The organism is Streptomyces sp. NPDC060031 (assembly GCF_042736805.1).
Taxonomy (GTDB): Bacteria; Actinomycetota; Actinomycetes; order Streptomycetales; family Streptomycetaceae; genus Streptomyces.
Genome location: NZ_JBHWVM010000005.1, coordinates 55,124 through 108,966, shown reverse-complemented (window position 1 = coordinate 108,966; position 53,843 = coordinate 55,124). Strand labels below are relative to the sequence as shown.

The 53,843-nt window shown below is 72.1% G+C and carries 54 protein-coding genes, 1 tRNA gene and 1 riboswitch (1 of these 56 cut by a window edge); of the genes, 26 read left to right on the top strand and 29 right to left on the bottom strand.

Features of this window, described 5'->3' with window-relative positions:
* Positions 1 to 144: 144 nt before the first annotated feature.
* From ACFWB8_RS03665 to thrC, 3 genes are all read right to left on the bottom strand, one after another.
* Complete coding sequence (locus ACFWB8_RS03665; protein ID WP_030009783.1) at positions 145 to 351, bottom strand: cold-shock protein; 207 nt, start codon at positions 349 to 351, stop codon at positions 145 to 147.
* A gap of 413 nt (positions 352 to 764) precedes the next feature.
* Positions 765 to 1,046, bottom strand: coding sequence for a MoaD/ThiS family protein (locus ACFWB8_RS03660; protein WP_385221945.1), 282 nt, complete (start codon positions 1,044 to 1,046; stop codon positions 765 to 767).
* A gap of 34 nt (positions 1,047 to 1,080) precedes the next feature.
* Positions 1,081 to 2,370 (bottom strand): threonine synthase, encoded by a 1,290-nt coding sequence (thrC, locus tag ACFWB8_RS03655; protein WP_385221942.1) that lies wholly within the window; start codon positions 2,368 to 2,370, stop codon positions 1,081 to 1,083.
* A 17-nt stretch (positions 2,371 to 2,387) separates the two neighbouring features.
* Positions 2,388 to 2,543, bottom strand: a riboswitch (SAM riboswitch).
* A gap of 174 nt (positions 2,544 to 2,717) precedes the next feature.
* Between thrC and ACFWB8_RS03650 the strand changes: the two genes are divergently transcribed.
* On the top strand, positions 2,718 to 3,668 hold the full coding sequence (locus ACFWB8_RS03650) for a glucosyl-3-phosphoglycerate synthase (protein ID WP_385221940.1): 951 nt from the start codon (positions 2,718 to 2,720) through the stop codon (positions 3,666 to 3,668).
* Between the two features lie 58 nt (positions 3,669 to 3,726).
* Positions 3,727 to 5,151 (top strand): trehalose-6-phosphate synthase, encoded by a 1,425-nt coding sequence (locus ACFWB8_RS03645; protein WP_385221937.1) that lies wholly within the window; start codon positions 3,727 to 3,729, stop codon positions 5,149 to 5,151.
* A gap of 97 nt (positions 5,152 to 5,248) precedes the next feature.
* Here ACFWB8_RS03645 and otsB read toward each other — a convergent pair whose 3' ends face one another.
* From otsB to ACFWB8_RS03630, 3 genes are all read right to left on the bottom strand, one after another.
* On the bottom strand, positions 5,249 to 6,103 hold the full coding sequence (otsB, locus tag ACFWB8_RS03640) for a trehalose-phosphatase (RefSeq protein ID WP_385221934.1): 855 nt from the start codon (positions 6,101 to 6,103) through the stop codon (positions 5,249 to 5,251).
* Between the two features lie 74 nt (positions 6,104 to 6,177).
* Entirely contained in the window at positions 6,178 to 6,414 is a 237-nt protein-coding gene (locus ACFWB8_RS03635) for a DUF3263 domain-containing protein (protein ID WP_385221931.1), read from the bottom strand.
* A gap of 46 nt (positions 6,415 to 6,460) precedes the next feature.
* Complete coding sequence (locus tag ACFWB8_RS03630) at positions 6,461 to 7,762, bottom strand: extracellular solute-binding protein (protein ID WP_385221929.1); 1,302 nt, start codon at positions 7,760 to 7,762, stop codon at positions 6,461 to 6,463.
* A gap of 214 nt (positions 7,763 to 7,976) precedes the next feature.
* On the opposite strand from ACFWB8_RS03630, the gene ACFWB8_RS03625 reads away from it, so the two are divergent.
* The 3 genes from ACFWB8_RS03625 to ACFWB8_RS03615 all read left to right on the top strand — a co-directional run bounded on the left by ACFWB8_RS03625 (position 7,977) and on the right by ACFWB8_RS03615 (position 11,103).
* A complete protein-coding gene (locus tag ACFWB8_RS03625) occupies positions 7,977 to 8,918 on the top strand; it encodes an ROK family protein (RefSeq protein ID WP_385221926.1) in 942 nt (313 codons plus the stop codon).
* Complete coding sequence (nagA, locus tag ACFWB8_RS03620; RefSeq protein WP_385221922.1) at positions 8,918 to 10,069, top strand: N-acetylglucosamine-6-phosphate deacetylase; 1,152 nt, start codon at positions 8,918 to 8,920, stop codon at positions 10,067 to 10,069. The genes ACFWB8_RS03625 and nagA overlap by 1 nt, the downstream gene beginning before the upstream one ends.
* A 113-nt stretch (positions 10,070 to 10,182) precedes the next feature.
* Complete coding sequence (locus ACFWB8_RS03615) at positions 10,183 to 11,103, top strand: 1-phosphofructokinase family hexose kinase (protein ID WP_385221919.1); 921 nt, start codon at positions 10,183 to 10,185, stop codon at positions 11,101 to 11,103.
* A 39-nt stretch (positions 11,104 to 11,142) separates the two neighbouring features.
* Here ACFWB8_RS03615 and ACFWB8_RS03610 read toward each other — a convergent pair whose 3' ends face one another.
* Both ACFWB8_RS03610 and cdgB read right to left on the bottom strand, forming a co-directional pair.
* Positions 11,143 to 12,168 (bottom strand): CBM35 domain-containing protein, encoded by a 1,026-nt coding sequence (locus ACFWB8_RS03610; protein WP_385221917.1) that lies wholly within the window; start codon positions 12,166 to 12,168, stop codon positions 11,143 to 11,145.
* Positions 12,169 to 12,236: 68 nt separating this feature from the next.
* Positions 12,237 to 14,003: a diguanylate cyclase CdgB gene (cdgB, locus tag ACFWB8_RS03605; protein WP_385221914.1), complete on the bottom strand. Its 1,767-nt coding sequence runs from the start codon at positions 14,001 to 14,003 to the stop codon at positions 12,237 to 12,239.
* 280 nt (positions 14,004 to 14,283) lie between these two features.
* Between cdgB and ACFWB8_RS03600 the strand changes: the two genes are divergently transcribed.
* Complete coding sequence (locus tag ACFWB8_RS03600) at positions 14,284 to 14,853, top strand: flavin reductase family protein (RefSeq protein ID WP_385221911.1); 570 nt, start codon at positions 14,284 to 14,286, stop codon at positions 14,851 to 14,853.
* 97 nt (positions 14,854 to 14,950) lie between these two features.
* Here ACFWB8_RS03600 and arfB read toward each other — a convergent pair whose 3' ends face one another.
* Positions 14,951 to 15,376, bottom strand: a complete 426-nt coding sequence (arfB, locus tag ACFWB8_RS03595; RefSeq protein WP_385221908.1) for an alternative ribosome rescue aminoacyl-tRNA hydrolase ArfB — start codon at positions 15,374 to 15,376, stop codon at positions 14,951 to 14,953.
* 144 nt (positions 15,377 to 15,520) lie between these two features.
* On the opposite strand from arfB, the gene ACFWB8_RS03590 reads away from it, so the two are divergent.
* Both ACFWB8_RS03590 and ACFWB8_RS03585 read left to right on the top strand, forming a co-directional pair.
* The gene (locus ACFWB8_RS03590; protein ID WP_365925208.1) at positions 15,521 to 16,096 is read left to right on the top strand and encodes a TerD family protein; all 576 of its coding nucleotides are present in this window, start codon (positions 15,521 to 15,523) and stop codon (positions 16,094 to 16,096) included.
* A gap of 128 nt (positions 16,097 to 16,224) precedes the next feature.
* Positions 16,225 to 16,743, top strand: coding sequence for a GNAT family N-acetyltransferase (locus ACFWB8_RS03585; RefSeq protein ID WP_385221904.1), 519 nt, complete (start codon positions 16,225 to 16,227; stop codon positions 16,741 to 16,743).
* A gap of 29 nt (positions 16,744 to 16,772) precedes the next feature.
* Here ACFWB8_RS03585 and ACFWB8_RS03580 read toward each other — a convergent pair whose 3' ends face one another.
* Positions 16,773 to 18,182 carry a M1 family metallopeptidase gene (locus ACFWB8_RS03580; protein WP_385221901.1) on the bottom strand — a complete coding sequence of 470 codons (1,410 nt, stop codon included), beginning with the start codon at positions 18,180 to 18,182 and terminating at the stop codon, positions 16,773 to 16,775.
* Between the two features lie 133 nt (positions 18,183 to 18,315).
* Positions 18,316 to 18,879, bottom strand: a complete 564-nt coding sequence (locus ACFWB8_RS03575) for a heme-binding protein (RefSeq protein WP_385221898.1) — start codon at positions 18,877 to 18,879, stop codon at positions 18,316 to 18,318.
* 369 nt (positions 18,880 to 19,248) lie between these two features.
* Here ACFWB8_RS03575 and ACFWB8_RS03570 point away from each other — a divergent pair, with 369 nt between their 5' ends.
* The 4 genes from ACFWB8_RS03570 to ACFWB8_RS03555 all read left to right on the top strand — a co-directional run bounded on the left by ACFWB8_RS03570 (position 19,249) and on the right by ACFWB8_RS03555 (position 23,217).
* Positions 19,249 to 20,364: a sensor histidine kinase gene (locus ACFWB8_RS03570; protein WP_385222039.1), complete on the top strand. Its 1,116-nt coding sequence runs from the start codon at positions 19,249 to 19,251 to the stop codon at positions 20,362 to 20,364.
* On the top strand, positions 20,361 to 20,984 hold the full coding sequence (locus ACFWB8_RS03565) for a response regulator (RefSeq protein ID WP_385221895.1): 624 nt from the start codon (positions 20,361 to 20,363) through the stop codon (positions 20,982 to 20,984). Before ACFWB8_RS03570 ends, ACFWB8_RS03565 begins: the two co-directional genes overlap by 4 nt.
* 221 nt (positions 20,985 to 21,205) lie before the next feature.
* Positions 21,206 to 22,642, top strand: a complete 1,437-nt coding sequence (locus ACFWB8_RS03560; RefSeq protein WP_385221892.1) for a M4 family metallopeptidase — start codon at positions 21,206 to 21,208, stop codon at positions 22,640 to 22,642.
* Between the two features lie 71 nt (positions 22,643 to 22,713).
* Positions 22,714 to 23,217: a hypothetical protein gene (locus tag ACFWB8_RS03555; protein ID WP_385221889.1), complete on the top strand. Its 504-nt coding sequence runs from the start codon at positions 22,714 to 22,716 to the stop codon at positions 23,215 to 23,217.
* A gap of 99 nt (positions 23,218 to 23,316) precedes the next feature.
* Here ACFWB8_RS03555 and ACFWB8_RS03550 read toward each other — a convergent pair whose 3' ends face one another.
* Positions 23,317 to 23,991 (bottom strand): pentapeptide repeat-containing protein, encoded by a 675-nt coding sequence (locus ACFWB8_RS03550; protein ID WP_385221885.1) that lies wholly within the window; start codon positions 23,989 to 23,991, stop codon positions 23,317 to 23,319.
* A gap of 148 nt (positions 23,992 to 24,139) precedes the next feature.
* Here ACFWB8_RS03550 and ACFWB8_RS03545 point away from each other — a divergent pair, with 148 nt between their 5' ends.
* Positions 24,140 to 25,132: a zinc-binding dehydrogenase gene (locus ACFWB8_RS03545; RefSeq protein WP_385222036.1), complete on the top strand. Its 993-nt coding sequence runs from the start codon at positions 24,140 to 24,142 to the stop codon at positions 25,130 to 25,132.
* Between the two features lie 14 nt (positions 25,133 to 25,146).
* Here ACFWB8_RS03545 and ACFWB8_RS03540 read toward each other — a convergent pair whose 3' ends face one another.
* The 3 genes from ACFWB8_RS03540 to ACFWB8_RS03530 all read right to left on the bottom strand — a co-directional run bounded on the left by ACFWB8_RS03540 (position 25,147) and on the right by ACFWB8_RS03530 (position 27,313).
* A complete protein-coding gene (locus tag ACFWB8_RS03540) occupies positions 25,147 to 25,620 on the bottom strand; it encodes a GNAT family N-acetyltransferase (RefSeq protein ID WP_385221881.1) in 474 nt (157 codons plus the stop codon).
* A gap of 9 nt (positions 25,621 to 25,629) precedes the next feature.
* Positions 25,630 to 26,493 (bottom strand): aminoglycoside phosphotransferase family protein, encoded by an 864-nt coding sequence (locus ACFWB8_RS03535; protein WP_385222034.1) that lies wholly within the window; start codon positions 26,491 to 26,493, stop codon positions 25,630 to 25,632.
* A 91-nt stretch (positions 26,494 to 26,584) separates the two neighbouring features.
* Positions 26,585 to 27,313, bottom strand: coding sequence for a DsbA family protein (locus tag ACFWB8_RS03530; RefSeq protein ID WP_385221878.1), 729 nt, complete (start codon positions 27,311 to 27,313; stop codon positions 26,585 to 26,587).
* Between the two features lie 156 nt (positions 27,314 to 27,469).
* Between ACFWB8_RS03530 and ACFWB8_RS03525 the strand changes: the two genes are divergently transcribed.
* Entirely contained in the window at positions 27,470 to 28,849 is a 1,380-nt protein-coding gene (locus ACFWB8_RS03525) for an NAD(P)/FAD-dependent oxidoreductase (RefSeq protein ID WP_385221876.1), read from the top strand.
* A gap of 84 nt (positions 28,850 to 28,933) precedes the next feature.
* Here ACFWB8_RS03525 and ACFWB8_RS03520 read toward each other — a convergent pair.
* Positions 28,934 to 29,011: transfer RNA gene (locus ACFWB8_RS03520), tRNA-Thr, on the bottom strand.
* Between the two features lie 216 nt (positions 29,012 to 29,227).
* On the opposite strand from ACFWB8_RS03520, the gene ACFWB8_RS03515 reads away from it, so the two are divergent.
* From ACFWB8_RS03515 to ACFWB8_RS03505, 3 genes are all read left to right on the top strand, one after another.
* A complete protein-coding gene (locus tag ACFWB8_RS03515) occupies positions 29,228 to 30,316 on the top strand; it encodes an ABC transporter ATP-binding protein (protein ID WP_385221873.1) in 1,089 nt (362 codons plus the stop codon).
* A 176-nt stretch (positions 30,317 to 30,492) separates the two neighbouring features.
* Entirely contained in the window at positions 30,493 to 30,906 is a 414-nt protein-coding gene (locus ACFWB8_RS03510) for a hypothetical protein (RefSeq protein ID WP_385221870.1), read from the top strand.
* A 26-nt stretch (positions 30,907 to 30,932) separates the two neighbouring features.
* Positions 30,933 to 31,736, top strand: coding sequence for an NDP-sugar synthase (locus tag ACFWB8_RS03505; RefSeq protein WP_385221867.1), 804 nt, complete (start codon positions 30,933 to 30,935; stop codon positions 31,734 to 31,736).
* A 79-nt stretch (positions 31,737 to 31,815) separates the two neighbouring features.
* Here the strand turns inward: ACFWB8_RS03505 and ACFWB8_RS03500 are convergent, their stop codons facing one another.
* A complete protein-coding gene (locus ACFWB8_RS03500) occupies positions 31,816 to 33,336 on the bottom strand; it encodes a DoxX family membrane protein (protein WP_385221865.1) in 1,521 nt (506 codons plus the stop codon).
* Between the two features lie 162 nt (positions 33,337 to 33,498).
* Between ACFWB8_RS03500 and ACFWB8_RS03495 the strand changes: the two genes are divergently transcribed.
* Positions 33,499 to 34,992, top strand: a complete 1,494-nt coding sequence (locus ACFWB8_RS03495) for a hypothetical protein (protein ID WP_385221862.1) — start codon at positions 33,499 to 33,501, stop codon at positions 34,990 to 34,992.
* Positions 34,993 to 35,061: 69 nt separating this feature from the next.
* Positions 35,062 to 35,697: an NUDIX hydrolase gene (locus tag ACFWB8_RS03490; RefSeq protein ID WP_385221859.1), complete on the top strand. Its 636-nt coding sequence runs from the start codon at positions 35,062 to 35,064 to the stop codon at positions 35,695 to 35,697.
* A 97-nt stretch (positions 35,698 to 35,794) separates the two neighbouring features.
* Here ACFWB8_RS03490 and rlmB read toward each other — a convergent pair whose 3' ends face one another.
* From rlmB to ACFWB8_RS03465, 5 genes are all read right to left on the bottom strand, one after another.
* Positions 35,795 to 36,766 carry a 23S rRNA (guanosine(2251)-2'-O)-methyltransferase RlmB gene (gene rlmB, locus ACFWB8_RS03485; protein ID WP_385221857.1) on the bottom strand — a complete coding sequence of 324 codons (972 nt, stop codon included), beginning with the start codon at positions 36,764 to 36,766 and terminating at the stop codon, positions 35,795 to 35,797.
* A 109-nt stretch (positions 36,767 to 36,875) separates the two neighbouring features.
* Positions 36,876 to 38,276 carry a cysteine--tRNA ligase gene (gene cysS, locus ACFWB8_RS03480; RefSeq protein ID WP_385221854.1) on the bottom strand — a complete coding sequence of 467 codons (1,401 nt, stop codon included), beginning with the start codon at positions 38,274 to 38,276 and terminating at the stop codon, positions 36,876 to 36,878.
* Between the two features lie 104 nt (positions 38,277 to 38,380).
* Positions 38,381 to 38,914, bottom strand: a complete 534-nt coding sequence (gene ispF / locus ACFWB8_RS03475) for a 2-C-methyl-D-erythritol 2,4-cyclodiphosphate synthase (protein ID WP_385221850.1) — start codon at positions 38,912 to 38,914, stop codon at positions 38,381 to 38,383.
* Positions 38,904 to 39,650 carry a 2-C-methyl-D-erythritol 4-phosphate cytidylyltransferase gene (ispD, locus tag ACFWB8_RS03470; RefSeq protein WP_385221847.1) on the bottom strand — a complete coding sequence of 249 codons (747 nt, stop codon included), beginning with the start codon at positions 39,648 to 39,650 and terminating at the stop codon, positions 38,904 to 38,906. The genes ispF and ispD overlap by 11 nt, the downstream gene beginning before the upstream one ends.
* Before the next feature lie 284 nt (positions 39,651 to 39,934).
* Positions 39,935 to 40,417 carry a CarD family transcriptional regulator gene (locus tag ACFWB8_RS03465; RefSeq protein WP_003953493.1) on the bottom strand — a complete coding sequence of 161 codons (483 nt, stop codon included), beginning with the start codon at positions 40,415 to 40,417 and terminating at the stop codon, positions 39,935 to 39,937.
* Between the two features lie 601 nt (positions 40,418 to 41,018).
* Between ACFWB8_RS03465 and ACFWB8_RS03460 the strand changes: the two genes are divergently transcribed.
* Positions 41,019 to 41,678, top strand: a complete 660-nt coding sequence (locus ACFWB8_RS03460) for a DUF461 domain-containing protein (RefSeq protein ID WP_385221844.1) — start codon at positions 41,019 to 41,021, stop codon at positions 41,676 to 41,678.
* A gap of 96 nt (positions 41,679 to 41,774) precedes the next feature.
* Here ACFWB8_RS03460 and ACFWB8_RS03455 read toward each other — a convergent pair whose 3' ends face one another.
* Together ACFWB8_RS03455 and ACFWB8_RS03450 are read right to left on the bottom strand one after the other, a co-directional pair.
* A complete protein-coding gene (locus tag ACFWB8_RS03455) occupies positions 41,775 to 42,455 on the bottom strand; it encodes a response regulator transcription factor (RefSeq protein ID WP_007265514.1) in 681 nt (226 codons plus the stop codon).
* On the bottom strand, positions 42,452 to 43,696 hold the full coding sequence (locus tag ACFWB8_RS03450) for a sensor histidine kinase (protein ID WP_385221840.1): 1,245 nt from the start codon (positions 43,694 to 43,696) through the stop codon (positions 42,452 to 42,454). Before ACFWB8_RS03450 ends, ACFWB8_RS03455 begins: the two co-directional genes overlap by 4 nt.
* Positions 43,697 to 43,936: 240 nt before the next feature.
* Between ACFWB8_RS03450 and phoU the strand changes: the two genes are divergently transcribed.
* Both phoU and ACFWB8_RS03440 read left to right on the top strand, forming a co-directional pair.
* Positions 43,937 to 44,614: a phosphate signaling complex protein PhoU gene (phoU, locus tag ACFWB8_RS03445; RefSeq protein WP_030858619.1), complete on the top strand. Its 678-nt coding sequence runs from the start codon at positions 43,937 to 43,939 to the stop codon at positions 44,612 to 44,614.
* Between the two features lie 139 nt (positions 44,615 to 44,753).
* Positions 44,754 to 44,900 (top strand): hypothetical protein, encoded by a 147-nt coding sequence (locus ACFWB8_RS03440; protein ID WP_385221837.1) that lies wholly within the window; start codon positions 44,754 to 44,756, stop codon positions 44,898 to 44,900.
* 84 nt (positions 44,901 to 44,984) lie between these two features.
* Here the strand turns inward: ACFWB8_RS03440 and ACFWB8_RS03435 are convergent, their stop codons facing one another.
* On the bottom strand, positions 44,985 to 45,746 hold the full coding sequence (locus ACFWB8_RS03435) for a phosphoglyceromutase (protein WP_385221834.1): 762 nt from the start codon (positions 45,744 to 45,746) through the stop codon (positions 44,985 to 44,987).
* A gap of 152 nt (positions 45,747 to 45,898) precedes the next feature.
* Between ACFWB8_RS03435 and ACFWB8_RS03430 the strand changes: the two genes are divergently transcribed.
* Positions 45,899 to 47,212, top strand: coding sequence for an MDR family MFS transporter (locus tag ACFWB8_RS03430; RefSeq protein ID WP_385221831.1), 1,314 nt, complete (start codon positions 45,899 to 45,901; stop codon positions 47,210 to 47,212).
* Here ACFWB8_RS03430 and ACFWB8_RS03425 read toward each other — a convergent pair.
* Both ACFWB8_RS03425 and mshA read right to left on the bottom strand, forming a co-directional pair.
* Positions 47,193 to 47,681 (bottom strand): YbjN domain-containing protein, encoded by a 489-nt coding sequence (locus ACFWB8_RS03425; RefSeq protein ID WP_385221828.1) that lies wholly within the window; start codon positions 47,679 to 47,681, stop codon positions 47,193 to 47,195. The two genes, ACFWB8_RS03430 and ACFWB8_RS03425, sit on opposite strands and share 20 nt — an antisense overlap.
* Positions 47,674 to 49,056 (bottom strand): D-inositol-3-phosphate glycosyltransferase, encoded by a 1,383-nt coding sequence (gene mshA, locus ACFWB8_RS03420; RefSeq protein ID WP_385221825.1) that lies wholly within the window; start codon positions 49,054 to 49,056, stop codon positions 47,674 to 47,676. The genes ACFWB8_RS03425 and mshA overlap by 8 nt, the downstream gene beginning before the upstream one ends.
* A 209-nt stretch (positions 49,057 to 49,265) precedes the next feature.
* Between mshA and ACFWB8_RS03415 the strand changes: the two genes are divergently transcribed.
* From ACFWB8_RS03415 to ACFWB8_RS03405, 3 genes are all read left to right on the top strand, one after another.
* Positions 49,266 to 50,075, top strand: a complete 810-nt coding sequence (locus ACFWB8_RS03415) for a class I SAM-dependent methyltransferase (RefSeq protein ID WP_385221822.1) — start codon at positions 49,266 to 49,268, stop codon at positions 50,073 to 50,075.
* Positions 50,076 to 50,308: 233 nt separating this feature from the next.
* Entirely contained in the window at positions 50,309 to 51,367 is a 1,059-nt protein-coding gene (locus ACFWB8_RS03410) for an NlpC/P60 family protein (RefSeq protein ID WP_385221819.1), read from the top strand.
* Positions 51,368 to 51,647: 280 nt separating this feature from the next.
* Positions 51,648 to 52,952 (top strand): PP2C family protein-serine/threonine phosphatase, encoded by a 1,305-nt coding sequence (locus tag ACFWB8_RS03405; RefSeq protein ID WP_385221816.1) that lies wholly within the window; start codon positions 51,648 to 51,650, stop codon positions 52,950 to 52,952.
* A 14-nt stretch (positions 52,953 to 52,966) separates the two neighbouring features.
* Here ACFWB8_RS03405 and ACFWB8_RS03400 read toward each other — a convergent pair whose 3' ends face one another.
* The gene (locus ACFWB8_RS03400; protein ID WP_385221812.1) at positions 52,967 to 53,311 is read right to left on the bottom strand and encodes a DUF2516 family protein; all 345 of its coding nucleotides are present in this window, start codon (positions 53,309 to 53,311) and stop codon (positions 52,967 to 52,969) included.
* A 119-nt stretch (positions 53,312 to 53,430) separates the two neighbouring features.
* Positions 53,431 to 53,843, bottom strand: the 3' portion of a protein-coding gene (locus ACFWB8_RS03395; protein WP_385221809.1) for a hypothetical protein. It continues 154 nt past the right edge of the window; only the last 413 of its 567 coding nucleotides appear in the window; its start codon lies beyond the right edge, outside the window — the gene reads right to left on this strand; its stop codon occupies positions 53,431 to 53,433.

Here is a 53,843-nt window from a genome sequence, read left to right as displayed (position 1 = left end):
CCGAGTGCAAGCGGCTTCGGGCAACGCCCGGCGAAGAGGCAGGCGGGACGGGGCCGATCGGGCACGACGCACGAGGGGCCCACATCCCGTGTCCAGGATGTGGGCCCCTCGTATGCGTGGCGTCGGTGGTCGATCGCGCCGGGACTAGCCGAGTGCGAGTTTGACCATGTCCGCCTGCGGACCCTTCTGGCCCTGCGAGATCTCGAACTCGACCCGCTGACCCTCTTCAAGGGTGCGGTATCCGTCCATCTGGATGGCGCTGTAGTGGACGAACACATCCGCACCACCGTCGACCGCGATGAAGCCGTAGCCCTTCTCCGCGTTGAACCACTTGACGGTGCCCTGAGCCATGCCTAACTCCCCTATTACTGGCCCTTGCGCGGGACCGCACTTCGCGGTCCCGGGTCAGAACTTGCGCCGGAACGCCTCGACCGGGGCTGAATGTATCCGCACCGCTGCTGTCTGCAACAGGTCAATCCGACGACAATTCTGGACACGGGGAAAGATTGAAATAGAGTGAAATGCTGGCACCTTCCCGGGCAACTCGGACCCGGCATAGGGCCTCAAACACCCCATAGCGCGCTTGCATGTTGACTCAATGTCAACCCTCACACGACCCGCTCATATGCGGCGGGCAAGAACAGCGGAGGGGACTTCCCCAACTCTACCGCGCCCAATCAAGCAGAATTGCCCCCTCCGTTTATTAACGGAGGGGGCAATTCTAGATTTTACGTGTCAGCAGCACTCGTTCGCACGCCGACGGATCAGCGGCAGCCGCCCGCGACGGCCGGGATGATCGAAACCCCGGCGCCCTCCGGCGTGGCCGCCTGCAGCCCTCCCTCGAAGCGCACGTCGTCGTCATTGACGTAGACGTTCACGAAGCGGCGCAGCTTGCCCTGGTCGTCCAGGACGCGCGCGGCGATGCCCGGGTGGCTCTTCTCCAGGGACTCGATGACCTCGGCGAGGGTCGCGCCCTCGGCGGGGACCTCGGCCTTGCCGCCGGTGTAGGTGCGCAGGATGGTGGGGATGCGGACGTTGACGCTCATGGCGCTACTGCCTTTCCGGAGTGCAGGGGGAGGGTCAGGCCAGGCCGGCGGCGCGGAACGCGTCCAGGCTGGGGCGGATGGTGGCGGTCTGTCCGCTGTCCGCGGCCACCGCCTCCAGGGTCTTCAGGCCGTCGCCGGTGTTCAGGATCACGGTGGTCAGCGCCGGGTCGAGCTGCCCGTTCTCGATGAGCTTCTTCGTCACGCCGACGGTCACGCCGCCCGCGGTCTCGGCGAAGATGCCCTCGGTCTGCGCCAGGATCTTGATGGCCTCGACGACCTGCTCGTCATTGACGTCCTCGACGTAGCCGCCGGTGCGGCGGGCGATGTCCAGGACGTACGGGCCGTCCGCCGGGTTGCCGATGGCCAGCGACTTGGCGATGGTGTTCGGCTTCTGCGGGCGGACCACCTCGTGCCCGGCCTTGAAGGCGGTCGACACCGGAGAGCAGCCCTCGGCCTGGGCGCCGAAGATCTTGTACGGCTTGTCCTCGACCAGGCCCAGCTTGATGAGCTCCTGCAGACCCTTGTCGATCTTGGTGAGCTGCGAGCCGGACGCGATCGGGATCACGATCTGGTCGGGCAGCTGCCAGCCGAGCTGCTCGCAGATCTCGTACGCCAGGGTCTTGGAGCCCTCGCCGTAGTACGGACGGAGGTTGACGTTGACGAAGCCCCAGCCCTCGCCCAGCGGGTCGCCGATGAGCTCGGAGCAGAAGCGGTTGACGTCGTCGTAGTTGCCCTCGATGCCGACCAGGTCGCCGCCGTACACACCGGCCATGACGACCTTGCCCTGCTCCAGGTCGTGCGGGATGAACACGCACGAGCGGAAGCCGGCCCGGGCGGCCGCGGCGCCGACGGCGCCGGCCAGGTTGCCGGTGGAGGAGCAGGACAGCGTGGTGAAGCCGAAGGCGCGGGCGGCCTCCACGGCGATGGCCACGACGCGGTCCTTGAAGGAGTGCGTCGGGTTGCCGGAGTCGTCCTTGACGTAGAGCTTGCCGGTGACGCCGAGCTCCTTGGCCAGGTTGGCCGCGTCCACGAGCTTGGTGAAGCCCGGGTTCAGGCTCGGCTTGGAGGCCACGTCCGCCGGGACGGGCAGCAGCGGCGCGTAGCGCCAGATGTTGTTCGGTCCGGCCTCGATCGCGGCGCGCAGGGCCTCGGGGTCGCCCGTGGGAAGGTCGTAGGCGACTTCCAGCGGTCCGAAACACTCGACGCACGCGAAGATGGGACCGAGCTCGAAGCGGGTGCCGCACTCGCGGCAGGAAAGAGCGGTGGCGGGTCCGAGATCGACGGTTCCCGGGTTGGCAGAGGTGGCGACAGTCTGTGCAGCCATGACGGCGAGGCCCTTTCTCCTCATCTTCCCCATGGCGCACTTCGCCATGAGACGGAATTGGCACCTTCCCTAGCCGGGGACCTCGCGGGAGTGCGCAAAACGCATCGCGAGAACCGACTGGAGGGTTGCCGGGGCTTCAACGGGCCGTGTCCCTCTGCCCCTCTGGATGAGCGGTATGGCACCGGGCGACGCGCTCCATGGCGCGCCCGGGCGTTTGTACGCGGGGACCCCCGGCATGCGGTGGACCTTCGCGTTGTTCAAGACTGTAACCGAAGGCCCGGGCGGTTGAGACAGCCGTCCGAACCGCGAGATGGATCACATTTCGGACGAACCAGGGAGTGCAGAAGGTGCTGGAAGAGGTGGAGCGCTGGTTGGCAGACCGCTCCTGGTCCGCCGCCGACCGACCGCTCGACCAGCTGCTTCGCGCCAAGCGGGCGGCGGGTACCACGGTCAGCGTGGTGCTGCCGGCGCTCGACGAGGAGGCGACGGTCGGCGACATAGTCGAGGTGATCCGGCGCGATCTGATCGAGGGACTGCCGCTGCCCCTGGTGGACGAACTGGTCGTGATCGACTCGGGCTCCACCGACCGCACCGCGGAGGTCGCGGCGAAGGCCGGCGCCCGGGTGGTGCACCGCGACGAGATCCTGCCGCGGATCGAGCCCCTGCCCGGCAAGGGCGAGGTGCTGTGGCGCTCGCTGCTGGCCACCACCGGCGACGTCGTCTGCTTCGTCGACGCCGACCTGCGCGACTTCTCCGCCGCCTTCGTGTCCGGGATCGTCGGCCCGCTGCTGACCGACCCGGACGTGCAGTTCGTCAAGGCGATGTACGACCGCCCGCTGGGCGACGCCCCCGGCCAGGGCGGGCGGGTGACCGAGCTGGTGGCGCGTCCGCTGCTCAATCTGCACTGGCCGAGACTGGCCGGTTTCGTCCAGCCGCTGGGCGGTGAATACGCCGTACGCCGCTCCCTGCTGGAGCGCCTGCCGTTCCCCGTCGGCTACGGCGTCGAGCTGGGCCTGCTGGTGGACGCGCTGCACACGGTCGGGCTGGACGCGCTGGCCCAGGTGGACGTGGGCGTACGGCTGCACCGCCACCAGGACGGCCAGGCGCTGGGCCGGATGGCCGCGGCGATCTACCGCACGGCCCAGCTGCGCCTCTCGCGCGGGCACCTCGTACGGCCGGAGCTGACGCAGTTCGAGCGCGGGCCGGACGGCTTCATCCCGCACACGTACGCGGTGGACACGGAGGAGCGGCCGCCGATGCGGGAGATCGAGGAGTACGCGCGGCGCCGCGTGGCGTGAGCGGGGGGGTGTTTCGCCCGGACGTTTGAGCGGGGGCGGGCCGGGCTAGGTTCGCCGCATGGCTTCTCAGGTACTCGTCGCCGCCAACCGCGGCCCGCTCTCGTACGTCCTCGCCGCCGACGGCGGCCTCAGCGCCCGGCGCGGCGGGGGCGGTCTCGTCTCCGGCCTGTCCGCGGCGCTCGCGCAACAGCCCGAAGCGCTGTGGATCTGCGCCGCGCTGTCCGAGGCGGATCGGGAGGCGGTGCGGCGGGGCGTGGCCGAGCCGGGTGTCCGGATGTTGGACATCGATCCCACGGTGTACGACGACGCGTACAACGGCATCGCGAACTCGGTGCTGTGGTTCGCCCACCACCACCTGTACGACAGCCCGCGCACCCCGGTCTTCGACGCGGAGTTCCGGCGGCAGTGGGCCTCGTACGTGGCCTACAACCGGGCCTTCGCCCAGGCTCTCGCCGAGGAGGCGGCCGACGGGGCCTGCGTGCTGGTCCAGGACTACCACCTGGCACTGGTGCCGGGGCAGCTGCGGGAACTGCGGCCGGACCTGCGGATCGGGCACTTCACGCACACGCCGTGGGCGTCCCCCGACTTCCTGCGCATGCTCCCGGACGACGTCCGCCGGGAGCTGGTGGGGGGGATGCTCGGGGCGGACCGGCTGGGCTTCCACACGCGGGAGTGGGCGTCCGGCTTCATCAGCGGCGCGGCCATGGACGACGCGACCGGCGTCGCGGAGCCGCAGCAGCACGGGGTCTTCCACACCGGTTACGGCGAGCGCCGCTTCACCGAGGTGACCCCGTACCCGCTCGGGGTCGACGCGGACGAGCTGCGGGCGCTGGCGCACCGGCCGGAGGTGGACGACAAGCTGGCGGGGCTGCGGGCGGAGGTCGCGGGCCGCAAGACGATCGTGCGGGTGGACCGGACCGAGCTGTCGAAGAACATCCTGCGCGGCCTGCTGGCGTACCGGGAGCTGCTGACGGTCCATCCCGAGTGGCGCGGGCGGGTGGTGCACCTGGCCTCCGCGTACCCCTCGCGGCAGGACCTGGCGGTGTACCGGGCGTACACGGAGTCGGTGGCGGAGCTGGCGGCGGAGATCAACGCGGAGTTCGGTACGGCGGACTGGCAGCCGGTACTGGTGTCGGTGCAGGACGACTTCGCGCGCTCGCTGGCGGCGTACCGGCTGGCGGACGTGGCGCTGGTGAACCCGGTGCGGGACGGGATGAACCTGGTGGCGAAGGAGATCCCGGTGGTGTCGGAGGCGGGGTGCGCGCTGGTGCTGTCGACGGGGGCGGGGGCGTACGCGGAGCTCCGCGAGGACGCGCTGACGGTGAACCCGTACGACGTCACGGACACGGCGGAGGCGTTGCACGCGGCGCTGTCCATGCCGGAGGCGGAGCGGGCGGAGCGCACGAAGCGGCTGGCGGCCGCCGCGACCGCCCTTCCTCCGGCCCAGTGGTTCACGGCCCAACTGGCGGACCTCCGCGGCTGACTCCGCAGCCCCCGCTCCCGGGACTCCGCCGCGGACCCCGCGGCGGAGCTCCGGACCCCGCGGCGGAGCTCCGGCACCGGCGCCGCAGACGCACGGCTCAGGCCCCACCGGCCAGCGCAGCGGCAAGGGCGGACAGGAAGCCGGTGACCTCCGCCGGGCCGGGGAGGACGAGGTCGGCCCGGGAGGACAGTTCCGGGACTTCCGCCGAGCCGCTGCACACCAGCAGCCCCGGCAGGCCTTCCGTCCGCAGTTTCTCCACCGCCGAGTACGCCGCCAGGTCACCCAGGTCGTCCCCGGCGTACAACACGGCCTCCGCCCCCGTCTCGGCCAGGTACTCCGACAGCGCCACGCCCTTGTCCATGCCCGGCGGCCTCAGCTCCAGCACGGCCCGGCCCGGCTCCACCATGAGCCCGTGCCGCGCGGCGAGTTCGGCCAGGGGTTCGCGCAGGGCCTCGAAGGCCGCGGCGGGGTCCGAGGCCCGCCGGGTGTGGACCGCCAGCGCCTGGCCCTTCTCCTCGATCCAGGTGCCGCGCCACGCCCCGATCGCGTCCAGGAACCCCGGCAGCTCGGCCCGTACAGCCGCCACCCCGGGATGTTCGGCGGGCGCGTGCACGATCCCGGTCACCGCGTCCCACCGCTCGGCCCCGTAGTGCCCCAGGACCACCAGGTGTTCGAGCCCCGGCACGCCCGCGAAGCCCCCGTACCGGACCGCGACCCCGGCGGGCCGGCCGGTGACCACGGCCACCGACGCCACCTCGGGGGCCAGCGCGGCGAGTGCGGGGACGGCCCCGGGGTGGGCCCGCGCCTGGTCCGGGTCGGGGACGATCTCGGCGAGGGTGCCGTCGAAGTCGAGGGCGACCACGGAGCGGCGGGGTGACCGGAGCAGGGCGTCGAGCCCCTCGCGTCCGGCGGTGGTGACGGGCATCGGCAGGTCGTGCGGACGGCTCCCCATACGGACGACCCTAACGGCCCGGCCGGGCGACGGCTACGGCGCGCACCACGTCCGCACCGGCCGCCCCCGCCCCGTCATCTCCGGGCCCGCTGGGCCTCGCGGATGCGTCGCAGCCGGTTCACCGTGCCCGGCGCGTGCTCCAGCGCCCGCGGGTCGTCCATCAGCGCGTTGAGCAGCTGGTAGTACCGGACCGGGGCCATCCCCAGCCCTTCCCGTATGGCCCGCTCCTTGGCCCCGGGCCCCGGCCAGGTGCGGCCCTCGTACGCGAGCACGGCCGCTTCCTCAGCGGTCAGCCGCCCCTCGTCCGTCATACCGCCAGATTAACGCCGCCCGCTGACAGCCACCGGGCGGCGTGCGTCAGCGCGGATCGGCGGCCCGCGCCGCGCCCGCGATGTCCTCCAGGACCTTCTCCGGCTGACCGCCCGGCTGCACGCTCTTGCCGATGTTCTGCTTGACGTCCTCGCTCACGCCCGCCCAGGACTTCTTGCCGACCGGGTACAGCCGCGCGCTCGGCAGGGCCTGCAGGAACGTCTTGAGCTGCGCCGACGCGCCCCCGGTGCCCGCGTCCATCGCCCGGTAGCCGCTCGTCGTCACCGGCAGCAGGTCGTAGCGGTTGGTGAAGGCCGTCACGTTCTTGGCCTCGTACAGGTAGTCCAGGAACTTCCCGGACTCCGTGCGGTGCCCGTTCTTGAAGGCCATCACCCAGTCGGCGACGCCCATCGCGGAGTGCTCGGTCCCGTCGACCGTCGGCATGGCCGTCATGCCGAACTTCAGGCCCTTCTCGGCGGCCTGCTTCAGCAGCGTGGGGTGCCCGTTGAGCATGCCGACCTCGCCCCGCGTGAAGGCGTCGAAGGCGGCCTGCCGGTCGAGCTTGCCGGGCTCGACGGGGCCGGTCAGCCCCTGTCCGACCAGCTTGTCCCGCAGGAACTCGAAGGCCTTGACGTTCTCCGGGGAGTCGATCGCGTACGCCTCCTCGTTGTCGGTGTAGCCGCCACCGCCCGACAGCAGCCACATCATCGTCTCGGCCTGCGCCTCCTCGCGGCCCAGCGGCAGCGCGAAGGGGGTCGGGGCGCCCGCGGCCTTGAGCTTCTTGGCGGCCGCTTCGAGGTCCGCCCAGGTCTTGGGCTGCCAGCCGGTCTTGGAGTCCTTGGGGATGACCCCGGCGTCCGTCAGCAGCTTCTCGTTGTAGAAGAGCTGGCGGGTGCTGGCCACGAAGGGCAGCCCGTACTGGACCCGCTTGACCTTGCCGGCGTCGGCGAGCGGCGCCAGGAAGTCGGCTTCCGTCGTCACGGAGAGCAGTTCGTCGGCGGTGTACAGCTTGCCTTCGGCGGCGTAGTCGGCGTACGCGCCGATCTGCGCGATGTCGGGGGCCTTGCCGGCCTTGACCATCTCGGCGACCTTGGCGTCGACCTCCGACCAGGAGTAGACGCTGACCTCGACGTCGATCCCGGGGTGGCCCTTCTCGAAGGAGGCGGCGAGCTCCTTCCAGTACCCCGCCGAGGAGTTCTGCGGATTGTCTCCGTAGTCGGCCGCCACGACCCGCAGGGTCACCTCGTTGTCCCCGGTGAGGCCCGACACGGCCCCGCAGCCCGTCAGCGTCACCGCGGTCAGGCACAGTGCGGCGCCGGACGCGGCCAAGCTCAGGTAACGGCCCTTCACAGTTCTCTTGCCACCCCTTGTTGTACGTACGATCCACGTAAGGTCTACACCACTTTGGCGGCGCTGCCACATCCGGACGACGCCTCTCCCCTTCCTCTTTCCTTCCTCTTCACCGGCTCTCCTCCGCGCCTCCGCCCCTGAATTTGTATGGCGGCTCAACAATCCCTCCCAGTGGACTAGACCTTTCCCCTTCGAGCACGCGAGACTGTCACCCGTGAAACCCGTTGAACACGTCATCGCCCTCGATGTGGGCGGCACAGGGATGAAGGCCGCCCTGGTCGCCGCCGACGGCACCCTGCTCCACGAGGCGCGCCGCGCCACCGGCCGTGAGCGGGGCGCCGAAGCCGTCGTCGAGACGATCCAGGACTTCGCCGCCGAGCTCCTCGCCCTCGGCCGGGAACGCTACGGCGCGGCCGCCTCCGCCGCCGGAGTCGCCGTCCCCGGCATCGTCGACTCCGAGAACGGGATCGCCGTCTACGCGGCGAACCTGGGCTGGCGCGACGTACCGATGCGCGCACTGCTCGGCAGACGCCTGGGCGGCATCCCCGTCGCCCTCGGACACGACGTGCGCACGGGCGGACTCGCCGAGGGCCGCATCGGCGCGGGCCGCGGCGCCGACCGGTTCCTGTTCGTCCCGCTCGGCACCGGCATCGCCGGCGCCATCGGCATCGCCGGCCGCATCGAGGCGGGCGCCCACGGCTACGCGGGCGAGATCGGCCACATCGTGGTCCGCCCCGGCGGGCCCGCCTGCGGCTGCGGCCAGCACGGCTGCCTGGAGACCCTCGCCTCCGCCTCCGCCGTCAGCCGCGCCTGGGCGAGCGCCTCCGGCGACCCCGAGGCGGACGCCGCGGACTGCGCCAAGGCCGTCGAATCCGGCGACGGGCGCGCCCGCGAGGTCTGGCTGGCCGCCGTCGGCGCGCTCGCCGACGGGCTGGTCACGGCGATCACCCTGCTGGACCCGCGCACGCTGATCATCGGTGGCGGGCTCGCCGAGGCCGGAGAAACCTTGTTCACACCACTACGGACGGCCGTCGAGGAGCGCGTGACGTTCCAGCGGCTGCCCGACATCGTCCCGGCGGCCCTCGGGGACACCGCCGGATGCCTGGGCGCAGGGCTGCTCGCCTGGGATCTACTCGCCACGGAGGTACCCGCCTGATGTCCGGAAGCGCTCACAGCACCGTCCTGTCCGGCGCCGGGGTGGTCCTGCCCACCGGGACCGTGGCGGGCGGCCGCGTCATCGTCGACGGCGACCGCATCGCCGGCAGCGCCCGCGAGGACGCGCGCGTCGTCGACCTCTCCGGGCACTGGATCGTCCCCGGCTTCGTGGACATGCACAACCACGGCGGCGGCGGCGCGTCCTTCACCTCCGGCACCGCCGACGAGGTCCTCAAGGGCGTACGGACGCACCGCGAGCACGGCACCACCACCCTCGTCGCCTCCACCGTCACGGGCGGCCTCGACGAGCTGGCCCGCCGCGCCGGACTCCTCGCCGAGCTGACCCAGCAGGGCGAGATCGCGGGCATCCACTTCGAGGGGCCGTTCATCAACCCCTGCCGCAAGGGCGCCCACAAGGAGGACCTGCTCCGCGACCCCGACCCGGCCGAGGTCCGCAAGCTGATCGACGCCGCACACGGCGCCGCCCGCATGTTCACCCTCGCCACCGAGCTGCCGGGCGGCCTGGACTCCGTACGGCTGCTGGCCGAGCACGGGGTGATCGCCGCGATCGGCCACACGGACTCCACGTACGACCAGACGCGCCAGGCCATCGACGCCGGCGCGACCGTGGCCACCCACCTCTACAACGCGATGCCGGGCATGGAGCACCGCGCCCCGGGCCCGATCGCGGCGCTGCTGGAGGACGAGCGGGTCACCGTCGAGCTGATCAACGACGGCACGCACCTGCACCCGGCCATGCTGGAGCTGGCCTTCCACCACGCGGGCGCGCACCGCGTGGCGCTGATCACCGACGCGATGGACGCGGCGGGCTTCGGCGACGGGATCTACCACCTCGGTCCGCTGGAGGTCGAGGTCAAGGAGGGGGTGGCCCGCCTGGTCGAGGGCGGCTCGATCGCCGGCTCCACCCTCACCCTGGACACCGCGTTCAAGCGGTCGGTGACCGTGGACGAGCTGCCCGTGGAGTCCGTGGTCCAGGCGATCTCCGCCAACCCGGCCAAGCTGCTCGGCCTGTACGACCAGGTCGGCTCCCTGGAGCCCGGGAAGTACGCCGACCTGGTGGTCCTGGACGCCGCCTTCGACGTCAAGGGCGTCATGCGGCGCGGCGAATGGATCGTCAACCCGGTCGCCTGAGCGGCGATCCGACGGCCAAGCGGCTGTACGCACGGAAGCGGTCGGCCCGCAGGACTGGGCCGGCCGCTCTTCGTTTGGCATGATCCCGGCACCGAGGAAGACCGGGGTGGCCCATGATCCTGACCGTGACGCTCAACACCGCACTCGACGTCACCTACCGCGTGCCGCGGCTGCACCCGCACGCCTCGCACCGGGTCACCGACGTCACCGAGCGCCCCGGCGGCAAGGGCGTCAACGTCGCCCGGGTGCTGGCGGCGCTCGGCCACGAGGTGACGGCGACCGGCTTCGCGGGCGGCCGCACCGGCGCGGTCGTACGCGAACTGCTCGCCGGATGCCCCGGGGTGACAGACGCCCTGGTCCCCTGCGCGGGCACCACCCGCCGCACCCTGGCCGTGGTCGACGAGGCCTCGGGCGACACCACGCAGTTCAACGAGCCGGGCCCGCTGGTCGGTTCCGCCGAGTGGACCGCGTTCCTCGCCCGGTACGAGGACCTCCTCGCGGGCGCCCGCGCGGTGGCCCTGTGCGGCAGCCTGCCCCCGGGCGTGCCGGTGGGCGCGTACGCCGTCCTCGTACGGGCGGCCCGCGCGGCCGGCGTACCCGTCCTGCTCGACACCAGCGGCGAGGCGCTGCGCCGCGGGGTCGCCGCCCGCCCCGAGGTGATCAAGCCGAACGCGGCCGAGCTCGCCGAGCTGACCGGATCCCGGGACCCGCTGCCCGCCACCCGGGACGCCCGCCGCCGGGGCGCGCACGCGGTGGTCACCTCGCTCGGCCCGGACGGGCTGCTCGCCGTCACCGACCAGGGCACCTGGCAGGCGGCCCCGCCGCGGGTCCTGTCCGGCAACCCCACCGGCGCCGGGGACTCCGCGGTCGCGGGCCTGCTGTCGGCGCTCACCGAGGGCCTGGACTGGCCGGCCCGGCTGATCCGCGCGGTCGCCCTCTCGGCGGCCACGGTGCGCGCCCCGACGGCGGGAGAATTCGACCCCCGCACCTACGAGGAGGTACGGGGGTCGGTGAAGGTCACGCAGGCCGGCTAGTGCCGTTACCGCACCAGGAGGCGGCCGAGGGGGTCGGAGCTACTCCAGCCACAGCTGGTCGATGTTGACGTTGCAGCTGTTGCCGGCCTCACACGACAGCTTGATCGTGTTGGTGCCCTTTTCGAGGCTGACCTGGCCCCAGGTCGTCTGCCAGCCCTTCTCCCAGTCGCCCTTGGGCGACTTGGCGAAGTTGCGCATGCTGATCGGGGACTCGTTCGGCTTGCCGTTGACGGTCAGGGTGCCGTTGGCGTCCTCACCGGGGATGCCGAACCGCACGTAGAACTTGTACTTCCCGGCCTTGGGCGCGTCCAGGGTCCAGGTGACGGCCGCGCCGGGCTGGTTGAAATTGCCGACGTACTGGCCGCCCGAGCTCTTCGCCCCCGGCACCGCGTTCATCAGGACCGCGCCGCCCGTGATGGACATGCCCGCTCCGGCCGCCTCGCCCTTCGGCAGCGGGGCCTGGGAGGGCTGCGGGGAGCTCGGGGCCGGGCTGGCCGGGTTCTGCGGCGCCGCCGACTGCTGGCCGGGGTCGGCGGCGTCCTTGTCCTTGCCCTTGTCCTTGTCGCCGAAGGCCACGGCCGCGCCGATGCCGATCACGACCGCGCCGACCACCGCGACCGCCGCGATGAGCAGGCCCTTGCGGCCGGACCCGCCGCCCCCGCCGTGGCCGCCCGGGGCGGCCATCTGCTGGGTGTGGGGCTGCTGGGGCTGCTGCTGCGGCGGGACGCCGTAGCCGCCCGCCTGGAGCGCTTCCGGGGCCTGGTACTGCGCCTGGTAGGACGCCGGGGGCTGCTGCCCGCCGCCCTGCTGCTGGGGGACGGGGCCGCGCTGGGCGCCGCCGTAGGTCCGCTCACCGACCGTACGCACCTGGTGGTGCGAGGTGCGGGGGACGCCGGGCTGCGCGCCGGGGTGACCTCCGACCGTGGAGCCGGGGTAGCCGTATCCACCCTGGCCGGGCGGGGTGGCACCGGCGGCCTGGCCGTCCGCGTAGAGGTAGCCGAACGGATCGTCGTCCTCGGGCTGGTTCGCCCCACCGTTCGGGTTGTTGTTCGCGGGCGTCGTCATCGCAGGTCACTCCTTTCGACCCACGGGAGCCTACCCCGAACAGGTGCGCCCACGGGCGGCCGATCGCCTCAGCCGGCCCTGCGGTGTGCTTTGGAACGGGACCTTTTCTCGATGTACATCCGCTGGTCGGCGGAGCGCAGCACCTCGTCCGCCGACATGCCGCAGCTGGCCCAGCCGATGCCGAAACTGGCCCCCACGCGGACCGCGCGGCCGTCCACCCGGATGGGCGGGATGATCGCGCTGCGCAGCCGGACGGCCAGATCGGCGGCGTCGGCGGCGCCGAGTCCGTCGGCGAGCACGACGAACTCGTCACCACCCAGCCGGGCGACGGTGTCACCGTCCCTGACGCAGGTCGTCAGCCGCCGGGCCACCTCGATCAGGACCGCGTCGCCGGTGTGGTGCCCGAACCGGTCGTTGATCGACTTGAAGCCGTCGAGGTCGCAGAAGAGCACCGCGAGCCCCTTCGTGCCGTCGTCGACGTCGGTCGCGGGGGCCACCGTGTGCACGTGGTGGTCGTACGCCCCCGCCGTGCCGGGGCCGGGCACCAGCGGGCCCAGGTTCCCGCCGGGCGCGCCGGGCCCGCCGGGGAGCTCGAAGGGGTCGGACCCGGGGAAGCGGTCGGGGCCGTCGGGTTGAAAGCCGTGGTCGCCGGCACCACCCCCCGTCTCGTGACCGGCCGAGTGACCGCCCGCGTGCACGCCCTCGCGGCCCTCGTAGGCCGCGTCGAGCGCCTCCACGGCGGTGGCCCGCACGGACTGCGGGCGGCGGCACAGCCGCGCCCCGAGCCGGGCGCGCAGCTCGGCGCTGTTGGGCAGGCCGGTCAGCGAGTCGTGGCTGGCGCGGTGCGCGAGCTGCAGCTCGTGGCGCTTGCGCTCCTCGATGTCCTCGACGTGCGTGAGCAGGAAGCGCGGCCCGTCGGCGGCGTCCGCGACGACGGAGTTGCGCAGCGAGACCCATACATACGTGCCGTCGCGCCGCCCGAGGCGCAGCTCGGCGCGGCCGCCCTCGGCGGAGGTGCGCAGCAGGGTGCCGATGTCCTCGGGGTGGACGAGGTCGGAGAAGGAGTACCGGCGCAGGACGGAGGCGGGCCGGCCCAGCAGCCGGCACAGCGCGTCGTTGGTGCGCAGCAGCCTGCCGTGCTGGTCACCGCCCATCTCGGCGATGGCCATGCCGCTGGGCGCGTACTCGAAGGCCTGCCTGAACGACTCCTCGCTCGCCCGCAGCGCCTGCTGCTCGCGCTCCAGCCGGACGAGGGCCCGCTGCATGTTTGCTCGGAGTCTGGCATTGCTGATCGCAATCGCCGCCTGGAAGGCGTACATCTGGAGTGCCTCGCGCCCCCAGGCGCCGGGGCGGCGGCCGTTGCGCGGCCTGTCCACCGAAATGACACCCAGAAGTTCCCCGCCGGACGCATACATGGGGGCATAGAGCCGGTCCTCGGGGTGCCACTCGTCCTCGAAGCGCGGTTCCGGGCCGTCCGTGTGCCACTGGGGGACGTCGTCCTCCATGAGGATCCAGCCCTCGGTGTGCGGGATGAAGCGCAGGCCGTCCCAGTTCTCACCCATCGTCAGACGGCGTTCCCAGGAGTTCCGGGAGCCGACGCGGCCGGTGATGAGGGCCTCGGCCGCGGGGTCGCCGGCGAAGGCGGCGACGACGAGATCGCCGTCAGGGCGTACGAGGTTGACACAGGCGAGTTCGTAGCCGAGGCCCACGACGATGCCGTCCACGACGGTCTGCAGAGTGTCCGCCAGGCTCCGGGCCGTATTGAGCTCGGCCACCACCCGGTGCAGCTGCCGCAGGGTCGCAAGACGGACGTACGGCTCCGACTCGGTCTCCATTGCTCGCTCTCCCCGAGACCTCGACAGCAACTCCAGGTTTGTCATCGTCGTTTCGTTGCGGTGTCCCGTCCACTGAATCACAGTGAGCTGTGCCGCAGGTACACAGGGTCAACAAATCTTGCCCTCTGTGACTCAAGTCACATGAGATGCCCGAAGGTGGGCACCAGGGCCGGTCCTTCCCGGGAGCAAACGATACGCCTCGGCCTAGGTCATGGGGCGGGGACACGGTTCGGGCCACGGCCCGATGTGCGGCGAAGGCGCCCGAGATTAGCGTTTCCGTGTGCTCAAGACGACCCCCGCAACGACGCTTCCCACCCCGACACCCCATCCTGAGGGGGTGAGCAACGACGAATTCCGGGCCGCGATGTCCCGGCTGGCGGCGGGCGTGTGCCTGATCACCGCGCACGAGGCACCGCTGACGGCCGACGGGCCGCGGGGCGAGGACGTCGGCATGACGGCGACCGCCTTCCTGTCGGTGTCCCTGGAACCGCCGCTGGTCCTGGTGAGCCTGCGCGAGGGCTCCCGGATGGACGACCTGCTCGCCGAGCAGCCCCTGTGGGCGGTCTCGGTCCTCGCCGACCACCAGCTCCAGGTCGCGGGCCGCTTCTCGATGAAGGGCCGCATCAGCGACCGCCTGCTCTTCGCCGACCTGCCCTACGAGCGGGGCCTCATCTCCGGCGCCCCGCTGCTGACCGGCGCCCTCGCCACCCTGGAGTGCCGTACGGAGAACCGCGTCGAGGCGGGCGACCACACCCTGGTCATCGGCCGCGTGCTCGGCGCCGCGCTGCCCTCCCCGGACTCCCCGCCGCTGGCGTACTTCCGGGGCCGCTACCGGCTCCTCGCGAAGTAGGGCGCGGCCCGGCAGCCCGCGGCCGCCGGGGCCGTCGGGCCTGTCGGTCCCGGCCGGGTCTACCAATCGGGGCCGGGTCCACCGGTCCGGGCCGGGTCTACCAGTCCCGGCCGGTGCGGCCGCGCTTGGTCTCGGCGCGGGCCTTCTTCTCGCGCAGGCGGCGCTCATTGATCCCCCGGGGGATCCTCGTCGCCCGGCGCGTCTTCGGCGGCGGCGCGGTCGCCTCCGCCAGCAGCGAAGCCATCCGGACCAGCGCCATCTCCCGGTTGCGCAGCTGCGAGCGGTGCTCGGAGGCCCGTACGGTCACCACCCCGTCCACCAGCCTCGCAGCGAGCCGCTCCAGCGCGCGCTCCTTCCACACCTCAGGCAGCGCCTTCGTCGCACCGAGGTCGAACATCAGCTCCACGCGCGAGTCGGAGGTGTTGACGTGCTGGCCGCCGGGCCCCGAGGAACGCGAAAAGCGCCAGGCGAGCTCGCCCTCGGGGAGCACGACCGAACCGCGGATGACATGGGGACCAGGCATGCCCCCTATGATCCGTCCCCGCGCGGGCGCCGTCACGCGCATTTCCACCGCCGGAACCTAACCGCCCCCTCCCGGCGTTATGGGGATCAGCGGTAACTTGGCCACATCTCGCAGTCATGCGACCAGGAAGGGACACCAGTCACCATGGCAGTAAGCCTCTCCAAGGGCGGAAACGTCTCGCTCACCAAGGAGGCCCCGGGCCTCACGGCCGTCACCGTCGGCCTCGGCTGGGACGTCCGCACGACGACCGGTGTCGACTTCGACCTCGACGCTTCCGCCATCGCGGTCAACGCCATGGGCAAGGTCGTCTCCGACAGCCACTTCGTCTTCTTCAACAACAAGGCGACCCCGGACCAGACCATCGTCCACACCGGTGACAACCGCACCGGCGAGGGCGCCGGCGACGACGAGGCCATCAACGTCAACCTCGCCGGCCTGCCGGCCGACGTCGACAAGATCGTCTTCCCGGTCTCCATCTACGACGCCGAGACCCGCAGCCAGAACTTCGGCCAGGTCCGCAACGCGTACATCCGCGTCGTGAACCAGGCCGGCGGCGCCGAGATCGCCCGCTACGACCTCTCCGAGGACGCGGCGACCGAGACCGCCATGGTCTTCGGCGAGCTCTACCGCAACGGCGCCGAGTGGAAGTTCCGTGCCGTCGGCCAGGGTTACGCCTCGGGCCTGACCGGCATCGCGCAGGACTTCGGCGTCAACGTCTGAGCCGACGTCCGGCCCGGCGTCCTGCCCGCCGTCCGGTCCGACGCCCGACCCCGCGTCCGGGCCTGACCGGCTGACGACACCGCAGGCGAAGCCCCCTCCCGTCCGGGAAGGGGCTTCGCTACCGTTCGATGGTGATTCTCCAACCGCTCACCCCCGTGGACGGCGCCCTGCCGGGCCCGGTCCTCACAGAAATCGCCGCGCTCTACGCGACCAACCACGCGTTCTTCGAACTCAGCGGCGACTTCCCCGACCCCGGCCGCATCACGGTCGAACAGGTCGCGGCCGCCCTCGCCGACGAACTCGCCCAGGACGGCGCCGAGGTGCTCCTCGCCCGCTCGGCCGGCCGCCTCGTCGGCCTCGCCGCCACCCTGGCCCACCACCCCGACCCGGAGTCCGACGACCCCGACCCGTGGATCGGCCTGCTGCTCATCGACGCCACCGCGCACCGCGAGGGTCACGGCCGCACCATGGCCGGCCTGATCGAGGACCGCTTCCGCGCCGCGGGCCGCACCGGGGCACGGCTCGCCGTACTGGACAACAACCCCAAGGGCCTCGCGTTCTGGCAGGCCCGGGGATACACCGCCCTGCGCCGGGCCGCGGACCGCGAGAGGGGCCGCGCCTGCACGGTGCTGCGCAAGGCGCTCTAGCCCAACGGGCCCCGGGCCCGGGCCCCGCCCTACTTGGGGCGGCCCTCGCCGTAGAGCCACACGTCCCAGATCTTGCCCAGGTCGTGGCCCGTCTTCTCCTGCGCGTAGGCGGTGAAGTCGGCCGTGCTCACGTTGCCGTACCGGTGGTCGGCGGCCCAGCCGCGTACGAGGGCGAAGAACTTCTCGTCGCCCACCTCCTGGCGGATCCGCTGCAGGACCATCGCGCCGCGGTAGTACACCGGCGGATCGGAGATGTGGTCCGGGCCGGGCGGCGCGGCGGGCGGGAAGGCGTCCCAGCCGGGGCCGGCATGGGGGTCGACCGAGGTGTCACCGGCGAGGAAGGCCTCCGACCGGCGCTGCGCGGTGATGCCGCCGTGGTCCTCCGACCACAGCCACTCGGCGTAGAGCGCGAAGCCCTCGTTGAGCCACATGTCCTTCCAGGACTCGGGCGACACCGAGTTCCCGAACCACTGGTGGGCCAGCTCGTGTACGAGGGTCTCCTCGTCGGGCGCGCCCGAGTAGGCGGGCTTGGTCTGCGTCTCCAGGTCGTACGCGAGGGTCTGGGCCGGGAGCACGATCGAGCCGACGGTCGAGAACGGGTACGGGCCGAAGCGGCGGCCGCCCCATTCCACCGCCTCCGGCAACCGCGCGAGCACGGGCGCCGCCGCCTCGGACTCCTCGGGCGCCACCGCGTTGTAGACGGGCACGCCCGACGCCGTACGGCCGGTGGTCACCTTGAACTTCCCGATGGCGGCGGTGGCCAGGTAGCTCGCCATCGGCTCCGGGCTGTGCCAGGTGAACTCCGTACGCCCGTCGTCGGTGTCCGTGCGGGAGCGCAGCTCGCCGTTGGAGACGGCCTCGTAGCCCTTGGGGACGGTGAGCGTGATGTCGTACGTGGCCTTGTCGCTCGGGTGGTGGTTGCCGGGGAACCAGCTCATCGACCCGACCGGCTCGCCGACCGCGACCGCGCCGTCCTCGGTGGTGATCCAGCCCTCCTCGGACCCGTCCGGATCGACCAGCGCCTTGGGCTTGCCGGCGTAGTCGATCTCGGTGCGGAACACCTCGCCCTTCTCCAGGTCCTCGGCCGGACGCACCGTCAGCTCGTTCCCGGTCCGGTTGAACCGGGCCCCGGCGCCCTGGACCCGCACGCTCTCGACCTTCAAACCGCTCAGGTCGAGGTTGAAGGAGCTGAGTCCCTGTTCGGCGCGGGCGGTGATGACGGCCGTGGCGTCCAACTGCCCCTTGTCGGGGTCGTAGTCGAGGTCCAGCTCGTAGTGCTCGACCTGGTAGCCGCCGTTGCCGGCCTTGGGGAAGTACGGGTCGCGCAGCCCCGACGCACCCGGCCGCCCCTGCACCGTGCTGCCCGTACACGCCGTGGTGAGGGCGAGCAGGGCGGCAACGGCGGGGACGGCGAGGCGGGAGAAAGCGCGGTGTTCCACGCGCCCGATCCTAAGCGGGCAGCCTGCGGGGGCGGTGAAACCGGGTGCCCGAGGGGCTGCTTCCGGACTGCTTGCGGACTACTTGCCGACCGCTTGCGGACCGCAAGCCGACCGCTTGCCGACCGCTTCCGGGCTACTTGTCGAGGGCGTCGACACCGGCCTTGGCGTACTTCTCGTCCAGGTCGCCGCTCGGGGCGCCGGCCACGCCGATGCCCGCCACCGGGGCGCCCTTGGCCTGCACCGGGGTGCCGCCGCCCAGGAAGAGGGTGCCGGGGATGTCCTTCAGGTTCGGGGTCTGCGCGAGACGGCCCACGAGCACCGAGGTCGGGGCGTTCCAGGACACGGCCGTGAAGGCCTTGCGCTCGGCCGACTCGTAGGACTGCGGGCCCGCGCCGTCGCCGCGCAGGGTGACGATGGTGTTGCCGTTGCGGTCCACGACCGCGACCGTCACCTTCTGGTTCTCCTTCTCGGCGGCGTCCAGCGCGGCCTGCGCGGCGCGGGTGGCGGCGTCGACCGTCAGGTGCGTCGAGGTGGTGAAGTTCGTGTCGCCGTCCTTCTTCGCCGGAGCGGCCTGCTGCGCGGACGCGGCCCGCCCGGCGCTCGCCGGCGCGGCGGCGGCGCTGACGGCGCCGAAGGTCCCGGCGCCGAGCGCGACGGCGAGGGCGGTACCGGTGAGAACGCGGGTGCGGGTCTGCATGTCTGCTGCTCCTGAGTGCGTGGGCTGAGGACTCGACCGAGGGCGTCGGCTCGTTTCCTGTCCTGTCCTGTCCTGCTCTGCTCTGCTCTGCTCTGCTCTGCTCTGCTCTGCTCCAAGCCTGTGGCCGCGGCCCCCGCCCACCCGTCCCCGTACCGGCTCGCGACGGCCACCTCACCGGTTGACCCCGGCGTCAACCGATCGGTCGATGCGGGGCCGCTCCACGGGGGTATTGGCTGGTCACGGCCGCGGCGCAGGCCCCGCGGCACCAGTGCCGCAGGCGACAATGGACGCACGCCCCACCCCCAGGAGCCCCCGGTGAGCCACCAGCCCCCCGCGCGCAAACCAGACACCCGCGTGCTGGCGGCGGTCATGCACACGGCGTTCTTCCTGCTCCTGGGCTCCTCCGTGGCCCGCTTCCTGCTCCGCCACCCCGGCGAGCCCCGCACCCCGTGGATCATCGCCCTCAGCATCACCCTGGCCCTGCTGTACGTCCTGGGCCCCGCGCTCGGCGCCGCGCCCACCCTGCGCCGGCTCCTGTGGCTCGGCCTGGTCGTCGCCACCTGGGTCGTGCTGGTCGTCCTCGCGCCCAGCTTCGCCTGGTGCGCCGTACCGCTCTTCTACACGGCCCTGCGGACCCTGCCCCCGCGCGCGGCGATCGTCCTGGTCGCACTGCTCACGGTGTTCGTGGTGGCCGCCCAGCTCAAACTGTCGAAGGCCTTCGACCCGAACCTCCTCGTGGCCCCGCCCGCGGTCGCCGCGCTCGCCACGGCCGTCTTCGTCCACATGGAACGCCAGGCCCAGGCCCAGCGGACCCTGATCGACGACCTGATCCGCACCCGCCGGGAGCTGGCCGCCACCGAACGCCGCGAAGGCACCCTCGCCGAACGCCAGCGCCTGTCCATGGAGATCCACGACACCCTCGCCCAACACCTGTCCAGCCAGCAGATGCTGCTCCAGGCCGCCGACCGCACCTGGGACACCGACCCCGGCACGGCCCGCGCGCACGTCCGCACCGCCACCGGCATCGCCGCCCGCGGCCTGGCCGAGGCCCGCCGGCTCGTCCACGACCTGGCACCGCGGGAACTGGAGGGCGGCGCCCGCCTCGCCGACGCCCTGCGCGCGCTCGACGCCGGCCCGGACGTCGAGGTCCGCTTCCACCTGGAGGGCGCCCCGGCCCCGCTCCCGGAGCGCGCGCAATCCGCCCTGCTGCGCATCGCCCAGGGCGCGCTGGCCAACGTACGGGAGCACTCGGGCGCCCGGACCGCGGCCCTCACCCTCAGCTACCTGGGCGACCAGGTGGTGCTGGACATCGCGGACGACGGCCGCGGCTTCCGGGAGCCCGGGGCCACCCCGGGAGACCGCGGTCACGGCCTCCCGGCGATGCGCGCCCGCGTGCGCGGGCTCGGCGGCACCCTGACGATCGAATCCACCCCGGGCGAGGGCACCGTCCTCTCCGCCTCCATCCCCCTGGAGCCCACAGGATGACCACGATCCTCCTCTGCGACGACCACGTCGTGGTGCGCGCCGGCCTGCTGGCGCTGCTCGGCAGCGAACCGGACATCGAGGTCCTCGGCGAGGCCGGCAGCGGCGAAGAGGCGGTCGCCCTGGCCGCCAAACTCCGCCCCGACGTGGTCCTGATGGACCTCCAGCTCGGCGCGGGCATCGACGGGGTCGAGGCGACGCGCCGCATCACGGCCCTGCCCGAACCCCCGCACGTGCTGGTCCTGACCACCTACGACACGGACGCCGACATCACCCGGGCGATCGGCGCGGGCGCGACCGGCTACCTGCTGAAGGCGGAACGCCCCGAGGAACTCTTCACCGCGATCCACTCCGCGGCGGCGGGCCGCACCACCCTCTCCCCGCCCGTGGCCAGCCGCGTGATGGCCCACATGCGCGGCGCCCGCCCGACCCTGACGGACCGCGAACTCGACATCCTCGGCCAACTGGCCCGGGGCCTGGGCAACCGCGACATCGCCCGCGCCCTGTTCATCAGCGAAGCCACGGTCAAGACCCACCTGGGCCGCATCTACGACAAGCTCGGCGTGGACACCCGCGCGGGCGCCGTCGCGGTGGCCAAGGAACAACGCCTGCTGCCGTCTTGACGCGGCCCGCGCGCGGCCCCGCCGGAATCCGTCCGGCTCCCGGGCGCGGCCGGGGAGCCGGCTCCGCGCAGCGGCAACCCCGGGAATCCGGCCAGCCGGGGGCCGTTCTTCGGACAACCCCCGGCGGGTTCGTGTCGTAGACCTGCCAAACCCGCACCCCCCGGTGCCACGCTCACTCGCGCCGCCACCCCGGCCACCCCGGCCACCGCGAAGGAGCCCGCGTGACCCACCCCATCCGCCTCGCCGTCCTCCTCGGCACCGCAGCCGCCCTCACCGCCACCGCGGTCACGGCGAACGCAGCCACCGCAGCCACCGCCGCCCCCGCACCCACCGCACAGACCCGCCTCGTGGCCCGCAGCACCGTCACCGACCCCGACGGCACCACCCACACCCGCTACGACCGCACGTACGCCGGCCTGCCCGTCCTCGGCGGTGACATCGTCGTCCACCAGCGCCCCGACGGCACCCGCACCACCACCGGCAACGACACCCCGATCACGCTCACCCTCCCCACCGGCGGGGCGACGACGAAGGGCCCGGGCCGCCAGGTCATCTGGGCCGCGCCCACCCCCACCCTCGCCCGGGAGACCACCACCCGCACCACCCACCCCGACGGCACCCCCAGCGAACTCCACACCGTCACCGACGCCCGCACCGGCGCCACCCTCGCCGCGTACGACGCCATCGCCGCCGGCACCGGCCACAGCCAGCACGCCGGCACCGTCCCGCTCACCACCTACTTCACCGGCAGCCTCTACCAGCTCCGCGACACCACCCGCGGCAACCAGCGCACACTCGACGCCAAGAACCAGCCCGGCGGCGGCACCCTCTTCACCGACCCCGACGACACCTGGGGCAACGGCACCCCCTCCAACCGTCAGTCAGCCGGCGTCGACGCCCACTACGCCACCGCCGTGACCTGGGACTACTACAAGGGCGTCCTCGGCCGCAACGGCATCCGCAACGACGGCGTCGGCGTCACCTCCCGCGTCCACTACGGCAACAACTACCCCAACGCCTTCTGGGACGGCACCTGCGGCTGCGCCAACTACGGCGACGACCCCACCACCGGCCAGACCCTCGCCTCGCTCGACATAGTCGGCCACGAACTCACCCACGGCGTGACCGCCAATACCGCCAACCTCATCCTCAGCGGTGAATCCGGCGGCCTCAACGAGGGCACCTCCGACATCCTCGGCGCCGCCATCGAGTTCTCCGCCGAGAACACCACCGACGTCGGCGATTACCACATCGGCGAAGCGGTCTTCGCCGGCGGCCCGCTGCGCACCATGGACCGGCCCAGCCTCGACGGCCACTCCCGCGACTACTGGTCCCGCGACATCGGCACCCTCGACGCGCACTACGCCTCCGGCCCCGCCCGGCACTTCTTCTACCTCCTCGCCGAAGGCAGCGGCTCCAAGGTCATCAACGGCGTCTCCTACGACTCCCCCACCTACGACGGCTCCAAGCTGCTCGGCATCGGCCGCGACGAGGCCACCCGCATCTGGTACCGGGCACTGACCCTCTACATGACCTCCAACACCAACTACTCCGCCGCCCGCCGCGCCACCCTCCAGGCCGCCGGCGACCTCTACGGCCCCACCTCCGTCCAGATCAGCCGCGTCGCCGCCGCCTGGACCGCCGTCAACGTCCGCTGACCCCCGGCGCCCCCACCCGTCCAGGGGTGGGGGCGCACCCGCCCGCACGTACCCGTGACACCATCGGGTACGTGCTCGACATCGGCTACTCCCTCTCCCGGCGCTTCCCCGACCCCCCGCAGACCGACTACCGCTCCGCGGACGTCCACGCGCTGCGCCACGACCTGTTCTGCGGGGACGTCTACCTCGCCGACACCGACAAGGACCGGGAAGTGTCCACAGCCTGGGGATGGGTGCCCGTACTGGACTTCGCCTGGGCGCTGTGCGACATCGTCGAACAGCTCGACCAGGACCCCCGCGGCAGCCGCTCCGCCAACCGCCAGTACGCCGAGCTCGACTTCACCGAGTCCACCGACCGCATGCTCTTCGAGCGCCGCTTCGGCTGGGTCGACGTCGAGGCCGACTGGATGCCGCCGGAGGAGGACCCGCTGACCTTCAGCCACCGCCTGCTGCGCCGCGAAGCCCGCGACTTCCTCCACGACCTCATCGCCGACCTCGTGGACATGCACGACGGCCTCGCCGACAACCCGGTCATCTGGACCCTCCAGTCCCGCTTCCCCCGAGTCCCGGCGTAGCCCACGCGTCCGCGCACGCGACCGCCCCAGCGACCGCCCCCGCGACCGCCCCCGCCGTCGATTGACGGCCCGGGGCCGGCGGCGGGCCCGCGCGCGCCGCTACGCGATCACCCGCACCCCCAACTGCGCCGCCAGCGCCGGAGCCAGGTCGAACAGCTGCCCGGGGCTGATCACCGCCCCGGCCAGCGCCTCCACCCCCCGCGCGATACCCAGCTCCGCCGCGCCCCGCAGATCCACGTCCGTCATCCGCGCCCCGGAGAAATCGGCCTCCCGCAGCGCACAGCCACGGAACTCCACCCGCTCCAGCACCGCACCCCCGAAGTCCGGCTCCACCAGCACGCACCCGTCGAAGACCACGTCCTTGAGCCGCGCCATCCGCAGGTTCAGGTAATCGATCTTGCCCCCGCGTACGAGCACCCGCTCCAGCACCGCCCCGTGCAGCTGCACCCCGCCCAGCCGGGCCTCCACCAGCTCCACGTCCCGCAGCGAAGCCCCCGACAGATCCGTCCCGACTCCCCGCACACCCTCCAGTACCGAATCCAGGAACCGCGCCTTCGCCAGCCCCGCCTCGTCCAGCGCGCACCGCCGTACCGCACAGTCCATGAACCGGGCCCCGACCCCCTCCTGCCCCGCCAGATCCAGATCCGCGAACTCCACCCCGTCGTAGTCGCCGTCCGGCTCCAGCCGGCCCTCGCCCCACACCGCCAGCTCAGGCAGCCGCACCTCCGGCCGCCGAGCCGCCTTCACCGTCTGTTGCCGCCCATTTCGCACCATTCCCCCATCGTGACCCACGGCACCGACAATCCCTTGACCTCAACCACCCTTGCGGTCACACCCTGGCCGCATGAACACCCCAGACACCCCAGACACCCCCGCCACCCCCGCCACCCCCGCCACCCCCGCCACCCCTGCCCCCGGCACCATGCGCGCCATCCGCCTCCACACCTTCGGCCCCGCCGACAACCTCCGCCACGAAACCACCGACACCCCCGTCCCAGCCCCCGGCCAGGTCCGCATCGCCGTCGCCGCCGCCGGCGTCCACCTCCTCGACACCACCCTGCGCCAAGGCATCCAGGGCCCCGCCCCCGCCCTGCCCCCGCTCCCCACCATCCCCGGCCGCGAAGTCGCCGGCACCGTCGACGCCCTCGGCCCCGCCACCGACCCCGCCTGGCTCGGCCGCCGCGTCGTCACCCACCTCGGCTTCGCGCCCGGCGGCTACGCCGAGTACGCCGTCGCAGACGCCGACCGCCTGCACCCCATACCCGACGGCCTCGACCCCGCCCAGGCCGTCGCCATGATCGGCACCGGCCGCACCACCCTCGGAATCCTCCAGTTCGCCGACCTCGGCCCCGACTCCGTCGTCCTCGTCCCCGCAGCCGCCGGAGGCATCGGCACCCTCCTCGTCCAGTACGCCAAGAACGCCGGAGCCACCGTCATCGCCCTCGCCGGCGGCCCCGCCAAAACCGCCCTCGCCACCGCCAACGGCGCCGACCTCGCCCTCGACTACACCCGCCCCGACTGGCCCGAAGCCCTCCGCACCGCACACCCCCACGGCGCCACCCACCTCTTCGACTCCATCGGCGGCCCCACCGCCCGCACCGCCCTGCACCTGCTCGCCCCCGGCGCCCACCACCTCGTCTTCGGCTGGGCCGCCGGCCCCATCCCCCTCACCGACACCGACCGCGCCGACCTCACCGCCCGCGCCATCACCACCCACAACGTCCTCGGCCCCGCCATGCTCCACCGCGTCGGCGCCCCCGACCCCCTGCGCGTCCTCGAAACCCGCGCCCTCGCCGAAGCCGCCGCCGGCCGCCTGCGCCCCGCCCTCCAGCGCTACCCCCTCGCCCGAGCCGCCACCGCCCACCACGACCTGGAAACCCGCGCCACCACCGGCAAAGTCATCCTCGAACCCTGACCGCCGACACCCCGCTACGCGCCCCCGACCACCCTCAACGCCCCGTCCGTCAGCCGGTACACCGACCACTCGTCCTGCGCCCGCGCCCCCAACGCCTCGTAGAACTCGATCGTCGGCGCGTTCCACTTCAGTACCGACCACTCCAGCCGCCCGTACCCCCGCTCCCCGCAGATCCGCGCCAACTCCCCGAGCAGCGCCCTCCCGTAGCCACCCCCGCGCGCACCCGGCCGCACGTACAGGTCCTCCAGATAGATGCCGTGCACCCCCCGCCACGTCGAGAAACTCAGGAACCACACCGAGAACCCGACGACCTCCCCCGCATCCGACTCCGCGATGTGCGCGAACGCCGCCGGCCGCTCCCCGAACAGCGCCTCCCGCAACTGCTCCTGCGTGGCCCGCGCCTCATGCGGCACCTTCTCGTACTCCGCGAGCTCGCGGATCATGGCCTGGATGACGGGAACGTCCTCGACGACAGCGCTACGGATCATGCCCGCAGACTAAGACCGGCCCCCGCCCAGCAAGACGGCCGCCACCGCCATCTGCTCCGCCCCCATCCGCGACTCCCCGTCCTCCACGTCCCACAGACAGTTCTGCAACACCCGCCCGAGCGTCCACGCCCGCGCCCGCTCCCGATCCGCCCCCAACACCTCCGTCAGCAGATCGAACCGCCACCGCACCTCGTCCACCACGAAGTTGTTCACCAACGCCGGCAACAGCTCGAACCCGGGATCCCCCGCCAGCGGCTTCGGATCGATCGCCAGCCACGCCTCACGGCCGCCCGCCAGCACGTTGTCGAAATGCAGATCCCAGTGCAGCAACCGGTCCCCCGGCTCCCCCGCCACCTCCGCCACCGCCGCCGCACAATCCGCCACCAACCCCCGCTCCCGCCCGTCCCCCACCCGCGGAAGCGCCCCCGCCACCCCCGCCAGCATTCCCGCCGCCACATCCCCCAGCGTCCGCAGCCCCACCGGCGCCCGCACCGCCGTCAGCCGCGCCGACAACTCCCCCACCACCCGCACCGCCGCCCGCGAGTCCCGCGCCGCCAACCCCGACAACGGCCGCCCCTCGTCGAGCCGCTCCAGCAACAACACCCCGGTCGCGCCGTCATGCTCCAGCAGCCGCACGCAGCCCTCGCCGGCCCACGCCCGCAGTGCGAGCGCCTCCCCCGCGTTCTCCTCGTCCGACAACGGCAGCTTCAGCGCCGCCGCCACCCCGTCACCCCGCACCACCGGCAACACCAGAGCCGTCGCCCCGTGCATCCCCGGCCCCGTCCGCCGCAGCCCCCACCGCTCCAGGAACTCCGCCGCCCGCCCCGGCAACGCCGCGATGAACTCCCGCCCGGCAGCGCCCCCGTACGCCATCTGCGTCCGTACCAACCCGTCCGGAACATCCACGCTGTCGATCACGGCCCGAGCGTACGACCCCCCTCCCGGCCCCACCCGCAACCGCGGCTCAGGCCGCCGCGCCCACCCCCACACCCTTCAGCGTCGCCGCGAACGTCCCCGAATCGAACATCGAGCCGTCCTTCGCCCCCACCGGCTCCCCGTCCACCAGCACCAACGGCGTCCCCTGCGCCCCCGTCGCCTCGAAACCCTTCTCCGCCTCCGCGACCCACCCCTTGTGCGTCCCCTCCCGCACCGCCTTGTCAAAGGCCTCACCCCGCAGCCCCGGCACCTCGTCCGCGATCTTCAGCAAGTACTCGTCCGTGAACCGCCCCCGCGGCTGACTCGCGAACACCGCCGCGTTGTACTCCGCGAACTTCCCCGCGTCCACCGACGCCCGCAACGCGTTCACCGCCTTCACCGACCCGCTCGCCCCGCCCTGATCCAGGAACGAAGCCAGCAGGTACTCCACCTTCACCCGCCCCTCCCCCGCGAGCCTCAGCAGCACCTCGCCACCCGACTCCTCGAACTTCCCGCAGGCGCCACACCGCGGATCCACCAACACCTGCGCCGTGTGCGGCGCATCCACCCGCCCCACCACGACCTTCGGCCCGTCCACCCGCGCCGGCAGCTTCGCCAGCTGACCGGCGATCGGACTGATCCGCACCACGCCGGTCGCTTCGCCGTCAGCGGCCCCCTTCGCGTCCCCGCCCGCCCCACAACCGACGACCGCCCCGCCCAACAGCCCTGCCGCCGCCACCGCCGCGACCGCGCGCCCTGCCCAACGTATGCGCACCATTACCGCACCTCTCACCCAAAACAGAACAAAATACCCCGCCCCACCTTAAGGACCAGACCACCCCGCCCACATCAACCATTCGGCCCCCCTTCCCACCCCGAAACCCGACACCACGTCCCTGGACACCCCTCCAAAACCGGGTGTAGCAACTCCCCCATGACGATCAACGGCGGCATTTCCTTCTGGTACGCGACGGACAAGACCGCCGACCAGCCACCCCGCGCCCCCCTCACCGGCGACACCACCGCGGACGTCGTCATCGTCGGCGGCGGCTACACCGGCCTGTGGACCGCCTACTACCTCAAGCGCGCCGCACCCGACCTCCGCGTCACCCTCCTCGAGCAGAAGTTCTGCGGCTACGGAGCCTCCGGACGCAACGGCGGCTGGCTCTACAACGGCATCGCCGGCCGCGACCGCTACGCCCGGCTCCACGGCCACCAAGCCGCCCAGCGCCTCCAGCAGGCCATGAACGACACCGTCACCGAAGTCATCGACGTGACGGCCGCAGAAGGAATCGACGCCGACATCCACCGCGGCGGAGTCCTCGAAGTCGCCCGCACCCCCGCCCAGCTCACCCGCCTCAAGGCCTTCCACGCCGCAGAACTCGCCTTCGGCGAGAGCGACCGCGAGCTCTACGACGCCCCCACCACCCGCACCCACATCAACATCGCCGACGCCCTCGGCTCCAGCTGGACCCCGCACGGCGCCCGCATCCACCCCCTCAAACTCGTCAAGGGCCTGGCAGCCGCCTGCGAACGCCTCGGCGTGGTCATCCACGAATCCACACCCGTCACCGAGATCGCCCCCCGCCGCGCCATCACCCCGTACGGCACCGTCCGCGCACCCCACGTCCTGCGCTGCACCGAAGGCTTCACCGCCGCCCTCAAGGGCCAGAAGCGCTCCTGGCTCCCCATGAACTCGTCCATGATCGTGACGGCCCCGCTCCCGCGGTCGACCTGGTCCGAGCTCAACTGGTCGGACGCCGCCACCCTCGGCGACATGGCCCACGCCTACATGTACGCCCAGCGCACCGCCGACGACCGCATCGCGATCGGCGGCCGCGGGGTCCCGTACCGCTACGGCTCGCGCACCGACAACGACGGCCGCACCCAGCCCGCCACGATCGAGGCCCTCACCAACCTCCTGACCTCGTTCTTCCCGGCCCTCACCGGTACGGAGATCACCCACGCCTGGTCCGGCGTCCTCGGCGTCCCCCGCGACTGGTGCGCCACGGTCACCCTGGACCGCACCACGGGCCTCGGCTGGGCCGGCGGCTACGTCGGCTCGGGCGTCGCCACCGCCAACCTCGCCGCCCGCACCCTGCGCGACCTGGTCCTCGGGGACTCCACGGACCTGACGACCCTCCCCTGGGTCAACCACCGCGTCCGCCGCTGGGAGCCGGAACCCTTCCGCTGGCTCGGCGTCCAGGCCCTGTACGCCGCCTACCGCGAGGCCGACCGCCGCGAAGCCGCCACCCACACCCCGACGACAACCCCGCTGGCCCGCCTGGCGGACCGCATCTCGGGCCGCCACTGACAACAAAGCGGAAGGCTCCGGTGATCACCCGGAGCCTTCCGCTTCTGTACTAATTCCCCTGATCAACAAGCCTCTGACCTGGGATGGAGCCCCCTGTCGGATTCGAACCGACGACCTACGCATTACAAGTGCGTTGCTCTGGCCGGACTGAGCTAAGGAGGCACAACACCACCCGCAAACCCGCCGCGCGTGGAGCCGCCATCACTCTACACAGCACCGGATTCCCCGAACCATCACGTTAAAGCCGGCCCACAACCACTCACGGGGGCTGACAGATGCCCGTGCGGCGGGTAGCGTCGGGCGGAGTCCAGTTGACTGGACTAGACCTTCCACTCGGATCGTCCGGCACGTTCCTGCCGGTAGAAGGGATTCATCACCATGGCTTCTGTCACTTTCGACAAGGCGACCCGGCTGTACCCCGGCGGCGACAAGCCCGCCGTCGACCAGCTCGAGCTCGAGATCGAGGACGGCGAGTTCCTCGTCCTCGTCGGGCCCTCCGGCTGCGGCAAGTCCACCTCGCTGCGCATGCTGGCCGGCCTGGAGGACGTCAACGGCGGCGCCATCCGCATCGGTGACCGCGACGTCACGCACCTGCCGCCCAAGGACCGGGACATCGCGATGGTGTTCCAGAACTACGCGCTGTACCCGCACATGTCCGTCGCCGACAACATGGGCTTCGCGCTCAAGATCGCCGGTGAGGACAAGGCCACCATTCGCAAGAAGGTGGAGGACGCGGCGAAGATGCTCGACCTGACCCAGTACCTCGACCGCAAGCCCAAGGCGCTCTCCGGTGGTCAGCGTCAGCGTGTGGCCATGGGTCGCGCGATCGTGCGCAAGCCGCAGGTGTTCCTGATGGACGAGCCGCTGTCGAACCTGGACGCGAAGCTCCGCGTGTCGACGCGCACCCAGATCGCCGCGCTCCAGCGCGACCTCGGCATCACCACCGTGTACGTCACGCACGACCAGGTCGAGGCCATGACCATGGGCGACCGGGTGGCCGTGCTCAAGGACGGCCTGCTGCAGCAGGTGGACACCCCGCGCAACATGTACGACCGTCCCGCGAACCTCTTCGTCGCCGGCTTCATCGGTTCCCCGGCCATGAACCTGGTCGAGGTCCCGATCACCGACGGCGGCGTGAAGTTCGGCGACAGCGTGGTCCCGGTGTCGCGCGAGGCGCTGTCGGCGGCCGCCGACGCGGGCGACCGTACGGTGACGGTGGGCGTGCGGCCCGAGCACTTCGACATCGGCGACACGGGCGGTCTGACGATCACCGTGAACGTCGTCGAGGAGCTGGGCGCCGACGGGTACGTCTACGGCTCCACGTCCGCGGCCGAGGGTTCGCAGGACATCGTGGTGCGGGTGGGCGGCCGTCAGGTGCCGGAGAAGGGCTCGACCCTCCGCGTGGTGCCGCGCGTCGATGAGATCCACGTGTTCTCGACCTCCTCCGGGGCCCGTCTCTCCAACTGATCCCCGGCCGCACCGGAGGGGCGCTCCCGCCAAGGGGCGCCCCTTCGGCGCGAGTTACGCAGATCGGGCCATTCAGCCCCTCGCGTCAACCCTTAATTCGAAAAGCCACGTCGAACCATCCCCCGACCGGGTGACTAAATGTCGCCAATTCTTCACCGAGCGCTACTCTCGCCCTCGTGACCCACACTGCCCGCCGTATCGGCCGTTCCCTCGCCCTGGTCCTGCCCGTCGTCCTGGTCCTGTCCGGGACCCTCGCGGTCACCATGGTCCCCTGGGCGGACAATTCCCCTTCCCAGATCCTGACCGCCTCCGCCGAGGACGTGTCCGTCCCCGCGAAGCCGCGTGCCGCGCAGGACGTGTTGCGCGACAAGCTGCTCAGCGAGCTCCAGCAGGGTGAGCAGCCGGGTGACGTCCTCACCCACCTCCAGCAGGAGGTGGACCGGCGGCCGTCGCTCGCCGAGCACTGTGTGGGCATCGCACGGGCGCTGGGGCGGGCCGCGGTCGACGCGTACGGGCCGACGAAGGCCCAGTCGTTCGCGCGTCCCGTGTGCGACACCTCGTACGCGTCCGGTGTCGCCTCCATGGGCTGACCCGCCGCGTCCCTACGCTGGCCGGCATGACCGACGTCGGCCCCGCGCCTTCCGCATCTGCCGCATCCGCCCCGCCTGCCGTGTCCCGATCCGTCTCTCCCGCAGCCGCGTTCCCGTCCTCTCCGACCCAGGCAGTCGTCCTGGCGGGTGGCCAGGGTTCGCGGCTGCGGCCGTATACGGACGACCGTCCGAAGCCGATGGTCGAGATCCCGGGTACGGGGACGCCGATCATCGGGCACCAGTTGGCGTGGCTGGCCGCGGAGGGGGTGACCGATGCGGTGGTGTCGTGCGGGCATCTCGCGGAGGTGCTCCAGGAGTGGCTGGCGCGGGCGCCGTTGCCGCTGCGCGTGACGACGGTGGTGGAGGAGGAGCCGCTGGGGCGTGGCGGTGGGCTGAAGTACGCGGCGCGGCATCTGCCGCATCCGGAGCGGTCGTGGTTCGCGACGAACGGTGACGTGTGGACGCGGTTCTCGCTGCGCGAGATGGCCGGGTTCCATGTGGAGCGGGGTGCGGTGGCGACGTTGGCGCTGGCCCGGCCGCGGCTTCCGTGGGGGGTGGTGGAGACCGACGGGTTCGGGCACGTGCTGGATTTCATCGAGGCGCCGCCGTCGCCCTATCTGATCAATGCCGGCGTGTATGTCTTCGGCAGCGAATTCGCGGCGCTGTTGCCGGATTTGGGGGATCACGAGCGTACGACCTTTCCCCGGTTGGCGCGTGAGCGGCGACTGGCGGGCTTTCCGCTGCCCCAGGGGGCTTACTGGCGGGCGATCGACACGGCGAAGGATCTGGCGGAGGCGGCGCGGGAGTTGGGGGCGCACAGGGCCTCCTGAGGGCTTGTGCGGCGATGTCGGTACGCGAGAGGGCCCGGCACGCTTGTCGCGCGCCGGGCCCTGGTGTCTGGCGGGTCCGTCAGCCGAGGAGGCCTCCCACGAGGCCGGGCTTCTTCGTCGGGGCGCCGCCGCCGCTGCTGCTGGACGAGGAGGCCGGCGGCTGCTGCGGGGTGGACTGGCGGGGGGTGCTGCGGGGGCTCTGGCCGCCGCTGGTACCGCGGGTGGCGGTGGGCGACCCGGCGCCGGTTGTGGCGGTCTCGCGGGCGGTCGAGCCGCTCGTGGCCTTGCCGGTGGCCTTCGCCGCGGTGGGTGCGGAGGCTTCGGCGGAGGGCTGGGTGGCGGGCTTGGAGGCGGGGGCCTGCGAGGGCTTCTGCTGGACGGGCGTGGGCGGCAGGGGCCGTCCGGGCAGGTAGTTGCTGGGGTCCTGGCCGGGCCCGGGGACGGTGACGACGGTGGTGGAGCGGACGGCGCCGCCGAGCAGGGAGCCGATGAGCAGGGTGAGTCCGCAGACGACGGTGGCCATGACGGCTCCGCGGCGCAGGACGCGTCGGCGCAGTCGCCAGATCTCGGAACGGGGGCCGAGGGTGCGCCAGGCTTCGCCGGCGAGGCGTCCGTCGAGGGAGTAGACGGGGGCGCCGGCGATGATCAGCGGGCTCCAGGCGGCGAGGTAGATGATGTCGGGGGCGTCGTAGGCGGGGACGGTCTTCCAGCTCACGGTCATGAGCAGGGCGGCGGAGAGCAGGGCGCCGAAGCAGGCGGCGAAGCGCTGCCAGAGGCCGAGGACGGTCAGGACGCCGACGACGACCTGGAGGAAGGCGACGGTGAGGCCGGCTCCGACGGGGTGGGCGAGGGCGAAGTCGCGCAGGGGTTCGGCGAGTGCCCAGGGGTGGAGGGTGCGCAGCCAGGTGACCATGGAGCCGCGTTCGCCGCCGTCGAAGTAGACGGGGTCGCAGAGTTTGCCCATGCCGGCGTAGATGGAGATGAAGCCGAGGAAGACGCGCAGCGGGAGCAGTACGACGCCGAGGTTCATGCGGCGGCCGGGGTAGTACGAGGCTTGGCCGCGGGTGTCGTTGGCGGTGCGCCGGGGTTCCGTTCCGGGTCCGTCGTCGCCGCCGGCGTACGGGAATTCGTACCGGTGGTCTCTCACGGCGGCGAGGGGGCGGGTCTCGTCGGGGTCGCGGTAGGTGCGCTGGCCGATGACGGTCGGCGTGGCGAGGGTGTCGTCGGCGAGGTCGTGCGCGAGGTCGATGCGCGGGATGACCTGGGTGGCGCCGCCGTCGAACTCGTCGTGGCCTCGGCCGTTGTCCCGTACGGCTTGGAGCAGGCCGCCCGTCGCCGCGGCGTCGCCGGGGGCGGACTTGCCGCTCCAGACGACGGGGCGGCGGCGGCGGGTTCCGGCGGCGGCTCCCACGAGTGCTCCGCCGAGGGCGGGCACGCGCGCGGGGGCGCCTGCGGGCTTGGGACGCGCGCTCGGGCTCGGTGCGAGCCGCACGCGGAAGCTGGCGTGGTTGACGATGACCTGTGCGGGGTCGCACGGCACCTTGACCATGCTCAGCGCGGGCTGGTCGTCGAACCCTGGCGTTCTGGTGTCCACACTCATCTAACCGAGTGACGGGTGTTTAGGACACTGCCTTGACATCAGGGATGTGTCCGAGACCCGTCAAGATCCAGCCATCTCCTGCCAGGGGACAGGTTGTTCGGGAGGTTTATCCGCAGCGGATGTGAGAATCAAGCCAGTTGATGTCTGAGGGGGGCACCACAGATGACCGACAACGCACGCAACCAGCTCGTCTTCGCGGATCTCACGGACTATCCCGTGATGGCACAGGCGCTCGACAACCAGTGGCTGCCGGCTGATCTGGCCGCGACGCGGCAGCACGCGAGCGCGCCCGCCGGACCTTCGGCCGAGGCCGTGGCGGCCGGCGCGGCGGAGCTGCGGCGCTCGCTCGCCAACAGCGGGACGCTGGTGGTCAACCGGGCCTTCCTGCTCAACAACGAAGCGCTGTACTCGAATTACCTGCCATCGGCGGACCAGGCCGAGCGCGCGGCCTTCGGCCAGCTGCTCAATCGTCGGGCGCTGGTGCCGTACCTGTACACGGAGCGGGAGGCCGCGGCCGATTTCCAGTGGGGGCACAACCGGTCGGTGGCGGCGGCCTGGCAGCGGATGGTGACGGAGGAGTCGGATCCGGGACTGGTCCGCTTCGACTGGGACGACGAGGCGAACCGCGCGCACGCGGGGCAGGTGGGCAACTACTTCTCGCGGGAGTTGTCCGGATTGCGGCGGCTGCCCGCGCCGGTGCTCGCCGAGAACCTGGGCATCGCGCTGGAGCGGGCCCAGGCGATGCGCGAGGGCATCCTCAAGGAGCTGTACTTCTGGGCCGGTGAGCAGGACAACGACCGGGACATCACGCGCAGTGCGGTCTACGAGCGGTTCCTGACCCGGCCGGGCACGCAGCCGTACGAGAACCTGCTGCGCGAGGGCGATCACATCGTGCCCGCGAAGCAGTTGATCGACCTGCTGTACAGCCTGGGGGTGCCGAAGGCGAGCGGGCTGGTCTCGCTGACGCCGCCGGACTCGCCGCCGCGCTCGACGCTCCAGGAGCTGCGGGCGGAGTCCCGGCCGGCGGGCGACGACCCCGAGATGATCGGCCGGCTGCTGCGGGGCGTGTTCGCGGACGACCTGCACCGGGCGGTGGACGGGCCGAACTCGTACGCGGGGCTGTCGCTGGCCGACATCGTGCGACTGCGAGGCCAAGAGGAGTGGCGGTCCTACATCAACGCCTTGCAGGCGTTCGTGCACGGCGGGTTCCGGGACGGCCGGCTGCCGTCGCCGGAGGAGTTCGCCCAGCACACCCGTGACGTGGCGCGCTTCCACGCGCGGATGCTGCAAACGGCGCGCAAGACGAGCGCCTCGCACGGCGGGTTCACCCGGGAGATCAGCACGGTGCTGATCCTGGAGTCGTCGGGGATCGCGCTCCAGGTGGCCGCGGGTGAGGACATGTCGCTGCTGGCCGGGTCCCTCCAGTTGCTGACGGCGGCCGCCGGGGCGCTGACCGTACGCCTTCAGTTCCGCGACAAGGGCCGCAAGGGGCTCGGGCTGCGCGGCGGCCTCGGGCACAGCGTGACCCTGCCGTCGCTGCGGCTGAACAACCTGAAGAAGGACTGGCAGACCATCCTTCGGGTATACGGCGACCAGGTGGCGCCGAGCGGCGACACGGGCCGCAGGCCTTCGGCCGACCAGCAGGCGGCCGCGTAGCGCGCCGCACCGCGGGCGGGCGGGCGGGCGGGCGGGCGGGCGGCGTACCTCAAACGACACGGGGAGAACATGGGCGGGACGAGTGGAGTGGAGCGCTACGAGCTGCTGCGCGCGCAGCGGCCGGAGTTGTTTCGCAACGAGCCGGGCGGGATCGAGATCCTCAGCGACCCGGCGGCGGTCGCGGCGGCGGGCGGGGTGCTCTACCAGGACCCGTACGTGATGCTGGTGCGCGACCCGGTGCGGTTCCCGGACGGCCGCGAGGGCACGTACATCAGGTCGATCGGGCCGACGGCCGAGCCGGGGTGCGTGGTGCTGCCGCTGCTGGGCGACGAGGTGGTGCTGATCGAGCACTTCCGGCACGCCACCCGCTCCTGGCACTGGGAGCTGCCGCGCGGCTTCGGCACCGGCGGTGTGACGGACGAGGCGAATGCGGCCAAGGAGCTGGACGAGGAGATCGGGGCGGGGGTCCTGGAGCTGATCCCGCTGGGCGTGCTGCATCCGGACACGGGTGTGCTGGGCGACCGGGTGCGGCTGTTCGCCGCGCGGATCGACAAGGTGGGTGTGCTGGCCGGGGGCGAGGGCATCCGCAGTGCGCTGACGGTGCCGTTCGCGGAGGCGGAGACGATGGTGGCGGACGGCCGGATCACGGACGCGTTCACGATGGCGGCGCTGCTGCGGGCCCGGCTGGCGGGCCTGGCTGGCTGAGGGGCTGGCGCGGTCTCACGTCCGGCGGCCCGGAGCCCGGCCGTCGGCGGGGCCCTCAGGGGGCGGTCCGCCGGCGACCGGGCCGGGGCTGCGGGTCTCAGGTGCGCGGGGTCTCGGCGCGGCGGCGGGCCGCCTCGTAGAGGACGACGCCCGCGGCGACACCGGCGTTCAGCGACTCGGCGCCGCCCGGCATCGGGATGCGGACGAGGTAGTCGCAGTTCTCGCCGACGAGGCGGCCGAGGCCCTTGCCCTCGGAGCCGACGACGATGACGACCGGCCCGGCGAGCGCCGGCAGGTCGTTGACGGTGTGCTGGCCCTCGGCGGCGAGGCCGACGATGGTCATGCCCGCCTTCTTGTACTCCTGGATGGCGCGGGTCAGGTTGGTGACGCGGGAGACCGGGGTACGGGCGGCGGTGCCGGCCGAGGACTTCCAGGCTCCGGCCGTCATGCCGGCGGCACGGCGCTCGGGGATGACCACGCCGTGGCCGCCGAAGGCGGAGACGGAGCGGATGATCGCGCCGAGGTTGCGCGGGTCGGTGACGCCGTCGAGGGCGACGATGAGCGGGTCCTCGCCGTTGTCGTACGCGGCGGCGGTGAGGTCGTCCGGGTGCGCGTACTCGTAGGGCGGGACCTGGAGGACCATGCCCTGGTGGTTGAGCCCGTTGGTCATGCGGTCGAGCTCGGGGCGCGGGGCTTCCATCAGGTTGATGTTGCCGCGCTCGGCAGCGAGCTGGAGGGCTTCGCGGACGCGCTCGTCGTTGTCGATGAACTGCTGGACGTACAGGGTGGTGGCCGGTACGCCGTCGCGCAGCGCCTCGAAGACCGGGTTGCGGCCGACGACCATCTCGCTGGTGCCCTTGGCGCCACCGCGGCGGGGGGCCGGGCGGCGCTTGGCGGCCTGGCGGGCCATGGCGTTGCTGATGCGGTTCGCCTTGTGCTTCTTGCGGTCCTCCGCCTTGGGCGTGGGGCCCTTGCCTTCCAGGCCCTTGCGCCGCTGGCCACCGCTGCCGACCGTCGCGCCCTTCTTGTTGGACGTGCGACGGTTCTTGCGCTGGCTGTTCCCGGCCATGACCTATACCTGTTTTCGTTGATCCTGCGATATGTACGTATGAAGAGTGTGCCGCCCGGAGCGCCGGGCGGCACAGCGGGACTGCTCCGGTGGGACTGCTCCGGTGGGCTCAGCGCGGGCCGAGCGTCCAGCGGGGTCCCGTGGGGCTGTCCTCGATGACCAGGCCCGACTGCTGGAGCTGGTCGCGGATGGCGTCGGCGGTCGCCCAGTCCTTGCGGGCCCTGGCGGACTCGCGCTGTTCCAGGACGAGGCGTACGAGGGTGTCGACGGCGCCGTGGAGGTCCTCGCCGCGGTCGGCCTCGCCGGCCCAGTGGGGGTCGAGGGGGTCGAGGCCGAGGACACCCAGCATGGCCCGTACCTCGGACAGGCGGGCGATGGCCGCTTCCTTGTCGTCGGCGGCGAGCGCGCTGTTGCCCTGGCGGACGGTGGTGTGGACGATGGCGAGCGCCTGCGGGACGCCCAGGTCGTCGTCCATGGCCTCGGCGAAGGCGGGCGGGACCTCGGTGGCGGCCTCGACGGTCTTGCCGGCCTTCTCGATGACGCGCTGGACGAAGCCCTCGATGCGCGCGAAGGCGGACTCGGCCTCGCGCAGCGACTCCTCGCTGTACTCGATCATCGAGCGGTAGTGCGGGGTGCCGAGGTAGTAGCGCAGGACGATGGGGCGCCACTGCTTGACCATCTCGGAGACGAGGACGGAGTTGCCGAGCGACTTGGACATCTTCTCGCCGGACATGGTGACCCAGGCGTTGTGCATCCAGTAGTTCGCGAAGTCGTCCCCGAAGGCCTTGGCCTGGACGATCTCGTTCTCGTGGTGCGGGAAGATCAGGTCGAGCCCGCCGCCGTGGATGTCGAAGGCGCTGCCGAGGTACTTGTGGGCCATGGCGGAGCACTCCAGGTGCCAGCCGGGGCGGCCGCGGCCCCAGGGGGTCTCCCAGTCGGGCTCGCCGGGCTTGGAGGCCTTCCACATGGCGAAGTCGCGGGGGTCGCGCTTGCCGGTGATGCCTTCCTCGGAGGGCTGGCGCAGGTCGTCGATGTCCTGGTTCGACAGGGCCAGGTAGCCGGGGTACGAGCGCACGTCGAAGTAGACGCTGCCGTCGGCCTCGTACGCGTGGCCGCGCTCGATGAGGACGCGCATCATCTCGATCATCTCGGGGACGTGGCCGGTGGCGCGGGGCTCGTACGTGGGCGGGAGGCAGCCCAGCGCGTCGTAGCCCTCGTTGAAGGCGCGCTCGTTGTCGTAGCCGATGGACCACCAGGGGCGGCCCTGTTCGGCGCCCTTCTTGATGATCTTGTCGTCGATGTCGGTGACGTTGCGGATGAAGGTGACGTCCTGGCCGCGGTAGGTGAACCAGCGACGGAGGATGTCGAAGTTCAGGTACGAGCGGACGTGCCCGATGTGCGGGGCGGCCTGCACGGTGGCGCCACAGAGGTAGATCGAGACACAGCCCGGCGTGAGCGGGACGAAATCGCGGATCTGCCGGGCGCTGGTGTCGTACAGGCGAATAGTCACGGCATCCAGGGTAGTGGGCCTGCGGCAGTGCCCCGCGACCCTTTCGGGGCGCGGGGTGCGATTGTTTGCGAAGCGGTGTCGTACGGGCTGTCGCTACGGCGCGGTCAAGCGGGGTTCGGCCGGTACACCAGGGCGGTGGCGATGGCCGCGAGCCCTTCGGCGCGGCCGGTGAGGCCGAGTCCGTCGGTGGTGGTTCCGGAGACGGAGACGGGGGCGCCCGCGGCAGTGGCGAGCGCCTTCTGCGCTTCCTCGCGCCGCTTGCCGATCTTCGGGCGCACGCCGATCACCTGGATGGCGATGTTGCCGATCTCGAAGCCCTCGGCGCGGACGATGCGGGCGGCCTCGGCCAGCAGGGTGACGCCTGCGGCGCCGGACCACTCGGGGCGGGAGGTGCCGAAGTGCGCGCCGAGGTCGCCGACGCCGGCGGCGGAGAACAGGGCGTCGCAGGCGGCGTGCGCGGCGACGTCGCCGTCGGAGTGCCCGGCGAGCCCGTCCTCCCCCTCCCACAGCAGCCCGGCGCACCACAGCTCGCGGCCCGCCTCGAAGGCGTGCACGTCGGTGCCGATGCCGACCTGCGGCAACAGGGGCCGCGCGGCGTCCCCGGGGACGCGGGCGGAACCTGCGGAGCTAGTAGGCATCGGTGGCCCTCCTGCGGGCGAGTACGGCCTCGGCGAGGACCAGGTCGAGCGGGCGGGTGACCTTGAAGGCCTCTTCGTGGCCGGGAACCACCATGACGGTGATGCCGAGCTGTTCCACCATGCCGGCGTCGTCGGTGGCGCCCTCGCCGTTCACGGCGATCTTCTCGTGCGCGCGCACGAGGGTGGCGACGTCGAATCCCTGCGGGGTCTGGACGGCGCGGAGCCGGGCGCGCTCGGGCGTGGCGACGACCGGTTCGGGGTCGCCGGGCCGGCCGGGCTCGACCTCCTTGACGGTGTCGGCCAGCGGCAGCCCGGGCACCACGGCGGGGGCGCCGTCGCGTACGGCCTCGATGACGGAGTCGACGGTGTCGACGGGGACGAGCGGGCGGGCCGCGTCGTGGATGAGTACGGAGGTGACGTCCGCCGGGAGGGCGTCCAGTCCTGCGCGCACGGACTCCTGGCGGGTCTCGCCGCCGGGGACGACCAGGATCTCGGTCCTCTCGGGGAGCGCGTGCTCGTCGAGGAGGTGGCGCACCTCGGCGGCCCCGTCGGACGGGGCGACGACGACCACGAGGGACACCGCTCGGGAGCGGGCCATGGCGCGGACGGCGTGGATGAGCATGGGGGTGCCGCCGAGGGACCGCAGGGCCTTGGGGGCGCCGGGGCCGAGGCGTACCCCGCGGCCGGCGGCCGGGATCACCGCGGCGGTGCGGTGGGGGCGCGATTCGTCAGACATCAGTAGCTCCGAGCCAGGTTTGTGACTTCGGCCGACATGGGTATGGCCTCAAGGGTGCCGGGTGCGACGCCCTCGCCCCTTCCGTGACGACCGGTCGAGCCGGCTGCCCGGACCCGGCACGCCAGTGGGGTGCGGGGATCGGGGTAGGGGACCGGGGATGGATCCGGGGTACGGGTACGGACATGCCGCAGCGCCCGGCAACAGCCCTCTCGTGGAGGAGAGGGCTTGTCATCGGGCACCGCGGCACAACTGTATGAACACCGTGCGATTGACGGCGTCTCGCGTCAGGACGCGAGCACCTCGTCGAGGAGGGCCTCGGCCTTGTCCTCGTTGGTGTTCTCGGCGAGCGCGAGCTCGCTCACCAGGATCTGGCGCGCCTTCGCGAGCATGCGCTTCTCGCCCGCGGAAAGCCCGCGCTCACGCTCACGACGCCACAGGTCACGCACCACTTCGGCGACCTTGATGACATCGCCAGAAGCGAGCTTCTCCAGATTTGCCTTGTAGCGCCGGGACCAGTTCGTCGGCTCTTCTGCATACGGCGCACGAAGCACCTCGAAGACCCGGTCCAGCCCGTCCTGGCCGACTACGTCGCGAACGCCGACGAACTCCGCATTGTCCGCAGGCACACGAACCGTCAGGTCGCCCTGGGCGACCTTGAGCACCAAGTAGGTCTTGTCCACGCCTTTGATCTGGCGAGTTTCGATGGCCTCGATCAGCGCGGCCCCGTGATGGGGATAGACCACGGTGTCGCCAACCTTGAACGTCATGTGACAGGTACCCCTTCCGTGGCTATCCAGGGTAACACGAGAACCGACTGTTATGAATGGCGTTTTCGCAGGTCAGGGCACATCTCGGGGCTTGACAACAGCGACACGAACGTGCTGCGAAGAGCTTCTGGAAGGGGGTATTCGCAGGTCGGAGGCGCTGCGCGGACCAGCCGAAACGGCCACGCCACACCGGGCGGGCGGGCGCGTCAGCGTGACGTACGTCCCGTTTTGCCGGTTTCAAAGCGGGGAAACCGAACTACTCCGTTCGACTGGCGGCCACCCGTACGGGGCGGGTTCCGGCCCAATCCGGAATTGATCACGGGGCGGCGTTCGAAGGAATCCCGGAATTGATCACCGGCGGGCCGCCCACGATATGCGGGGGGCACGTGAACGGCGCGCGGAATGCAAGATCGGGTAGCCGCGGCAGGGCCGCTCGCGCGCTGCGGAGGGTCGGGTGCGGGGGCGGGGCGGCGGCTCGGTAACCTAAGCGCGCTGACACACCCTTAGGACGGCTTTACCTCGGCCGTTCCAGGGGGCACTCCCAGCGGAAGCTGGGGGAGTCCATCCTTCCGTTCCGTACGTCCAAGGAGTTGCCGCCACCGTGAGCCGCAGCCTTCGACGCGGTGCCCTCGCCGCCACCGCCGTCGTGTTCTCGATCGCCTCGTTGGCCGCATGCGGTGCGGGCAAGGACGCTCAGACCCTTCAGATCAAGCCGGACAACGCCGCCGCCACCAAGGGCGACATCAAGGTCCAGAACGCGCTCGTGATCACCCAGGCCAAGGCGGACGCGAAGGGCCCGGCCGCCGTCTCGGCGACGCTCTTCAACGCCGGCATCAAGGAGCAGACGCTCGACGCGATCACCCTCTCGGGTGGCAAGGGCAAGGTCGTGCTGAAGCCCGCCGCCGGGACGGGCAAGGTCATCGTGCCGGCCGGCGGTTCCTTGGTGCTGGGCGGCGCGGGCAACGCGTCCGCCGTGATCGAGTCCGGCCGCGAGGCCGTCAAGGACGGCAACGTACAGAAGGTCGTCTTCCAGCTGAGCTCCGCGGGCGACGTGGAGCTGGAGGCCTTCGTGGTCCCGGCGACCGGCCAGTACGCGGGCTTCGGCCCGACCGCGGCCCCGGCCGCGGGGGCGGGCGCCTCCCCGTCGGGCAGCCCCTCCACCACCCCGTCGGGCTCGCCGTCCGGCGCGGCCTCGGGCGGCCCCTCCGGGTCCCCCGCGGGCACCCCGTCCGGGTCGGCCTCCGCGGGCGCCGGCCACTGAGCCACGTGCACGGAGCGGCGTGACGACGCATGAGGAAGGGCCCCCATCCGCGACGCGGGTGGGGGCCCTTCCTCGTACTGCTCAAGACTCGGCGGTCTACGGCTCGAACTTGTAGCCGAGGCCGCGGACCGTGACCAGGTAGCGCGGCGCGCCCGGGTCGGGTTCGATCTTGGCGCGCAGGCGCTTGACGTGGACGTCGAGGGTCTTGGTGTCACCGACGTAGTCGGCGCCCCAGACGCGGTCGATCAGCTGCATGCGGGTCAGTACGCGGCCCGCGTTGCGCAGCAGCATCTCCAGCAGGTCGAACTCCTTGAGCGGGAGGTCCACCTTGGCTCCGGCGACGGTGACCACGTGGCGGTCGACGTCCATCCGTACGGGCCCTGCCTCCAGGGCCGCCGGGGTGACCTCCTCCGGCTCGCCGCGGCGGCGCAGGACGGCGCGGATGCGGGCGACCAGCTCCCGCGAGGAGAAGGGCTTCGTGACGTAGTCGTCGGCTCCTATCTCCAGCCCGACGACCTTGTCGATCTCGCTGTCCTTGGCGGTCACCATGATCACGGGGACGTTGGAGCGGCCGCGCAGCTGCCGGCAGACCTCCGTGCCGGGCAGGCCGGGGAGCATCAGGTCGAGGAGGACGAGGTCGGCGCCGTTGCGCTCGAACTCGTCCAGCCCGTCGGGCCCGGTCGCGGCGATGGCGACCTCGAAGCCCTCCTTGCGGAGCATGTAGGACAGGGCGTCGCTGAAGGATTCCTCATCCTCGACGACGAGCACTCGGGTCACGGAAGGACCTCCGGGGCAGGAATGGCTGGTGCTGTTTGTTTTTCAAGCGGGGGGCTGCTGGGTGCGGGAGCCGTCGCCGGGGCCGGCGCGGCCGCTTCGGGGAGTCGCAGGGTGAACGTGGAGCCCTGACCCTCCGAGCTCCAGACCGACACCTCCCCGCCGTGCGAAGCCGCTACGTGCTTCACGATCGCAAGGCCCAGACCGGTTCCTCCCGTCGCACGGGAGCGGGCCGGGTCCACGCGGTAGAAGCGCTCGAAGATGCGCTCGCGGTCCTTTTCCGGGATGCCGATGCCCTGATCGGTCACGGCGACCTCGATCAAGTCTCCCCCAGGTGCCGCGATCCTGCGTGCGGCTATGCCGACGCGGGTCCGGGCGGGGCTGTAGTTGACGGCGTTCTCGACGAGGTTGCCCAGGGCTGCGGCGAGCTGTCCGCGGTGGCCCCAGACGCGCAGGTCGGCGGTGCCGCCGGCGGCCATGGTGATCTGCTTCGAGGACGCCGTGTGGCGGCAGCGGTCGATGGCTTCCGCGACGAGGGTGTCCACGCGGACGGGCTCCGCGTCCTCGAGCGGGTCGTCGTTCTGCACCCGGGAGAGGTCGATGAGCTCTTGTACGAGGTTGATCAGGCGGGTGGCCTCGATCTGCATGCGGCCGGCGAAGCGGCTGACCGCCTCGGGGTCGTCCGCGGCGTCCATGACGGCCTCGGACAGCAGGGAGATCGCGCCGACCGGGGTCTTCAGCTCGTGGGACACGTTCGCGACGAAGTCGCGGCGTACGGCCTCGATCCGGCGGGCCTCGGTGAGGTCCTCGACCAGGAGGAGCACGAGGCGGGAGCCGAGCGGGGCGACGCGCGCCGAGACGGCGAGGGCCTCCCCGCGGCCGGTGCCGCGCCGGGGCAGGTCGAGCTCGACCTGGCGTATCTCCCCGTCGCGGCGGGTGTCGCGGGCCATGTGGAGCATGGGCTCCACGGCCAGCTTGCCGCCGCGGACCAGGCCGAGGGCATATGCCGCCGAGCTGGCCTTGACCACCGCGTCGCCCTCGTCGAGGACGACGGCGGAGGAGCGCAGTACGGAAAGGACGGTGTCCACGCCGGGTGGGAGCACCGCGTTGATGTCGGGGCGCATGGAGCTCCGGGTGGGGCGGGCCTGGTCGCGCTCGCTCCAGCGGAACGCCAGCATGGCGATGACACCGGTGCAAAGACCGGCAATCGCTGCAGCTGCGGCGACCGCCGCGTTCACGTCCATGCATCCAGGTTAAGCAGGCACAACGACACTTCCACAGCCGTTCGGGTGGCACCTCGAACAGTCGTCGCCCAGAGTTCACCCTGGAGACGGGGTTGATTCACTTGGGATGCCGGAGTCGGACGCGTTCGCGGCCCACCGTGTCAACGTGGGGCAACAGGCCACCCCGGCCGCCGGCCCCCGGGCAGTAGAGCAGCAGTGCAGTGAGCAGCAGTGCAGTAGGTCAAGAGAGGGACACCAGACATGCGTGACGCGTACCACGAGGAACTGGACTCGATCGGCGAGGGCCTGGTCGAGATGGCCCGGCTGGTCGGTTCCGCGATCGGGCGGGCCACGACGTCCATGCTCGACGCCGACCTGAAGCTCGCCGAGAGCGTCATCGCCGCCGACCAGAAGGTCGACGACCTCCAGCACGACCTGGAGGCGCGGGCCATCGCCCTGCTGGCCCGGCAGCAGCCGGTCGCCACCGACCTGCGCATCGTCGTCACCTCGCTGCGGATGAGCGCCGACCTGGAGCGCTCCGGCGACCTGGCGCAGCACGTGGCGAAGCTGGCGCGGCTGCGCTTCCCGGACACGGCGGTGCCGCGCGACCTGCACGCCACCATCCTGGAGATGGGTCAGCTGGCGCAGCGCCTGATGGCGAAGGCCGCCGAGGTCATCATCACGAAGGACGTCGACCTGGCGCTCCAGCTGGAGCAGGACGACGACGAGATGGACCAGCTGCACCGCACGCTGTTCCAGCACCTGATGGACGACCGCTGGAAGCACGGCATCGAGACGGCCGTGGACGTGACGCTGCTGGGCCGCTACTACGAGCGCTTCGCGGACCACGCGGTGTCGGTGGCCAAGCGCGTGGTCTACCTGGTGACGGGTGAGCACGCGGACGAGCTGCAGGCGCCGACGCAGGTCGAGGGCGTCTGACGGGGTCCGTCCCGGGTCCGGCGGGGCGCGTCGGCGGCTCTGCCCCAATGCGCCGTTGACGCGCCGGTGCGGCTGGGCATGAATGGGGCGAGGGCGGTCCGTCGTGCGAAGTCCCGTACGCCGCCTGCGAGGAGGAACCATGCCCGATTCCCCCGTCCCCATCACCCCGGAGCACGAAGTGCAGCCGCCGGAGGCGCTGCGCCTGCCGCTGCTCGCCGCCTGCGGCTGCGGCTCGGGCTGCGGCTGCGGCTGCCAGTCCGGCGCCCCCTGCCAGTGCGGCGGCTGACCCCGCCCGCACCCGGCCCGACGTACACGAAGGGCCCCGCCCGATCCCTCGGCCGGGGCCCTTCGCACGAGGTCCGCGCAGGAACTACTTCTTCTTGCCCTGGTTCTTGACCGCCTCGATCGCGGCCGCGGCGGCGTCCGGGTCGAGGTAGGTGCCGCCCGGCTTGAGGGGGTTGAAGTCGGCGTCGAGCTCGTAGGCGAGCGGGATGCCGGTCGGGATGTTCAGGCCCGCGATGTCGGCGTCGGAGATGCCGTCCAGGTGCTTGACCAGGGCGCGCAGGGAGTTGCCGTGCGCGGCGACCAGGACGGTGCGGCCCGCCAGCAGGTCCGGGACGATGCCGTCGTACCAGTACGGCAGCATGCGGACGACGACGTCCTTGAGGCACTCGGTACGGGGGCGCAGCTCCGGCGGGATCGTCGCGTAGCGCGGGTCGCCGGACTGCGAGAACTCGGTGCCGTCCTCAAGGGCCGGCGGGGGGGTGTCGTACGAGCGGCGCCACAGCATGAACTGCTCCTCGCCGAACTCGGCGAGCGTCTGGGCCTTGTCCTTGCCCTGGAGGGCGCCGTAGTGGCGCTCGTTCAGGCGCCAGGAGCGGTGGACCGGGATCCAGTGGCGGTCGGCCGCCTCGAGCGCCATCTGCGCGGTGCGGATCGCGCGCTTCTGGAGCGAGGTGTGCACGACGTCGGGGAGCAGGCCGGCGTCCTTGAGCAGCTCACCGCCGCGGACCGCCTCCTTCTCGCCCTTCTCGTTGAGATTGACGTCCACCCAGCCGGTGAACAGGTTCTTCGCGTTCCACTCGCTCTCGCCGTGACGGAGGAGGATCAGCTTGTACGGTGCGTCGGCCATGCGTACGAGCCTAATGGACGGCCCGGGGCGCTCGCGCGCGGTCCGCACGGCGGCCGATTGACGGCGGACGTCAATCCAGTGGCCCCGGCGGGTCGTCATACGTAGGGTCCCAAGAGCTGGAGGGGCACTTACATCACCGGGGGGATTTCCTTATGTCCGTTGACTCGTTGAGACGGGCCGCGAAGGAGAGCGTGTCGGGTCTGCCGCGCGCGTTCTGGTGGCTGTGGGCGAGCACGCTGGTCAATCGGCTCGGGGCTTTCGTCGCCACATTCATGACCTTGTACCTGACCTTGGAGCGGGGCTACTCGGCCTCGTTCGCGGGACTCGTGGTGGCCCTGCACGGGCTCGGCGGGGTGATCTCCTCGCTCGTGGCGGGCGTGATGACGGACCGGCTGGGGCGGCGGCCCACGATGATGGCGGCGCAGGTCTCGACGGCCTTCTCGGTGGCCCTGCTCGGGTTCATGCAGCACCCGGCGGCCATCGCGGCGGTGGCGATGCTGGTCGGCATGACCTCGAACGCTTCGCGGCCCGCCGTGCAGGCGATGATGGCCGACATCGTCCGCCCCGAGGACCGGGTACGGGCGTTCGCGCTGAACTACTGGGCCATCAACCTCGGCTTCGCGATCTCCGCGGCCGTCGCCGGCTTCGTGGCCGAGTACAGCTACCTGGCGGGCTTCCTCGGCGAGGCGGCGCTGACGCTGCTCTGCGCGGTGGTGGTCTACCTGAAGCTGCCCGAGTCGCGGCCCGAGAAGGGCGACGCGGCCACCGCGGCCGAGGCGGAGGTCCGGCTCGGCACGGTGCTGCGCGACGGCCGCTACATGGGCGTGGTCGGGCTGTCGTTCCTGATCTCGCTGATCTTCATACAGGGGTCGTTCGGGCTGCCGCTGGCGATGGGCAGGGCGGGCTTCTCCACCGGGGACTTCGGCCTGGTGTCCGCCATCAACGGCGTGATGATCGTCGTACTGCAGATCCCGGTCACGCGGTTCATCGAGCACCGCGACCCGCAGAAGCTGCTGGTGATCTCCGCGCTCCTGGCCGGGTACGGGTTCGGGCTCACGGCCTTCAGCGGCTCGCTCGGGGCCCTTGCGCTGACCGTCTGCGTGTGGACGCTGGCCGAGATCGTCAACTCGCCGACCCAGATGGGCCTGGTCGCGCGGCTCTCCCCGCTGCACGGGCGGGGTCGCTACCAGGGGATGTACACGATGTCCTGGGCGGTGGCCTCGCTGATCGCGCCGCTGCTGGCGGGCGGGGTGATCGACCGCTTCGGGGCGGGGTGGCTGTGGGGGGCGACGGCCGTCCTGGGGACCGTGGCCGGGCTCGGGTACTGGCTGCTGATGCGCGGCCTGCCGCCCGTGGCAGCGCCGGCTCCGGTTTCGGAACCGGCTCCGGCTTCGGAACCGGCTCCGGCTTCGGCTTCGGCTCCGGTTTCGGGTCCGGTCCCCGAGGTCAGGCCGACGGCTGCGTGAGGTGCTTGAACGCGTCGAGGTTGAAGGTCGGCTCGCCGCGCGAGACGCGCCACTCGTACTCGCGGCGGATGGCGCCGGCGAAGCCCAGCTCCAGCAGGGTGTTGAAGGCGCCGTCCGCCGCCTCCAGGACCGTGCCGAGCAGCTGGTCCAGGTCCTGCGGGGTGACCACGGACAGCGGGAGCCGGGCCGTCAGGTAGACGTCGCCGAGGCGGTCCACGGCGTAGGCCATGCCGTACAGCTTGAGGTTGCGCTCCAGCAGCCAGCGGTGGACGCCAGCCTCGTTCTCGTCGGGGTGGCGGATCACGAAGGCATTGACCGACAGCGAGTGCTTGCCGACCCGCAGCGAGCAGGTGGTGCTCAGCTTGCGGGTGCCGGGGAGCCGGACGACGTACGAACCCGGCTCGGGGCTCTCCCAGCTCAGCCCGGCATCGGTCAGCGTGCTCTCGACGATCTCGGCGGTGTCAGCCATGGTGGGAGCGTACGCGACGGCGATGATCATGCATCGCGGCCGTGTACACGTCCGCGGTGCCGCTCGCGGCGGTGTCCCAGCCGAAGAACTGCGCGTGCCGGGCGGCCTCGGCGCCCATCCGGTCCGCGAGGTGCGGATCGTCGACGAAGCGCCGCAGCTCCCGGGCGTAGTCCACCGGGTCGTGGCCGGGTACGAGGATCCCCGTCACGCCGTCGTTGACGGCGACGGGCAGCCCGCCGACGGCGGCCGCGAGGACCGGGGTGCCGGCGGCCTGGGCCTCTATCGCGACCAGCCCGAAGGATTCGTTGTACGAGGGCATGACCAGCACGGACGCCGCCCGGAACCAGTCGGCGAGCTGGTCCTGGCGCACCGGCGGGTGGAAGTGCACGAGGTCGGCGATGCCGAGCTTGGCGGCCAGTTTCTGCAGCCCCTCCGGCTTGGCCAGGCCGCTGCCGCTCGGCCCGCCCACCACCGGTACGAACAGCCGCGTGCGCAGCGACGGATCGCGGTCCACCAGCTCGGCGACGGCGCGCAGCAGGATGTCGGGCGCCTTGAGCGGCTGGATCCGCCCGGCGAAGAGCGGGATGACGGCGTCCTGGGGCAGGCCCAGGCGGGCCCGGGCGGCGGCGCGGCCGTCGGCGACGGTGAAGCGGTCGAGGTTCACGCCGGGGTGGACGACGGCCACCTTGCCGGGGTCGGCCTCGTAGTGCCGTACGAGCTCGTCGGCTTCCTCGGCGGTGTTGGCGATCAGCCGGTCGGCGGCGACGACGATCTGGGTCTCGCCGATGACGCGGGCGGCGGGCTCGGGCGTGTCGCCCTCGGCCAGCGCCGCGTTCTTGACCTTGGCCATGGTGTGCATGGCGTGGACGAGGGGGACGCCCCAGCGCTCGGCGGCGAGCCAGCCGACGTGGCCGGAGAGCCAGTAGTGGGAGTGGACGAGGTCGTAGTAGCCGGGGCGGTGGCCGGCCCAGGCCTGCATCACGCCGTGGGTGAAGGCGCACAGCTGGGCCGGGAGCTCCTCCTTGGCGAGGCCCTCGTACGGGCCCGCGTCCACGTGGCGTACGAGGACGCCCGGGGCCAGCTCGACCACGGGCGGCAGGCCGCCGGTGGTGGCGCGGGTGAAGATCTCGACCTCGATGTTGATGGCGGCGAGGCGCCTGGCGAGCTCGACGATGTACACATTCATACCGCCGGCGTCGCCGGTGCCGGGCTGGTGCAGCGGCGAGGTGTGCACGCTGAGCATGGCGACGCGGCGCGGCTTGCGGTGGCTGCCGACGGCCGGCAGGCGCAGTCGCGGGGGGTCGTGGCGGGTCGCGCGGGCGGCGGAGATGCGGCCGCTGAGGCTGCCGCCGAGGCGGGACACGTACTGGCTCAAGGGAGCAGTTCCTCTCGCTCGGACGACGGCTGGCGGGTACGGATGGGGGGTACGGCTGGGCGGGGCTGGGCACGGCTGTGGGAGCGCGCCCGGCGCTCTTCCTAGGAGTGCAACCCGGATGGCCGTGCCCCGCATTCCGGGACCGCGCGATTTCCTGCCGGGTTTGCCGGTTCTTTATCGGGCGGGAGGGCTCCGCTTACTCTCGGCTCATGGCTTCCCGCAGTACCCCTCCCCCCGGCCGCCCTGTGGGCACCGTGACGCGTGGGACGACGAACCCGAACCGCCTGCGCCGCATGGACCGCTGGATCGCGGCCGCGCACGGGGCGGCGCTGCGCCGTGCGGACGCGCCGGTCGCGGTGGACCTGGGCTACGGGGCAGCGCCGTGGACGGCGGTCGAGCTGCTGGCGCGGCTGCGGGAGGCGGCTCCGCGGGTACGGGTCGTCGGCATCGAGATCGAACCGGCGCGGGTCGCGGGCGCCCGGCCGTACGAGCGGGACGGGCTGACCTTCCGGCACGGCGGCTTCGAGGTGCCGCTGGAGGGCGGGGAGCGGCCGGCGCTGATCCGCGCGGCGAACGTACTGCGCCAGTACGACGAGGAGCAGGTGGCGGCGGTGTGGGCGCGGTTGTGCGCGCGCCTCGCCCCCGGCGGGCTGCTGGTCGAGGGCACCTGTGACGAGATCGGACGGCGGCACGTGTGGGTCGCGCTGGGCCCGGAGGGGCCGCGCACGGTCACCTTCGCGACGCGGCTGGGGTCGCTGGAGCGGCCCTCGGACCTGGCGGAGCGGCTGCCGAAGGCGCTGATCCACCGGAACGTGCCGGGTGAGCCGGTGCACGCGTTCCTGCGGGACTTCGACCGGGCGTGGGCGGCGGCCGCGCCGTACGCCTCGTACGGGGCGCGGCAGCGCTGGATCCGGACGGCGCGGGACCTGTCCCGGGACTGGCCGCTGGCGGACGGGCCGGGGCGGTGGCGGCAGGGGGAACTGACGGTGCGCTGGGAGGCGTTGCGTCCGGTGGGGTGAAGGTGGTGTGTCGGGGAACCGGGGGCGCGGGCGGCCCGTTGAGCGGTCGGGTAGGGGTGGGGTACGGGTCGGGCGTGGGTCGGGCGCGGGGGGACAAGATCGGGTGGACTCCCCCAAGGCTGTCGGAATTCACCGACTCGTGGCACCATCCCGAAGGCAGTGACAAGTTACTGACCAATAGTCAGATCTGATGTCGAGTGATGTCGCCCGGTGTCGGGGCGTCTGGGGGAACCATGGGGACCGTGAAGCGACGGCGGGGTGCGACCGCTCTCACACTGCTGTGCGCGCTGGCGATACTGGCCGCACCCGGCCTCGCGGTCGGGACGGCCTTCGCCGCGCCGACGCCGGATCCGGGCACGAAGTCCCTGGAGCAGGTCCGCAAGGAGATTGAGGACCTCTACCGCCAGGCGGGCACCGCCACGGACGCTTACAACCTCGCCGAGAGCGAGACGAAGACCCAGTCCGCCAAGATCGTCGAGATCGCCAACCAGGTCGTGGCCGGCCAGGAGCGGATCTCCGCGCTGAAGAGCCGCGCGGGCGCGGCGGCCCGCGCCCAGTACCGCTCGGGCGGCCTGCCGCCGGGCGCGAAGCTGGCGTTGAGCAACAGTCCGACCCAGTTCCTCGACGGGGCGGACCGGCTGCGCCAGGGCGAGAAGGCCACCTCCGACCTCCTCTCCGAACTGAACCGGACCCAGGACGACTTGCAGCAGTACGCGAAGGACGCCAGCGCGCAGTGGGCGGCGCTGGAGGCGAACCGGGTCAAGCAGGAGTCCGCGAAGAAGGAGATCGAGCAGAAGATCAAGACCGCGGAGGAGCTGGAGAGCAAGCTGGAGGCCGAAGAAAAGGCCCGGCTGCTGCAGCTGGAGCAGGAGGCCCAGTACCGGTCCCAGACGGCCTGGCTGTCGACGGGCGTGCTGAAGGACGTCCACGGCTCGGCCACCGAGGCCGGCAAGCGGGCGGTCCAGTTCGCGTCCGCGCAGATCGGCAAGCGGTACGTCTGGGGCGCCCAGGGGCCCGACACCTTCGACTGCTCGGGGCTGACCTCGCAGGCCTGGCGGGCGGCGGGCAAGTCGATCCCGCGGACCTCGCAGGAGCAGCTGCGGCTGCTCCCGAAGGTCGCGGTCAAGGACATGCGCCCGGGTGACCTGATCATCTACTTCGACGACGCGAGCCACGTCGCGATGTACGTCGGCGACGGCGCGATCATCCATGCGCCCCGCCCGGGCCGCAATGTCACCCTGGCGGGCGCCGGCTCCATGCCGATCAAGGCGGTCGTCCGCCCGGACGTGTAGGAGCCCCGCCCGGGGCGGCTGGCCCGCCCGGGCGATCAGGCGCGAGTCCGGGCGATCAGGCGCGAACCCGACGCAACCAGGACGGCTCCCGGGACGTCTCGTCAGACGGGACGGATCCAGGCGCCGCCGTGACGTTGGTCATTCGGTGGAGCGGGTTTCCCGGGCGATAACGGCATATGACGGCGGCCCTGGCCAGGAAGGGCATTCCGCTCCCCTGGACAAGGCCGCTAGGGTCGCCCGGACGAGCGCACCCTCGGGGGGAGGGAAGGAACCGGAAACGATGCCCGTACCCGTACCGCGGCAGAGGGAGATCCCGGCCCCGGAGAGCGGTCAGGCCCTTCCGCAGGCCGCCGCCCCGCCACAGCTCACGGCCGCGACGGCAGCCGCGGCCGCGCCCTCCCTCACCCTGCTGGTGATCGAGGACGATCCCGCCGGCGGCCTCACCGTCCCCGAGATCCTCGACGCCGACGGCCACCGCATCCGGCTCCGCACCGCCCGCAACCTCACCGAGGCCGCGCGCCTGCTCACGCCCGACGTGCACTGCGTCCTGCTCGACCTCTCCCTCCCCGGCGGCCCCGGCGCCGGCCCGGCCCGCGCCGCGGACCCCACCGACCGGCTGGACACCCTGCGCGAGGTGCTCCGCATCGCGCCCCGCCACGCCGTCCTCGTCCTCACCTGCGAGGGCGACGCCGAGCGCGCGGCCGAGGCCGTGCGCGTCGGCGCCCAGGACTTCCTCTTCCGCGACGAGCTCGACGGGCGCCTGCTCAGCCGCGCCATCCGCTACGCCGTGGAGAGAAAACGGGCGGACACCGCCCAGTACAAGCTCGCAGAATCGAAACTGCGCGCCCAGGAGAACGCCCGCCTGGAGCGCGGCCTGCTCCCGAACCCGCTCCTGGAGGGCTCGGACCTCCGCTTCGCCGCCCGCTACCACGCCGGGCGCAGCCGGGCGCTGCTCGGCGGGGACTTCTACGACACCGTCCGCACCCCCGACGGCACGGTCCACGCCATGATCGGCGACGTCTGCGGCCACGGCCCCGACGAGGCCGCCCTCGGAGTGGAGCTGCGCATCGCCTGGCGCGCCCTGACCCTGGCCGGGCTGTGCGGTGACGACCTGCTCGCCACCCTCCAGGAGGTGCTGGAGGTGGAGCGGCCCTGCGAGGAGATCTTCGCGACGCTGTGCACGGTGGACATCGCCCCCGACGGCCGCCGCGCCGGCCTGTGCCTGGCGGGCCATCCGGCGCCGCTGATATCCCGCCCGGGCCGCCCCGCGCGACTGCTCCCGTACGAGAACAGCGGCCCGGCGCTGGGCCTGCTTCCCCGGGCCCGGTGGCCCCGGCGGCAGGTGGAGCTGGGCGGCACCTGGAGCCTGATGCTCTACACCGACGGGCTGATCGAGGGCCGGATCGGCGAAGGCCGGGAACGGCTCGGCCAGGACGGCATGGTCGAGATGATCAACCGCCACCTGGACGCCGGTCTGAGCGGCGAGGGCCTCCTGGAGGCCTCGGTCAGCGAGGCCCGCCGCCTCAACGGCGGCGAGCTCACGGACGACGTCGCCGTGGTGCTGCTCTCCCGCGCCGGGGGCTGAGCAGCGGCGGGAAACTACCGCCCGCCGTTGTAGGGCCCGTACGGTCCGTCGCTGCTGCTGCCGCCGCCCTTGCGGCGGCCGCCGCCGCCGGAGACCTGCTTGAGGGCGGGGCGCACGTCGACGAAGAACACGATGGTGGCGACCAGGCCGGCGATCTCCAGGAAGAGCATTCCGAGGAAGAAGTCCACGAGGACGGTGATGCCGAGGATGACCAGCCAGAACGTCTTGGTCTGCTTCTCGGCGGCCCGGTACGCGTCCTCGCGCGCCAGCAGGGCGAGCACGAAGGCCACGACGGCGAGCGCCAGCATGGCGAACCCGAGCAACGGAAGCACTCCGTTATCGAACCCGTTCATCAACATCGCCTGACCGCCTTCTCGCGCCTGGTGCCATCTGTCTCCACGCTACCGGCAGAGCAGCGCTTACAAACCACAACGGACCGGGCACCCCTCGGGTGCCCGGTCCACGGTCGTCGTGCCGGTCAGCTCTCGTCGGCCGTCGCGGCGACGGTCTTCTTGGCCACGGGCTTGCGCGTGGCGGCCTTCTTCGCCGGGGGCTTCTCCTCGGCGGCGGCCTCGGCGGCCGGCTCCCCCGTGGACGGCGCGGCCGCGGGCTCCGGCTCGACGGCGACGGCGATGTCGACGATCTCCTCGGAGACCTCGCCGCGCCAGGCCCGCACGGCCTGCTCACCGTGCTCGGCGACCTTGTCGTAGGCCTCCTTGGCCTTCACGGCGTACTCGGCGGCCACGCCGACCCCGCGCAGGGCCAGGTCCTGGGCGGTCTCCCCGAGCTTCTTCGGGTCGATCGCGCCGAGCACCTCGGCGACCTTGGCGGTGACCGCCTCCTGCGCCTCCTTGGCCTTGTCCTGCACGGCCTTCGGGTCGGTGTTGCGTA

What these genes read in the sequence shown, in the direction of transcription:
- ACFWB8_RS03610 (WP_385221917.1), bottom strand. Translation starts at nt 12,168, where the DNA reads ATGACGACGCCCGCGAACAACAACCCGAACGGTGGGGCGAACCAGCCC.
- ACFWB8_RS03440 (WP_385221837.1), top strand. Translation starts at nt 44,754, where the DNA reads ATGCCCGATTCCCCCGTCCCCATCACCCCGGAGCACGAAGTGCAGCCG.
- ACFWB8_RS03540 (WP_385221881.1), bottom strand. Translation starts at nt 25,620, where the DNA reads ATGATCCGTAGCGCTGTCGTCGAGGACGTTCCCGTCATCCAGGCCATG.
- phoU (WP_030858619.1), top strand. Translation starts at nt 43,937, where the DNA reads ATGCGTGACGCGTACCACGAGGAACTGGACTCGATCGGCGAGGGCCTG.
- rlmB (WP_385221857.1), bottom strand. Translation starts at nt 36,766, where the DNA reads ATGGCCGGGAACAGCCAGCGCAAGAACCGTCGCACGTCCAACAAGAAG.
- ACFWB8_RS03565 (WP_385221895.1), top strand. Translation starts at nt 20,361, where the DNA reads ATGACCACGATCCTCCTCTGCGACGACCACGTCGTGGTGCGCGCCGGC.
- ACFWB8_RS03500 (WP_385221865.1), bottom strand. Translation starts at nt 33,336, where the DNA reads ATGAGTGTGGACACCAGAACGCCAGGGTTCGACGACCAGCCCGCGCTG.
- ACFWB8_RS03585 (WP_385221904.1), top strand. Translation starts at nt 16,225, where the DNA reads ATGGTGATTCTCCAACCGCTCACCCCCGTGGACGGCGCCCTGCCGGGC.
- ACFWB8_RS03490 (WP_385221859.1), top strand. Translation starts at nt 35,062, where the DNA reads ATGGGCGGGACGAGTGGAGTGGAGCGCTACGAGCTGCTGCGCGCGCAG.
- ACFWB8_RS03575 (WP_385221898.1), bottom strand. Translation starts at nt 18,879, where the DNA reads ATGCAGACCCGCACCCGCGTTCTCACCGGTACCGCCCTCGCCGTCGCG.
- ACFWB8_RS03635 (WP_385221931.1), bottom strand. Translation starts at nt 6,414, where the DNA reads ATGACGGACGAGGGGCGGCTGACCGCTGAGGAAGCGGCCGTGCTCGCG.
- ACFWB8_RS03495 (WP_385221862.1), top strand. Translation starts at nt 33,499, where the DNA reads ATGACCGACAACGCACGCAACCAGCTCGTCTTCGCGGATCTCACGGAC.
- ACFWB8_RS03535 (WP_385222034.1), bottom strand. Translation starts at nt 26,493, where the DNA reads ATGGCGTACGGGGGCGCTGCCGGGCGGGAGTTCATCGCGGCGTTGCCG.
- ACFWB8_RS03545 (WP_385222036.1), top strand. Translation starts at nt 24,140, where the DNA reads ATGCGCGCCATCCGCCTCCACACCTTCGGCCCCGCCGACAACCTCCGC.
- ACFWB8_RS03425 (WP_385221828.1), bottom strand. Translation starts at nt 47,681, where the DNA reads ATGGCTGACACCGCCGAGATCGTCGAGAGCACGCTGACCGATGCCGGG.
- ACFWB8_RS03570 (WP_385222039.1), top strand. Translation starts at nt 19,249, where the DNA reads ATGCACACGGCGTTCTTCCTGCTCCTGGGCTCCTCCGTGGCCCGCTTC.
- ACFWB8_RS03400 (WP_385221812.1), bottom strand. Translation starts at nt 53,311, where the DNA reads ATGTTGATGAACGGGTTCGATAACGGAGTGCTTCCGTTGCTCGGGTTC.
- ACFWB8_RS03660 (WP_385221945.1), bottom strand. Translation starts at nt 1,046, where the DNA reads ATGAGCGTCAACGTCCGCATCCCCACCATCCTGCGCACCTACACCGGC.
- ACFWB8_RS03550 (WP_385221885.1), bottom strand. Translation starts at nt 23,991, where the DNA reads ATGGTGCGAAATGGGCGGCAACAGACGGTGAAGGCGGCTCGGCGGCCG.
- ACFWB8_RS03405 (WP_385221816.1), top strand. Translation starts at nt 51,648, where the DNA reads ATGCCCGTACCCGTACCGCGGCAGAGGGAGATCCCGGCCCCGGAGAGC.
- otsB (WP_385221934.1), bottom strand. Translation starts at nt 6,103, where the DNA reads ATGGGGAGCCGTCCGCACGACCTGCCGATGCCCGTCACCACCGCCGGA.
- ACFWB8_RS03645 (WP_385221937.1), top strand. Translation starts at nt 3,727, where the DNA reads ATGGCTTCTCAGGTACTCGTCGCCGCCAACCGCGGCCCGCTCTCGTAC.
- ACFWB8_RS03615 (WP_385221919.1), top strand. Translation starts at nt 10,183, where the DNA reads ATGATCCTGACCGTGACGCTCAACACCGCACTCGACGTCACCTACCGC.
- ACFWB8_RS03465 (WP_003953493.1), bottom strand. Translation starts at nt 40,417, where the DNA reads ATGACGTTCAAGGTTGGCGACACCGTGGTCTATCCCCATCACGGGGCC.
- ACFWB8_RS03435 (WP_385221834.1), bottom strand. Translation starts at nt 45,746, where the DNA reads ATGGCCGACGCACCGTACAAGCTGATCCTCCTCCGTCACGGCGAGAGC.
- ACFWB8_RS03530 (WP_385221878.1), bottom strand. Translation starts at nt 27,313, where the DNA reads ATGGTGCGCATACGTTGGGCAGGGCGCGCGGTCGCGGCGGTGGCGGCG.
- ispD (WP_385221847.1), bottom strand. Translation starts at nt 39,650, where the DNA reads ATGTCTGACGAATCGCGCCCCCACCGCACCGCCGCGGTGATCCCGGCC.
- ACFWB8_RS03415 (WP_385221822.1), top strand. Translation starts at nt 49,266, where the DNA reads ATGGCTTCCCGCAGTACCCCTCCCCCCGGCCGCCCTGTGGGCACCGTG.
- ACFWB8_RS03410 (WP_385221819.1), top strand. Translation starts at nt 50,309, where the DNA reads ATGGGGACCGTGAAGCGACGGCGGGGTGCGACCGCTCTCACACTGCTG.
- ACFWB8_RS03590 (WP_365925208.1), top strand. Translation starts at nt 15,521, where the DNA reads ATGGCAGTAAGCCTCTCCAAGGGCGGAAACGTCTCGCTCACCAAGGAG.
- ACFWB8_RS03450 (WP_385221840.1), bottom strand. Translation starts at nt 43,696, where the DNA reads ATGGACGTGAACGCGGCGGTCGCCGCAGCTGCAGCGATTGCCGGTCTT.
- ispF (WP_385221850.1), bottom strand. Translation starts at nt 38,914, where the DNA reads ATGCCTACTAGCTCCGCAGGTTCCGCCCGCGTCCCCGGGGACGCCGCG.
- arfB (WP_385221908.1), bottom strand. Translation starts at nt 15,376, where the DNA reads ATGCCTGGTCCCCATGTCATCCGCGGTTCGGTCGTGCTCCCCGAGGGC.
- ACFWB8_RS03525 (WP_385221876.1), top strand. Translation starts at nt 27,470, where the DNA reads ATGACGATCAACGGCGGCATTTCCTTCTGGTACGCGACGGACAAGACC.
- ACFWB8_RS03505 (WP_385221867.1), top strand. Translation starts at nt 30,933, where the DNA reads ATGACCGACGTCGGCCCCGCGCCTTCCGCATCTGCCGCATCCGCCCCG.
- nagA (WP_385221922.1), top strand. Translation starts at nt 8,918, where the DNA reads ATGTCCGGAAGCGCTCACAGCACCGTCCTGTCCGGCGCCGGGGTGGTC.
- ACFWB8_RS03665 (WP_030009783.1), bottom strand. Translation starts at nt 351, where the DNA reads ATGGCTCAGGGCACCGTCAAGTGGTTCAACGCGGAGAAGGGCTACGGC.
- thrC (WP_385221942.1), bottom strand. Translation starts at nt 2,370, where the DNA reads ATGGCTGCACAGACTGTCGCCACCTCTGCCAACCCGGGAACCGTCGAT.
- ACFWB8_RS03515 (WP_385221873.1), top strand. Translation starts at nt 29,228, where the DNA reads ATGGCTTCTGTCACTTTCGACAAGGCGACCCGGCTGTACCCCGGCGGC.
- cdgB (WP_385221914.1), bottom strand. Translation starts at nt 14,003, where the DNA reads ATGGAGACCGAGTCGGAGCCGTACGTCCGTCTTGCGACCCTGCGGCAG.
- ACFWB8_RS03430 (WP_385221831.1), top strand. Translation starts at nt 45,899, where the DNA reads ATGTCCGTTGACTCGTTGAGACGGGCCGCGAAGGAGAGCGTGTCGGGT.